Source organism: Kitasatospora sp. NPDC085879 (genome assembly GCF_040686255.1).
Lineage (GTDB): Bacteria > Actinomycetota > Actinomycetes > Streptomycetales > Streptomycetaceae > Kitasatospora.
This window is the reverse complement of the sequence record NZ_JBFBJZ010000030.1, coordinates 57672-106966: the sequence shown is the minus strand read 5'-3', so window position 1 is coordinate 106966 and position 49295 is coordinate 57672. Positions and strand designations below refer to the sequence as shown.

Below are 49295 nucleotides of genomic sequence, written 5' to 3'. Positions count from 1 at the left end.
GCCCGCGACCGCGCCGAGCGCGCCCGGGCCCGACTGGCGGACCTCCCGGCCGCGGAGCGGCAACCCGGCCCGCCGGGCGAGGACCGCCCGTCCGAGGCGGGTCGGCGCTGAAGCCGCTGGTCGGGAGCCGTCCGGACCGCCGTGCCGCCGTTCCGCCCGGTCCGTACGCTGGAAGGCGGTGCGGCTGCACGTGCCCGGGTGGCGCGGCGGCGGCCCCGCGGCGAGAGGAGCGGCGATGGCCAGGCCTGTGTGGACCGGCGTCCTGACGTTCGGCCTCGTGACCGTGCCGGTGGCGCTGTACACGGCGACGGAGAGCCACACGGTCCGCTTCCACCAGTTGGAGCGCGGCACCTCGGACCGGGTGCGCAACCGCCGGGTCAACGAACGCACCGGCGAGGAGGTCGCGTTCACCGACATCGTGAAGGGCTACGAGGTCGGCGACGGCGAGTACGTGGTGGTGGACCCGGAGGAGCTGGAGCAGATATCGCCCGGCCGCTCGCGGACCATCGACGTCTCCGGCTTCGTCGACCTGGCCGCGATCGACCCGATCTACTTCGACAAGACGTACTACCTCGGGCCGAAGGGCCGGGAGTACGGCAAGATCTACGCCCTGCTCACCAGGGCCCTGGAGCGGTCGAACCGGGCCGGGCTGGCGATGTTCTCGATGCGCGGCAAGGAGTACCTGACCGCCGTCCGCGCCGAGAAGGGCCTGCTGGAGCTGCACACCATGCACTTCGCCGACGAGGTCCGCGACCCGCACCGGGAGATCGACGACCTGCCCGACGGCAAGGAGAAGTTCAGCGGCGCCGAGCTGCGCACGGCCGAGCAGCTGATCGACACCCTGGCTGTCGACTGGGACCCGGACGAGTACCGGGACACCTTCGAGGAGCAGGTCCGCACGCTGATCGAGGACAAGCAGGCCGGGCGGGAGACGGTGCTCTCGGAGGGCCCGCCCGCCGAGGCGACCAATGTCGTCGACCTGATGGACGTGCTGCGGCGCAGCCTGGACGACGCCCGCGGCGCGGAGAAGGCGGGAGCGCCGAAGAGCCCGGCGGCGGCCCGACGGACGCCCAAAGCGGCCGGCGGCAAGAAGAGCACCTCGGCGGCGGCCCCGGGCGGCGAGTCCGGGGCGGGGGCGGCGAAGGAGAAGAAGCGGGTCGGCTCGTCGAAGGCGGCGGAGGACCTGTCGAAGCTCACCAAGCCGGAGCTGTACAAGCGGGCCACCGAGCTCGACATCCCGCACCGCTCGACGATGAACCGCGACGAGCTGCAGGCGGCGGTGGAGCGGGCGGGCCACGGGCTGCGCGCGGTGTCCTGACCGTCCGGCGGCGTCCTGAGCGTACGGCGGTGTTCTGAGCGTGCGGCGGCGGGTCAGCGCCGGTCGGGGCGGCGTTCGCGCGGCCGGCCGGGCCAGGGTGCGGCGGGTTCCGGGGCGGGCTGCAGCACGGCCGGGTCGTAGAGCACCCATCCCCAGTCGGAGCCGCCGCTCCCCCACCGGACCAGCGCGACCCAGGCGGTGCTGCCGTGGTGCCGCCGCCAGGTGGTGAGTTCAGCGGCCCGCCAGCCGCCGCCGAGCCGGATCTGCACCCAGCGCCAGCGCGGCGCCACGTCCCGGCACGGACCGGGCCCGTTCATCAGCTCCTGCGGCGCGAACACCACGTCCCCGGGCACGGTGGGCGGCCGCGCCGCACGCGAGAAGGGGACATCGGCTGTCACACCTCCATTCTCGAACACCTGTTCACCTCTGGCAATGGGCGGCCGCGGCCACTACTCTCCCGCCATGGATCGGAGCCGCCCCCTGGTCCGCGAGGTCCTGCCGGACCTCGCCGACGAGCTGACCGTCCTCCTGCTGGAGGAGGGCGAACACCGGCTGGCGGTCGCCGTGCAGGAGCTCCGGCTGGTCGCCGAGTGCGGCTGCGGCCAGGAGAACTGCCAGAGCATCCGCACCTCCGAACACCCCCCGGGCAGCCCGTACGGCCCCGGCCACCGCTGCGTCCCGCTGCTCGCCGACCGGGGCCTGCTCGTCCTCGACGTGGTCGACGACCGAATCGTCCACATCGAGGTGCTCGACCGGCCGCCGATGCGGCGCCGGCCCGCCGCGATGTCACGGGCACCGGGTCGATCGCGTAGCTTTCCCTGCCTGGCCGTCCGAACCGGGCGGCGGCGGGTAGAAGCGAAGGCGCCCGATCCGGGCCCGGCCCGGCGCCGGCCCGTCCGGTAGCAGCCGGCCCGTCCGGAAGCGACAGCGAGCAGCAGGGAGGTGCGGAGCGATGACCGACGACGCGAACGGCGCGCAGCTCAGGGACCCTGCCGCCCTGGAGATGGTGTGCGACGCGGTCGGCGATGACGGCGCACTGTGCCGGGTGACCGGCACCCTGACCGGGGAGAGCCTGCTGCTGGCCGGGCAGGGGCTCGACCTCGCCCTGCGGACCGGGCGGCGGCTGCTGGTCCTCGACCTCGCCCGGGTCCTGGTGTGCGACGCCGCCGGCGTGGACTACCTGCGGCGGTTCGGTCGGGACGCCAGCGCCGTCGGGGTCCGGCTGCGCCTGTCGGCCGCCAGCCCCGCGGTGAACCGTGTGCTGGACGAGACCGGCGGCCGGGCCTACCTCGCCGTCCACGAGTCGGTGGAGGAGGCGCTGAACCGGGGCGCCGAGCGGGCCGGTGGGCTCCCCGCCCCGCACCCCCGCACGGCCGCGCCGGAGCGCGGCCGGCCCGAGCGGTCAGCCGAGTAGCCGGACGGGCTCTCCCGCCAGGTACGCCTCGATGTCCTCGACCGCGTGCCGGTAGTACGTCTCGTAGTTGGCGCGGGAGACGTAGCCGAGGTGCGGAGTGGCGAGCAGCCGCGGCGCGGTGCGCATCGGGTGGTCGGCCGGCAGCGGTTCGATGTCGAAGACGTCGATGCCGGCGCCGGCGATCCGGCCCCCGTGCAGCGCGGCGAGCAGGGCGTCCTGGTCGACGACCGCGGCCCGTGAGGTGTTGACCAGCAGGGCGGTGGGCTTCATCAGGGCGAGTTCGGGTGCGCCCAGCAGCCCCCGGGTGCGGTCGCCGAGGGCGAGGTGGATCGAGACCACGTCGCTGCTCGCCAGCAGGTCCTCCTTGGAGGGGACGAGGGAGACACCGACCTCGTCGGCGCGTTCCTTCGTGAGGTTCCGGCTCCAGGCGACGACGTCCATGCCGAAGGCCAGGCCGACCTGGGCGACCCGGCTGCCGATCTTGCCGAGGCCGAGCAGGCCGAGCCGGCGGCCGTGCAGGTCCGCGCCGACGGTGCTCTGCCACGGGCCGCCCTGCCGCAGCGCGGTGGACTCCTCGACCAGCCCGCGGGCGAGTCCGAGGACCAGCGCCCAGGTGAGCTCCACCGGCGGCGTGGACAGGCTCCCGGTGCCGCAGACGGTGACGCCCTGCTCGGCGGCGGCCGCGTGGTCGATGACGGAGTTCCGCATGCCGGAGGCGACCAGCAGCCGCAGCCGGGGAAGTCGGCGCAGCAGCGAGGCCGGGAAGGGCACCCGCTCGCGCAGCGTCACGATGATGTCGAAGTCGGCCACGGCGGCGGCGAGTCCGTCCTCGTCGGCGAAGTGCTCGCGGAAGCTGACGACCTCCACCCGGCCCTCCAGCGGGGACCAGTCGGCGAGCGTCGTCGCGACGCCCTGGAAGTCGTCGAGCACGGCACAGCGCAACTGCATCCCGATGTCCTTTCGGCGTCCGCCCCTGTCGATCGTTGGCGATCGTTGGCGATCATGTGCAGGCTATCCCGCCGCGGCGTCAGTCGAGGCGGATGTGCCGAACACTCGTCCAGGTCCGGCGCAGGGCGCCGCGCAGGGCGTTGTCGGTGTCCGGGACGAGCGCGAGCCCGGCGGACGCGGCGATGCGGTCGGCGACCTGAGGGACGGTCAGCCGGTCGGTCCACAGGTGCTCGGCGAACTCCTCGCCCTGCAGGCGCTCCAGGCACAGGTCGAGCCGGGAGACCGCGAAGCTCTCGCGGCGCAGCGGGGCGTCCTTGCCGGCGACGCGCCGCACGGCGTGGCCGAGCCCCCGGCCGCGCAGCCGGTCCAGCACCGTGCCCCGCTCCGCGAGCAGGGCGAAGTGCCGTACGTCGTGGCCGCGTTCGCGCAGCCGGCCGACGGTCTCCCGGAAGTACCCGGGGTCGATGACGGTCATCGGCGCGAGGACGGGGCCGGGGTGCCGGGTCAGCGCCAGGTCGAGGACCTCGACCACGCCCTGGCGCCAGGCCGGCAGGTCCTGGAAGTCGCCGCGCAGGCCGGGCGGCGTCATCCGGTGCAGCCCGAAGCCGACGTGCTCCGGGTCGCAGACGACGCTGCCCGGCAGTCGGCGCCGGATCTCGTACGCGGTCTGCGTCTTGCCGCCGCCGAAGGGGCCGTTGATCCACAGGAGCATGCCCCGACCCTACGGTCCGCACGGCGCGGCGCACGGGCGCGGGCCGGTCAGGCGGTGCGGTAGGAGTCGACGACGGCGGTCAGCATCTCGTTCCACGGGGTCGGGGCCAGGCCGAAGGTCCGCTCGGCCGCGGTGGAGTCCATGACGAACGGGTGCTCCAGCTGGTAGGCGGTCTCCCGGACGGCCCGGACGAGCGGGTTGACCAGGCCGAGCAGGGCGAGTGCCGGGCCCGGGATCCGGCTCACCCTGACCGGCGGCAGCCCGGCCGCGCGGGCGAGGTCGGCGAGGGTCTCCCGCTGGCTGCGCGGGGCGTTGCTCGGGACGTGCCACGGCCGGCCCCAGGCGCGCTCGTCGCTGCCGACGGCCACCAGCAGCCGGGCGGCGTCCAGGGTGTACGTCCAGCTGTGCGGGGTGTCGGGGTCGCCGAGGACCTGGACGCCGCGACCGGCCAGCAGGCGCGGCAGGACGCGCTCGCCGAGCACGCTCTGCGCGCCGGGGCCGAGGTAGTCGGAGCCGCGGATCTCGGTGGCGCGGATGCGGCCGGCCCGGTGCAGCGCCTCCGCGTCCTGCCACATCCGGGCGCGCACCCCGCCCTTGACCGAGTTCGGCGCGAGCGGGGTGGATTCGGTCATCGGGGCGTCCACGGCGCCGTAGCCGTACAGGTTGCTCACGGTGGCGAGGACGGCGCCGGAGCTCTCGGCGGCGCGGAGCAGCGCGGCGGCGAGCGGCGGCCAGTCGGTGGCCCACCGGTGGTAGGCGGGGTTGGCGCAGTTGTAGAGCACGGCGGTGCCGGCGGCAGCGGCGGCGAGGGCCTCGGCGTCGGTGGCGTCCAGCCGCAGGTGGTGCACCCCGGTCAGCGGCGCGGCCGTCCGGCCGGAGCGGGTGACCACGGTGACCTCCTCGCCGCGGCCGGCGAGCAGTCGGGCGGTGGCGGTGCCGACGGGGCCGGCTCCGACGATCAGGTGCTTGCTCACGGTGGACTCCCCCAGGAGGACGGATCGGGCGGGACGACGCGGGATGCGGCAGGTGGCGGCGAACCGATGGGAGAACACCGTTCTCGCCCCGCCGTCGAGCCTGGCGGATACGGCCGACACTGTCAAGAACACCGTGCTCGCTTTCGCACGGCGTTCTCGTCGGAGCTCGCCGTGCTCGATTGTTGCCACTGTTCTCGGGCAGTGCGAGGATGAGCCGCATGTCCGCCACCCCGAAGCCGCTCACCGCCCGCGAACGCGCCCGCATCGAGTTCACCCGGGACATCAAGGAGGCCGCCCGCCGGCAGCTCGCCGAGCACGGGCCGGACGGCCTCTCGCTGCGCGGGGTGGCCCGGGACATCGGCCTGGTCTCGGCCTCCGCGCTCTACCGGTACTTCCCCGGGCGCGACGCCCTGCTCACCGCGCTGATCACGGACAGCTACGACTCGCTGGGCGACGCGGCGGACGCGGCCGTCGCAGCGGCGGCCGGCCGGGACCCGGGCGAGCGGTGGCTGGCCCTGTGCCACGCCGTGCGCGACTGGGCCGTGGCGCGCCCGCACGAGTACGCGCTGATCTACGGCTCGCCCGTCCCCGGCTACGCCGCTCCGGCGGACACCACCGGCCCGGGCACCCGCCTGCCGTTCCTGATCGGCGGCCTGTTCGCCGAGGCGGCCGCGGCGGGCGGTTGGCGCCCCGGTCCGGCGCCCGCCGCTCCGGAGGACGCGCGGCAGGCGCTGCAGCCGCTGCTCGCCCGGCTGCCCTGGGAGGCCCCGGCCGACCTGGTGGTCGCCGGGCTGTCGGCCTGGACGTACCTGTGCGGCGCGGTCTCCTTCGAGGTGTTCGGCCACCGCTCGGCGATCGTCACCGAGCCCCGCGCCTACTTCGACCACGAGATCCGCCGCATCGGCACCCTGCTGGGGATCCTGCCCGCACCCGCCGCCTGACGGGCCGAGTCAGCCTGGGGGTTCAGGCCCCGGCGCGGACGATCTCCTGCCAGGTGCCCGGCGGGCACGGCCCCTGCGGCGCGCTCTTGAGGAACAGCTCGTACGGCACCGCACGGCGGCGCAGCTCCAGCCAGTGATCCTTGCCGGAGTAGAAGTCCCAGCCGTCGTTGGGCATCCGGATGAAGTCCTGGCGGTGCTCCTTCGACTGGCTGGTGATCTGCAGGACGGAGGCGTGCCCGGGGTGGTTCTGCACGACGACGCAGTAGTGGCGCAGCGTCTGGCTGCGGTCCTCGTGCAGCGGGACCTCCGCCAGCCACACCTCGCCCGCGGCGGGCCGGCGCACCTCCGTACGGGTACGGGGGCGGGGGGTGTAGGGGATGCGCACCGGCCGGACCGGTGCCGTGATCCGGCCGGTGCGGCGGCCCCACCAGCGGATCACGTAGAAGCAGACGGCGGCGGCGACGCCCGAGGCCACCGTCGCGAGTGTGGACGCGAGCACCCGTTCCCCGGCCGCGCGGGTCGCTGCGTCCCCGAGGGACGGATCGGACAGGGCGCCGCGGACGACCTCCGACGCGCCGAGGCAGGCGGCCGCCACCGCGGCGCCGATCGCCGCCGCATGCACCAGCAGGGCGACCGGCCGGGGTCTGCCCCGGCCGCCCGCCATCCAGGCCAGCATCAGCGCGGTGAAGCCGGCGATCGCCCACAGCACGGCCCGCTGGGAGGCCGTCGGCGGGGGCTGCGGTGTGGTGGACGCGGCCATCACCCAGGGCAGCACCGCGGGCAGCGCGAGCAGGTACCCCGCGACGAACCAGCCGGGCAGCAGCAGGACGGCCGCGCACCCGCAGCCTCCCCCGCCCGCCCGCGCGCCCGACCCGCCGTACTGTCCCGACATCGCCACCCCCCGGTGCCGCCGTTGCATTCCGGCAGACCATAGCGGTGGCGTGCGATCGGCGGAGGCGGATGACCGGAAGTGATCGACGGGCCGTCAGGTGACCAGCTGGTAGATGCTCCTGGCCGTCAACCAGAAACCGACCAGCAGCGACAACGTGACGATCAGCTGGTCCTGGTGTCCCTCCAGCCAGGCCCGCAGGCCGGTCAGCCGGGCGTTCGCGGCGGCCGGGGCCCAGACGGTGTACATCTCCATGACGATCAGGCCGAGGGTGGCCAGCAGGCAGTACCCGGTGAGGGCGAGCCAGTCGGAGAGCGAGGAGAGGTCGGCGTCCACCACGGTGGCGGCGCCCGCCCCGACCAGCGCCCACGGCTGCAGCAGCCAGGCGAGCCCGGCGGACGTGCCGAGCGATGCGTGGTCGACCCGGGCCGTCCAGCCCGGTGGGCGGTGCGGCCTGGGCGGCCGGCGCCGCCGGTACGTGCCGTAGCCCGCGAGGCCGAGGCCGATCGCGAGTTTGGCGGCGACCGCGGCCGTCGACGGCGGGCTCTGGTGGGCGGGCGGGTTCCCGCCGGTCAGCAGCACCACGCAGGCGACCACCGCGACCAGGTTCGCCAGCCAGGACAGCAGGAAGGCCAGCCCCTTGCGGACGCCCCGCGAGGAGGCCAGCAGCAGGATGAAGGCGCTGTTGTGCAGCGGCCCGAGGGTGATGGCCGTGCCGATCACGACCAGGTCGAGAATCATCGGCTCAGCCGCTCCCGGGGTCGGGGCCGCCCGCCGCCGCCACCTAGGCGCCCTTCTCCAGGGCGCGGAGCACCCGCCGCGCGTCGTGCCGGAACATCCGGGGCCCGACCGTGCGGTACGCCGTGCCGAGCAGCCGGGCGCCCGGGTTGGGGAGGAAGTTCCGGACCCAGGTCATCTCGACGTGGCTGCCGCCGGCGGTGGGCCGGGCGGTGAGCTCCCAGGTGCTGCCGGGGGTGTAGACGTTGGAGTCGACCACCTCGGCCTTCACCGAGCCGGGCCGGGACCAGTCGTACGCGCAGCGCTCCCAGACCACCACCCCCGCCCGGCTGCCCTCGGTGACCTCGGCCGAGGAGTCGCCGAGCCGGTGCACCCGCAGGTGCTTCAGCGACACGGCGGGGAAGACCGAGGCCCTCCGCGCGGAGAAGTCGTGCGCCGCATCCAGCACGCGGTCGGCCGGCACGGAGGTCTCGACGGCCACCCGGATCGTCGTTGCCATGATCCGATTCTATCGAGGAGCGCCTGCGGGGGCGGCTCGGCCGGGCTCAGAGCCGGATGCCGAGGCAGGCGGCTGTGTCGGCGGCGAGGGCGGCGGATCTGCCGCGGCGGGCGGCCGAGAGGAGCAGCTCCGGGACGAGCGGGTGCGCCCGGACGGTCTGCGGAGCGAGCCTGTCGGCGGCGAGGAGTTCGCGCAGCGCGGCGGTGTCGTCGCCGGTCCGGGCCCGCAGCCGGGCGCGGTCGACGCCGTGCCTGGCGCGGCGGTCCTTCGGCAGCTCGGCGGTGTCTACCGCGGCGAGCCGGGCGAGGGCCTCGCCGTCGGCACCGAGTTCGAGGTCGGCGTGCAGGGCGTGCACGGCCACTTCGGCGGCGCAGAAGTCGGTCGGCGGCTCGGCCGGGCCGCCCGCCCGATCGACGGCACCGGCCGCCCGGGCCGCCTCGGCGAGGTGGTCCGCGCTCTCCGCCTGCCGCCCGCGCTGCGCCGCGAGGACGGCGGCCACCGCGTGCAGGGTGCCCCAGAGGTCCCACACCGCCCTGGCCGGCGCACCGGCGGTGCCGAGCAGCGGGTCGAGGCGGTCGAGGCCGCGGGCGGTGAGGGCCTCGGCCTCGGCGCGGGCGCCGGCCGCGGCACAGGCCTCGGCGCGGATCCAGTCGGCCACGGTGAGCAGCAGCGGGTCACCGGACGCGGCGACCACCTGCTCCGCCTGGGTGGCGGCCACCGCGGCGAGGTCGGGGTGGCCGAGGCGGCGCAGCTGGGTCGCGGCCAGGTGGAGGGTCTCGGTGAGCAGGTGGTCGGCGGTGGCGCGCGCGGCACCCTCGGCCTCCGCCGCGAGGCGGCGCAGCTCGTCGAGGAGGGCGGGCAGCCGCAGGCCGAGGTCGCCGTACCGGCCGTCGCGGCGCAGGTCGTGAGCCGTGTCGACCCTCCTGCGCAGCCCGTCCGGCACGGCGCCCGGTGGGACGGAGTCCTCGCCGGTGGGCTGCGGCAGTCCGGCGCGTAGCAGGGTGTGCCGCAGTGCGGGGACGGCACGGTGGGCGTCGCGCAGCCCCGCCTCCCCCGCACCGGCCGGTCCGCCGAGCAGCTCGGCCGGGGCGACGCCGAGCGCCTCGGCGAGAGCGTTCACCATGGTGTACCGGTCGATCGGGCGGTGGCCGCCCTCGACGGACCTGAGCCATTCGCCGCTGCGGCCGACCGCCTCCGCGACCTCGTCCCGCCGTAGCCCGAGCGCCTCCCGGTACCGCCCCGCACGCTCCCCGATCGTGGCCCGACCCGCCATCACGCCTCCAGCCCTGGGCACCCGTCCCATGCTGTCCGAGCCGGGAGCGGGCCGCTTGCCGGTGGGCCGGTCCGCCTGCCGATGGGCCGGTTCGCCGGCGGTGGCTCAGCGCATCAGGGCCTTGGCCGCGAGGGCGGCGAGGGACCGGGCGGCGGTGGCCTCGCGCGCGCCGTTCGCCGGGCCGGTCTCGCCACGGTCGACGATGACCTCCAGGCGGTAGTAGCGCATGCCGGCCATGAAGGCGAGGGCCGGCCTGCTGCCGTCCCTGCGGCGGGCCAGCACCGCTTGGTCGCCGATGCCCGGGACGACGGTGCTGGTGGTGTCCGTGCCGGCGATGGCGGCGGCGAACTGGTGGGCCGTGACCTCGTCCAGGCTCACGTAGGAGAGGTGCGACCCCCAGGTGCAGCCCCAGACCGGGCTGCCGTCGGACGCCGGGTCCGGGTGGGTTCCGACGAAGCGGTCGGGGGTGCCGACGGCCTGGGCGACCTGGTCGAAGGTCAGGACGCTGCAGGCCTCGTCGGGGCGGGCGCCGTAGGTACGGGACGGGGGTGCGGCGGGTGTCGCGGGCGCGACGGACGGCTCCGTGGAGGTCGCCCCGCTCGGGCCCGCCGTGGCGGAGGCGCTCGTGCCGGCCGGCGCCGCGGTGTCCCCCGCCTGCGGCGATCCCCCCGAGGAGGAGCAGCCGGTGAGCGCGGCGGCGGCGAGCAGCAGCGGCACCAGTGGGCGGTGCGGCCGCCGGGGCCCGTTCCTGGTGGCTCGGTCGAGCGGCATGGTCTGGCCCTCCTGCAGGTCCGGCGGTACGGGCGGATGCCGGCGGCCCGCCGCTGCGGGCCGCCGCCGTGGCGATGCTACCGAGGCCTGATCCACTGGTCGGGCGAACGAGAGAATCGGCCGATCAACCGGCCGAAGAGCACAACTGACGGTCAGCCATGTGACCGGTTGGTCCCGGCCGGCGGCGGCGGGGCGGGGGTGCCTGCCCCACCTGCGCCGCGGACGGCGCACCGCACGCTCGCCCGGTTGGGGCAGATCGGGGGGACAGGCGGTCGGGGATCGGTTGCAATGGGCACGAATGACCGGTGGATGCCGCGACTCGGTCCGGAGGTCGCCGCCGCCTTCAGGAAGGGACGCCACCGTGCCCACGAGCAGTGCCCAGGATCTCTCGCCCGCGGCCGGCGAGGCCTACCGCATCGCCCGGGACTTCGTCTTCGAGGACGCCGCCCTCGGACGGCTGCGCTACCACCTGCTGCGGCTCACCACGGTCGGCCTCACCCGGGAGGAGGTCGAGGACGTGCGGGAGCTCGGCCGGCTGGCCTTCGACGGCGCCGAGACCACCGAGACCGCGGTGCGGATCAGGGACCGGGCCGGTGCGAGTCGCCTGGCGGTGGCGTTCGTGGACATCGTCGAGCACGCCGGCCAGGACGAGCGTGGCCCGGTGCTGGTCGGCGCGGTGCTGGGGGCGTACGCGAGCCTCGGCAGCGTGGGCAGCGGCGACGGGCCGTCCGCGGCGCTGCTGGGCGCCGTCGGGGGCGCGGTGGTCGCGGCCGCGCGGTCCTTCGTCGACCGGCGGATGCAGCAGGAGGGGCTGGCGGTCTACCTCGGCTCCGAGGACTGAGGCCCGCCGGGCCCGGGCGGCACCGGGTCGGCGGCGAGGGCCCGTGCCAGGGCCTCGCGGGTCGCGTACCGGCCGCCGAGCTTGAACGCGTACTCGCTGGAGTCGACGACGTGGGCGCGGGCACCGGTCAGCACCACCCGGACGGCGGCGGCGGGCGCCGACTCGGCCAGCTCCTCGCGGACGCCGTGCTCGCAGGCCGCGAAGAACATCGGGAGGTCCTCCGGCCACTCCCAGTCCGCCAGCACGCCCGGCGCCACCTCGAAGGCGACGCCGTCCCCGGCGGGCTCGAAGTCCAGGGTGACGTCGATGAAGGGGCCGCAGCCCGCGAAGGCGTGCTTGCGGTACCGCACGGAGCGGACCGGCACGGTCGGGAAGCGCCCTGGATCGGTCATCCGGGCACTCTAGCGCCGCCCCGCGGAAGGTCGTGGAGGAGTGTCGATCAGATGCTGGTGGCCTACGTGATCGGGCACGACGAGACCGCCAAGCCCTACCAGTGGACCTACGGGGGCACCCCGCTCAAGGCCGCCCGATCAACGCCCCTCCATGAACTTCCGCGGAACAGACCCTAGACCGCCGCTTCGGGCCCCGGGGCACCGGTGCCGTTCGGGTCGGCCGCCAGGGACGCCCAGAACGTGACGTAGCTCTGCTCGTGCGCGATGCCGAGGGTCAGCAGGCGGGTGCGCGCCGGAGTGTCCGGGGCGTGTGGGTCGAGGTGGGCCTGCATCTCGCGGTAGGTGCCGAGCCATCGGCGGTGCTGCGCCGCCTGGGCCTCGGCCAGCTCGGCGACTTGGCCGGGGGCGCCCAGGTCGGCGAAGGTCAGCTTGAGCAGGGCCGGGTTCCGGGTCTCCGGCTCAGGAGTGCTCGGGTCGGCGAGCCAGCTCCGCAGGGTCTCGCGCCCGGCCGCAGTCAGGTGGAAGACCCGGCGCCGACGGCCGTGTTCCTCGGCGTCCTCGCGCAGCAGGCCCAGATCGGCCAGCCGGGGTGGGTCGCGGTAGAGCTGGGCATGCGGGATCGGCCAGTAGTGGCCGACGGAGGACTCGATCCTGCACTGAGACCGTTAGCGTCGGCGCGCCCGCAACCGTATCAATGAGACTGTGGAGCGCCCGCGATGCACCTGCACCCCGAGATATCCGAAGTCCTGGACCGCGTCCGGCCCTTCGACCCGCTCGCCGACCCGGCCGCCACCCGCGCCTACTTGCGCGAACTGCTCGCCGCCAAGCCCCCGGCGGACGACCCCCGCATCGCCGTCGACCACGTCGCCCCCCGGGCCGGGCCGGCGACATCACCGTCCGGATCTACCGGCCGACCAGGGCGCCGGCCGGCCCGCACCCCGGCGTCCTCTACTTCCACGGCGGCGCCTTGATCTCCGGTGACCTCGACACCGGCGACGGAAACTGCCGCGACCTGTGCCTGGCCGTAGGAGCGGTCGTCGTCTCCGTCGGCTACCGCCTCGCCCCCGAACACCCCTACCCCGCCGCCTTCGACGACTGCTACGCGGCCCTGCTCTGGAGCGCCGCCAACGCCGAGCACCTCGGCATGGACCCCACCCGCCTCGCCGTCGCCGGCCGCTCTGCCGGAGGCGCGCTCGCGGCGGCCGTCGCCCTCGCCGCCCGTGACCGCGGCGGCCCGCGCCTCGCGTTCCAGCTCCTGCTCGTTCCCGCCCTCGACGACCGCTGCGTCCTGCCCTCGGTCGACGAGTGCGCCGACGACCGGATCGTCGACGGCCGCGTCGTCCGCGGCATGCGGCCGCTGTACCTGGGCTCCGCCACCGCAGACTCGTACGCCGCCCCGGCGCGCGCCGAGGACCTCACCGGCCTGCCGCCGGCCTACATCGAGATCTGCCAGGCCGACGCCCTGCGCGACGAGGCGCTCGAGTACGGACTCCGCCTCATGGCCTTCGGCGTCCACACCGAACTCCACGTCGTCCCAGGCGCGTTCCACCTCTTCGAGGGCTACGCCCCCACCACCCGTCTGGCCCGTCGCGCCACCGCCACCTGGACGTCAGCCGTCGCCTCGGCCCTGGCCTGAGCCAGGCCCGGCGTCGGCACCGGGCTTCGCCGCGCACGTGGTCGGGGGTGCAAGGGTGGGGCGGGCGGGCCCAGCCCGGACATGGTCTGGACCACTGGACGGAGGCCGGGCCACACTGCTCCGATGAACCGTCAACCACTGGGCCCGGACATCGAGTTGCACCGACTGGCAGTGCCGGACCGCGGCCGGCTGCCGTTCGCCATCGGCACCTTCGACACCATCGGCGCTCTCTCCCGCGCGGGCTTCCCGCACCGGCACTCCTTCCACGAGCTCGCCTACGTCACCCGCGGCCGCGGCAGCCACGTCCTCGACCTCTCCGACCACCCGCTGCGCCCGCCGCAGCTCTGCGCGATCGCGGCGGGGCAGGTCCACCACTGGGGCCGGGCGAGCGGGTTGGAGGGATGGGTGCTGCTCTTCGAGGAGGACTTCCTGCTGCGCCACCCCGAGGACGCGGCGCTGGCCCGGGAGTTGGCCACCGGCCGGCCGCTGCGGCCGGACCGTGCGGAGGCCCGCGGCCTCGCCGCCCTGCTCGCCGAGCTGGACCGGGAGTACCGGGCAGCCAGGGCCGGCCACCCGGGGGTGCTGCAGGCGCTGCTCCACGTCCTGCTGGTGCGCGCCGTCCGGGCCCTCCCGCACAGCCCGCCGCAGGCCCCGGCCGCGGCGGACGCCGCGCTGCCCAGGCCGCACCCGCTGGTCGCCCACTTCGGCCGACTGATCGCCGAACCGGGTCGCGCCGACCGCACCGTCGGCTCGTACGCCCGCGAGCTGGGCGTCTCCACCGGGCGGCTGCACGAGCTGGTGCGGGAGGCGACCGGCCGCACCCCTGCTCGGCTGATCCGGCAGCAGCAGACCCTGGAGGCCAAACGGCTGCTCGGAGCCACGGATCTGACCGTCCGCCAGGTCGCGGCCGCCGCGGGCTTCGCCGACCCGGCGTACTTCTGCCGCTTCTTCCGCCGCGAGGTCGGCCTGACGCCCGGGGAGTTCCGCGCGGGCACGGGCGGAGGAAAGCACCACGGCCCCGGCGCCGAGTCCATCGACCCGCGGACCGCCCGGCCGTAGCGTCGGAGCACGGCGGGGAACGGGGCGGCGCACCGCCGCCCCCGCCCTCCTGTCATGCGCAGGACACCCCCACGGTCCTGCGCGCCCCCCCACGGTCCTGCCCCCACGCCCCGAACGGAGCGACGCCATGCCCACTCCGCCCCTGCCGAAGCCGGAACGATCCGGTGAGCCCGCGATCAGCCGCAAGAACCTCCTCAAAGCCGCCGTCCTGGCCGGCGCCGCCCCCGTGCTGCTGGGCGGCGGCGCGGCCCTGGCCCGGGAGAGCGGCCGCCGGTCGGTGGGCCTGACGCCCGCCTGCCACGACGGCGACGAGCCGACCGCCGAGCAGATCGAGGGCCCCTACTTCAAGCCGGGATCCCCGCTGCGCACCGTCCTGACCGTCCCCGGCACCCCGGGCACGCCGCTGACGGTGAGCGGCTACGTCTTCGGCCGGGCCTGCCGCCCGGTGGCGGGCGTGCTGCTGGACTTCTGGCAGGCGGACACCGCCGGGGCGTACGACAACGCCGGCTACGGGCTGCGCGGCCACCAGTTCAGCGACGACCAGGGGCGGTTCACGCTGACCACGGTGGCGCCGGGGCTGTACCCGGGCCGCACCCGGCACCTGCACGTGAAGCTGCAGGCACCCCGCCGGCCGGTGCTGACCACCCAGTTGTACTTCCCCGGCGAGCCGCGGAACTCGACGGACACCATCTTCGACCCCGCACTGGTGATGACCGTCCGACAGTCCGGCCCGGGCCGGGAGGCCTCCTTCGACTTCGTCCTGGACGTGCCGCAGTCGCCGACCCCGACCCCCACCCCCACCGGGCCGACCCCGACCCCGACGCCGACCGGGCCCGCGCCGGGCGGCACCTGGCGGGCCGGCACCGCGTACCGGGTCGGCGACCTCGTCACCTACGGCGGTGTCGGCTATGTCTGCGTCCGGGCGCACACCGCCTTCGCGGGCTGGGAGCCGCCGAACGTGCCGGCGCTGTGGCGGCGCGTCTGACAGCGCACGGACCCGGCAACACGGACCGCGGCGGTCAGCGGACGACTGCGGTCAGCGGACGGCGGTCACGACGTGGGCCCGCATGGCGCCCTCGACGGGGCCGTCGCCGAACCGCTTCCCGATCGCCGAGGTGACCGCGTCGGTCGCCTCGGCGATCGTGCGCCCGGGCCGGTTGTCGATCTCGGTGCGGATCGGGGTGCCCTGGCAGAAGGCGGTGGCGACGTCGGCGGCGGACCGGGCCCGGCTGCGGGCGTCGACGGACTCGATGCGGGGCGGCTCGAAGCCGCCGGCCGACACGTCCCGGGTGATCGCCGCGTGGTCGTGGTAGCCGTACGGGACACGGGCCAGGAAGTCCGGCGGGTCCTCCGGATGGAGGGCCGCGACCGTGTCGGCGGCGGTCGCCGCGAACTCGTTGGCCGCGATGTGGTCCCACACGTTGAACAGCAGGACGCCGCCCGGGCGCAGGACCCGCCGCGCCTCGGCGAAGGCACGCGGCTTGTCGGGGAAGAACATGGCACCGAACTGGCACACCACGGCGTCGAAGGAGCCGTCGGGGAAGGGCAGGTCGAGGGCGTCGGCCTGCCGGAAGTCGACGGGGCGGCCGTTGGTGGAGGCGGCGGCGAGTTCGATCATCGACCCGCTCAGGTCGGTGGCGACGATCTGGGTGGTGGCGGGCAGCACCGCGGCGAGCTCGCGGGTGACGGCGCCGGTGCCGGCGGCCGTCTCCAGCACCCGGGCCGGGCCGCGGTCCATCAGCCGGGCGGCGAGGTCCCGGGCGTAGGGGCGGAAGAGGATCGGCACGAGGTACTGCTGGTAGACGCCGGGGATCGAGCCGTCGAAGTACATGCCGTCCGCCTCCCGTGCTGGGCGGCCGCGGGTGGACGGGGCCCGCCGGGCCGCGGCCTGCCCGTTGATGCGAGTGTGGCACGGGCGGCCCGGCCGCGGGCGCCCGATCCGGCCGGGCGGCCTTGTCGGCTCCGCTCAGGCGACGGCGGCGCGGCCGCGTTCGGTGGCGATGCGGACGGCGAAGCCGGCCAGCAGGGTGCCGGTGGCCCAGCCGTGCAGGCGCTGCAGCAGCGGTCGACGGGCGAGGAAGCCGGCCAGCGCCCCGGCGGTGAGGACGAAGGCTGCGTTGCCGAGGGTGCCGACGGTGATCTGGGTGAGGCCGAGCACGGCGCTCTGCAGTGCCACCCGGCCCTTCGCCGGCTCCACGAACTGCGGCAGCAACGTGATGTAGAGGATGGCGAGCTTGGGGTTGAGCAGGCAGGTGAGGACGCCCATGCCGAACAGCTTGAGCGGGCGTTCGTGCGCCATCTCGGCGGCCCGGAACGGCGAGTGCGCCGGGGAGCGGAAGGCCCGCCAGGCGAGCCAGAGCAGGTAGCCGGCACCGGCCAGCTTCAGCGCGAGGTAGGCGGTCGGCACGAGGGCGAAGAGGGCGGAGAGCCCGGCCACCGCGGCGGTGAGGTAGGTGAGGAAGCCGAGGACGACGCCGCCGAGCGAGATCATCCCGGCGCGGCGGCCCTGGCTGACGGAGCGCGAGACGACGTAGATCATGTTCGGGCCCGGGGTCATCACCATGCCGAAGGAGACTGCGGCGATTCCGCCGATGGCACTCGCGCTGATCATCCGGCGAGCCTATCCCGGCGCCCGATCAGCTGTTCGACCGGCCTCGGGGCGATGCCGATCCGATACATGCCGACCGTTGTTCGACATTGTCGAATGGCGTAGCGTCGGCACGAACGGGCCGCTCCCGGCACGCACGGAGACGACTGCGCCGCCCCGACACCCCCGCGGCCCCACGGGTCGCCCTCCCACGCCTGCGGCCCGCGCACCACCGCCCGCCGAGGAGCCGCGGATGTTCACCTTCACCAGCAGCGACGGACTCGAGATCCACGTCCACGCATGGCAGCCGGTCGGGCCGCCGCGCGGCGTCGTCCAGCTCGCGCACGGGATGGGCGAGCACGCCTCCCGTTACGGCCGCCTCGCCGGGGCCCTCACCGCACAGGGTTACGCCGTCTACGCGGCCGACCACCGCGGGCACGGCCGCAGCAGCGCCGGCACGCCCGGACACCTCGGCGAGGACGGCTGGAACCGGCTCGTCCAGGACCAGGTGGCGCTCTCCGACCTCGTCCGCGTGCGCCACCCGGGCCTGCCGCTGGTGCTGGTGGGCCACAGCCTCGGCTCGCTGGCCTCCCAGCAGTACATCCTCGACCACTCCGAGCGGCTGGCCGGGGTGGCACTCTCCGGCACCACCGCGCTCGACCGGCTGCTCACCGTGCTCGCCGCGGCCGGCGGCGACGCCACGACCGCGTTCAACGCGTCGTTCGAGCCGGCCCGCACCAGCCACGACTGGCTCAGCCGGGACGAGGACCAGGTCGACGCCTACCTCGCCGACCCGCTCTGCGGCGCCGCGCTGGACGCCCGCGCCATGGAGGACCTCGCGGCGGCGGCCCACCGCCTGGCCCGGCCGGAGACCGTCCGCCCCGACCTGCCGGTCTACGTGGCGGTCGGCGACCGCGACCCGTTCAACGCCGAGCTCACGCTCTCCGACGTGGTGGTGGAGCGCTACCGGCGGGCCGGGCTCACCGACGTCACCTACCGCACCTACCGCGGGGCCCGGCACGGGATCCTGCACGAGACCAACCGCACCGAGGTGGCGGCCGAGCTGGTCGCCTGGATCCTCTGCGTCACCGGCTGAGCCCGCGCGGCGGCCGCCCCGAGTTATGCACCCAGTTGCACAATCGGGCTCCGGCGGTCTACAAAGGGCCTACCGCCCGACCGCGCGAGGAGCCCCGGATGACCGCGTACCCCCACCTGCTCAGCCCGCTCGACCTGGGCTTCACGACGCTGCCCAACCGGGTGATCATGGGCTCGATGCACGTCGGGCTGGAGGAGGCCCCGAACGGCTTCGAGCGGATGGCCGCCTTCTACGCCGAGCGCGCCCGCGGCGGGGTCGGGCTGATCGTCACCGGCGGCATCGCCCCCAACGAGGCGGGCCGCCCCTGGGAGGGCGGCGCCATGCTGACCACCGAGGAGGAGGCCGCGCGCCACCGGGTGATCACCGACGCGGTGCACGCCGAGGGCGGCCGGATCGCCATGCAGATCCTGCACTTCGGCCGGTACGCCTACCACCAGGACCTGGTCGCCCCCAGCCCGCTCAAGGCCCCGATCAGCCCCTTCTCCCCGAACGAGCTCACCGACGAGCAGGTCGAGCAGACGATCGAGGACTTCGCCCGCTGCGCCGAGCTCGCCCGGTCGGCCGGCTACGACGGCGTCGAGATCATGGGCTCCGAGGGCTACCTGATCAACGAGTTCATCGCCGCCCCCACCAACCACCGCGCCGACCGCTGGGGCGGCTCCTACGAGAACCGGATGCGCTTCCCGGTGGAGATCGTCCGCCGGGTCCGCGAGCGGGTCGGCGAGGACTTCGTCCTGATCTACCGGCTCTCCATGCTCGACCTGGTGCCCGGCGGCTCCACCCTGCCCGAGGTCGTGCAGCTCGCGAAGGCGGTCGAGGCCGCCGGCGCCACCATCATCAACACCGGCATCGGCTGGCACGAGGCCCGCATCCCCACCATCGCCACCTCGGTGCCGCGCGGCGCCTTCACCTGGGTCACCCGCAAGGTCATGGGGTCGGTCGGCATCCCGCTGGTCACCAGCAACCGGATCAACACCCCCGAGCTCGCCGAGCGGATCCTCGCCGAGGGCCACGCCGACCTGGTCTCGATGGCCCGCCCGCTGCTCGCCGACCCCGACTTCGTCGCCAAGGCCGCGGCCGGCACCCCCGAGGCCGTCAACACCTGCATCGGCTGCAACCAGGCCTGCCTGGACCACACCTTCAGCCTCAAGATCACCTCCTGCCTGGTGAACCCGCGCGCCTGCCACGAGACCGAGCTGGTCCTCTCCCCCACCCGGCTGCGCAAGCGGATCGGCGTGGTCGGCGCCGGCCCGGCCGGCCTCGCCTTCGCGGTCTCCGCCGCCCGGCGCGGCCACGCCGTCACCCTCTACGACGCGGCCGACACCGTCGGCGGGCAGCTCAACATCGCCCGCAAGGTGCCCGGCAAGCAGGAGTTCGACGAGACGATCCGCTACTACCGGCACGAGCTCGCCGCGCAGGGGGTCGAGCTGCGCCTGGGCACCACCGCGACGGCCGAGGACCTCGCCGCCGAGGGCTTCGACGAGATCGTCCTCGCCACCGGCGTCACCCCGCGCGTCCCCGACATCGCGGGCGTCGACCACCCCAGCGTCCTCGGCTACCTGGACGTGCTCCGCGACGGGGCGCCGGTCGGCGAGCGGGTCGCGATCCTCGGCGCCGGCGGCATCGGCTTCGACGTCGCCGAGTTCCTCACCGACCCCGGCGACCGGGCCGCCCACAACAGCGACGTCTTCTTCGCCCAGTGGGGCGTGGACACCGACCACACCACCCCGGGCGGCCTGACCGCGCCGGTGCGCGGTGCCTCCCCGCGCAGCGTCCACCTGCTGCAGCGCAGGACCGGAAAGGTCGGCGCCGGCCTCGGCAAGACCACCGGCTGGATCCACCGCACCGAGCTCAAGCACCGCGGCGTCACCACCGTGGCCGGCGCCACCTACACGCTGATCGACGACCAGGGCCTGCACTTCGAGGTCGACGGCGAGCCGCAGCTGCTGCCGGTCGACACCGTGGTGCTCTGCACCGGCCAGGAGCCGCGCCGCGACCTGCACGCGGAGCTGCTCGCCCTCGGCATCGAGGCCCACGTGATCGGCGGCGCCGACGTCGCCGCCGAACTCGACGCCAAGCGCGCCATCGACCAGGGCACCCGCCTCGCGGCCTCCGTCTAGCCGACGAACGCGCTCTCGGCCCGTGCCGCCCGCCCCGGGCGGCACAGGCCGTTCCCGTGTCGGCGTCCGGTCAGGCCGGCACCGGGGTGAGGGGGTGCAGCTCGCCGTGCCCGTCCTCGACGTACCCGTACGAGGACTCCGGTACCTCGTGCCAGGCGCCCTCCAGGTCGCCGAGCGGTTCGGAGACCACGACCCGCGTCCCGTCCGAGACGTGGCTCAGGGCCTCGATCTCCGGGTGCAGGGTCCGCAGGGTGCGTACGTCGGTGCTGAAGAAGAGCGAGCGGGAGTGGCGTTCGGTCGAGTACCGGAAGGCCCAGAGCCGGCGGCCGTCGGAGACCGCCACCGTCATCTGCAGCAGGTCGGGCACGCCGTGCTTCTTCCCCGCCGCCTCGACCACCCCGATCATGCGGGCGACGGCACGCGGGGCGTCCTCCTGCAGGCCGAGGGTCAGCGCCACGTAGAACATCAGCTCGGAGTCGGTGGACCCCTCGATGAACGGGTAGAGCACCGGGTCCACGGTGAGCGCCAGGTCCCGTTTGAGCTCGGGGAAGTCGTGGATCGCCCCGTTGTGCATCCACAGCCAGCGGCCGTACCGGAAGGGATGGCAGTTGCTCTGCTGGACGGCCGTCCCGGTGGAGGCCCTGATGTGCGCGAGGAACAGCGGCGAGCGGACGCAGCGGGAGAGTTCGAGCAGGTTGCGGTCGCTCCAGGCCGGGCCGGTCGCGTGGAAGATCGCCGGCTCGGCGGCCTCCTCGGTGTCGGGGTACCAGCCGACGCCGCAGCCGTCGCCGTTGGTGGTCTCCACGCCCATCCGCGCGTGCCGGCTCTGGTCGATCAGGGAGTGCCGGGGCTTGTAGAGCAGCTCCGCCAGCGCGATCGGAGACCCGGAGTAGGCCAGCCATCTGCACATGTCCTCACCGTCCCTCAGCGGCAGCGCGGGCGCCCGGACGGGCGGCCGCGGGCCTGCCGTCACCCGCCTTCCACGGTAGGCGGGGCCGGGCGCCCGGGCCCGCCGGGCGGCGCCCCGCCCACCAGGGTCAGCACCTGGTCGGTGCCGGTCACCGCGAGCAGCCGGCGCATCCGGTCGGGCACGTTCAGCAGCTGCAGGGTGGAGCCGCGCTCGCGGGCCTGCCGGTCGGCGTCCAGCAGCACGTTGAGGCCGCTGGAGTCGCAGAAGGCGACCGCGGCGAGATCGACCCGCACGGTGGGCGGCGCGGTGCGCGAGGCCCACGGCTGACGCAGGGCGTCGGCCAGCCGCGGGGCGGTCTCGCGGTCGATCTCGCCCGCGATCCGCAGCAGCGGACCGCCCGCCTGGTCCAGGACGACGATGCCGAGCTGCGCGGGTGTCCGGGCCATCGCGAACACTCCCTTCGGACGGCCGCCCGGCACAGTGGCGGACGGTGACGGCGCCCTCTCCACCGTAGGCCGGACCGGCCGTCGGAGGCAGCACGGCCCCGGCGCGGGGAGCGCCGGGGCCGCGGGCGTGGCAGCGGTGTCAGGGGCCGTCGATGAGGCGCTGCACCGCGGGCCCGCACAGGTCGGCGAGCCGCTCCGGGGCGGCCTGCTCGCTCGCCCCGCCGTCGCGGTGGATGCTCAGTGTGGCGCCCAGTCCGAGCAGGTGTCCGAGGATCAGCTCGGCCCGCAACTCCGGTTCGGCACCCGGGAGTCGGCCTGCCAGCCGACGGGTCACCTGCTCGCGGAAGCGGTCCCGCAGGACGGTCCGCTCGTCGGCGATGCCGAGCGAGAAGACCACCCGCAGCAGCGGGTCCGTGCGGCGCTGCCGCCGGGCACGGACCAGGGCGAGCACCATGTGCCGGCCGAGGCCGTCGAGCGGGGCGTCGAGCAGTTCGTCGGCGTCCGCGGAGAAGTCGGTGGTCTGCGCGAACAGCTCCTCCTTGCTGCCGAAGAGCTTGACGATCAGCGAGGCGCTGACCTCGGCCTCGGCGGCGATACCGCGCAGCGTGACCTGCGCGTACGGCTGCAGCGCGAAGGCCCTGCGGGCGGCCCGCAGGATCGCCTGCCGGCCGCTCGGGGCGGCGGGGTCGGTCATGCCCGGCCCTCCGCGACCCCGGCGGCCGCCCGGCCGCCGAGCCCGGCCTGCCCGCCCGGCGTGCCGGTCCGCGCCGGACGCTGCCGCCTGGGCAGGGCGAGGGTCACCAGTAGGGCGAGCACCGCGGCCACTGCGGCGACCAGGAAGACCACCAGGTAGGCGTGGAGCGTCGGCGCGGTGCGGCCGCCGACCTGGAAGGTGAGATTGGCGAGCACCGCGGCGACCACGGCGCTGCACACGGCCTGGCCGAGTGAGCGCATCAGGGTGTTGAGGCCGTTCGCCGCGCCCGTCTCGGCGGCCGGCACGGCCCGGATCACCAGGGCGGGCAGGGCGCTGTAGGCGATGGCGGTGCCGGCTGAGACCACGGTCGCCCCGGCGATGATCATCCACAGCTGGTGGCTGGTGAAGAACCGGACGACGTACCCGACCGCCATCACGCCTGCCGCCACCGCCAGCGTCACCTTCGGCCCGAAGGCCGCGGACATCCGGGCCGAGACCGGGGAGAGCGCGACCATCGACAGGCCGCCGGGCAGCAGGCACAGGCCGCTGACCACGATGGACGCGCCCAGGCCGTAGCCGGTGCTCTTCGGCTCCTGCACCATCTGCGCGGTGACCAGCGAGTTCGCGTAGAAGGCGAAGCCGATCAGCAGGGCGGCCACATTGGCCAGCAGCACCGCGGGGCGGGCCGAGACCCGTACGTCGACGACCGGGGTGGGGTGGCGCAGCTCGTACCGGGCCCAGAGCGGGGCCAGCACGACGGCCGCGGCGATCAGGCCGAGGGTGCGGCCGGAGGTCCAGCCCCACTGGGCGCCCTGGGTCACGGCGAGCAGCAGGCTCACCAGGACGGCGGACAGGCCGAGCGCGCCGAGCGCGTCGAACCGGCCCTTGGTGCGCAGCGGGGACTCCGGGACCTTCCACAGCACCAGGGCCATGTCGAGCAGGCCGAGGCCGGCCGACACCCAGAACATGGCGTGCCAGTCGGCGTGCTCGACGACCAGGGCGGCGGCCGGCAGGCCGATCGCGGCGCCGATGCCGAGCGTGGAGCTCATCAGTGCGACCGAGGGGAGCACCCGGGCGGGCGGCAGTTCGTCGCGCATGATGCTGATGCCGAGCGGCACCACGGCCAGCGCGGCTCCCTGCAGGGCGCGGCCGGCGATCAGCACCCCGATGTGGGAGCTCGCCGCGCACAGCACCGAGCCGAGGACGAGCACGCCCAGCGAGGCGAGCAGCACCCGGCGCTTGCCGTACATGTCGCCGATCCGGCCGAGCAGCGGCGTGCAGACCGCGCCGGTGAGCAGGGTGACGGTGACCAGCCAGCTCGCGGCCGTCGGGGTGCTGCCGGTGAGCTGCGGCACGTGCGGCAGCAGCGGCACCACCAGCGTCTGCATGACGGCGACCACCACGCCGCAGAAGGCGAGGATGCCGACGAGGAACGGGGGTGCGGAGGGCTCGGCGCCGGGCGCTTCGGTGTCGGTCATGGCGCTCCGTGCCGGCTGCCGGGGAGGGGTGCACAGGTGTTCACCGGTCCAGGGTAAACGCCTGTGCACCCCGGCCTGTGGGCGGGGGTGCCGGTGGGGTCCGTGGTGCCGTCGGGAGCGGAGCGGCGGCCCGGCGGGCGGCGGAGTAGGGCCGGACGGGGGGGCGCCGTGGGCCGGGCGGGGGTCGCGGCGGGGCCGGGCGGGTGAGGTCTCCGCCGTGTCGGCCGCGGATCGGGGCGTGCGGTGTGTCTCGGTGGGAGGGCGGCGCCCGAGGGCGCCGCCCTCCTGTCGCCGAGTTCCGGAGTGTCCCGTGCCGTACCCCGAGTTACCGCCCCGCCGCGCACTGCACCTGCTCCTGGCCGTGCTGGGCGCGGCCGGCGTCTGGGCCTGCACCGAGGGGGTCCGCCCCGCGGAGGCGGCGGCCGCCGCCCGCAGCGGGGGCATCGACTGGGACCGGATCGCGGCCTGCGAGAGCGGCGGCCGCTGGCACGTCGCGTCCGGCAACGGCTACTTCGGCGGGCTCCAGTTCGACCGCGCGACCTGGCAGGCGAACGGTGGGACGGCGTTCGCCCCGCGCGCGGACCTCGCCACCCGCGAACAGCAGATCGCCGTCGCCGAACGGCTGGCCGCCCACCGCGGGCTGCGGCCGTGGCCGGTCTGCGGCGCCCGCGGAGCGGCACGGGCCGCCACCCCCTCCCCCGCGCCGGCTCCGGCGCCTGCCGTGGAGCCGGAGGCCGCCGAACCGGAGGCCGCCGAACCTGAGGCCGCTGAACCGGAGGCCGCAGCGCAGTGGACGGTCCAGGAGGGCGAGGACCTGGCCGGCATCGCCGAGGCCCACGGCATCAGCGGCGGCTGGCAGGCCGTCCACGACCTCAACCGCGACATCCTCGGCGACGACCCCGACCTGATCGTCCCCGGCCAGGTCCTCCGCCTGCCGGCGCCGGACACCCCGTAGCGACGTCGGGACCGGTTCGTCCGCCCGGCCTCAGGCGGAGGCCTGATACGCGGCCATCCGTTCGATCAGGCCGCGCGGCGCGTTCTCGTCGAAGCAGAGGTCGAGGTTGCCGGCGGACTCGGCGGCGGAGGCCTCGCTGCGCGGGAAGAGCGCCTTCTCGTACTGCGCGAGGGCGGCCTCGGTGTCTCCGGGGCGGGCCGCGATCGCGGCGGCGAGTTCGGCGGCGTCCAGCATGGCCAGGTTGGCGCCCTCGCCGGCGAACGGGGACATCAGGTGGGCGGCGTCCCCGAGCAGGGTGACGCCGGCGGTGCGCTGCCAGCGGTGGCCGACCGGCAGGGCGTGGATCGGTCGCGGAACCAGCGCGCCCCGGGCGTCGGCGAGCATGGCGCGCAGCCGGTCGTCCCAGCCCTCGAAGTGGTGGAGGACCTCGGCCCGGGCGGCCTCCGTGTCGGTGAAGTCGACGCCGGCGGCCCAGTCCTCGGGCACCCGCAGGGCGACGTAGGCGTGCAGGGTGCCGTCGGTCTCCCGGTGGCTGAGGATGCCGCGGTTGTCGCCGAGCGCGAACATCATGCCGCCGCCCGCGAGTTCGGCGGTGGCGGGGTGCCGGACGGCAGCGTCCCGCAGGTCCGCCTCGACGAAGGAGACTCCGGTGTAGGCGGGGACGGCGTCGGAGAGCAGCGGGCGGATCCTGGACCAGGCGCCGTCGGCGCCGACCAGCAGGTCCGTGGTGAGGGTGGTGCCGTCGGCGAGCCGGAGTTCGTGGCGGCCGCCGCCGAGGGGCCGGGCCGCGGTGACCTTGGCGCCCCAGCGGACGGTGCCTGCGGGCAGCGAGTCGAGCAGGATGCGCCGCAGGTCGTTGCGGTTGACCTCGGGCCGGCCGCCGCTGTCGCCGTCCTTGTCGGCCAGCAGCACGGTGCCGTGCCGGTCGATGATGCGCATCGCCTGGCCGCCGGGGTGGATGATCGCGAGGAATTCCTCGTACAGGCCGGCGGCGCGCAGCGCGAGCTGGGCGGAGTCCTCGTGCAGGTCGAGCATGCCGCCCTGGTGGCGGGCGGTGGGCGAGGCGTCCAGGTCGAGGACGACGGCCTCGATGCCGTGGACGTGCAGGATGCGGGCGAGGGTGAGGCCGCCGAGGCCGGCGCCGACGACGGTGATCGGGTGGTGGTGGGTGGTGGCGGTGGTCATGTCGGTACTCCTGTCGGTCGGTCGGCGGCTCAGCGCGGGGTGTGCAGGACCCCGTTGAGCAGGACGCGGAAGCCCCAGTCGAGGCGTTCCTCGCCGGAGCCGGCGAGCAGGTCGGCGCCGAGGGCGGCGACGTGCGGGTGGGTGTCGGCGGCGGTGCCGCGCAGGACGGCCGCGAGGGCGTCCCACTCCTCGGCGCGGTCGCTCTCGTCGCTCCCGGCGCCCGCGCGGGGGGCGTGTTCGGCCGCGGTGGCGGTGGCGAACTGCAGCAGCAGGTCGAGCGCCCAGGCCGCCCGGTCGCCGGGGACGCCGCCTTCGGCGAGCAGGGCGAGCACCGCCTCCACGAGGTCGAGGTAGCGCTCGCCGGAGGGGCGGGCGACCAGGGCGGACTGGGCGAGGCCGGGATGCTCGAAGAGCACGTCGCCGTACGAGCCGAGGATCCGGATCAGCCGGTCCTGCCAGTCGCCGGGGGTGGTGACCGGGGTCAGGTCGACCGAGCCGAGCAGGTCGTCCAGGACGGCGGCGTGCAGCTCGGCGGTGTTGCGCACGTACACGTACAGCGAGGCGGGCCCGGTGTCGAGCTCCTGCGCCAGGCGGCGCATGGTGACCCGCTGGAGGCCCTCGGAGCGCACCAGCGCCACGGCGGTGGCGACGATCCCGTTCCGGCTCAGGGCGGGCTTGGCCGGGCGTTCGCGGCGGCTCCGCGGGGCGTCGGGGTGTTCGGTCATGGCTCCACCGTAACGAACATGTTCGTGACGAACAAGGCCGTGACGAACATGTTCGTTACGTGTCGCGCCGACCGCCGCGTTCCGCCGCCCCGGCGGCGCTCCCCGGACTACGATCGGCCCATGGTCGCTCGCACGCCCGCTCGGGCGGACTCGCCGCTCTCGCTCTGGTCCCAGGACTCGGTGCTGTCGATCGCCTCGGTCGGCTCGGCGCTCTCCGTCGGGTCCGTCGGCTCGGTGCTCTCCATCGGCTCGGTCGGCAGCGTGCTGTCGGTCGGCTCGATCGGCTCGGCGCTGTCACTGATCTCGGCCGGATCCTGGCTGAGCACCGGCTCGCTGCTCTCCGCCCAGTCCTGCTGGTCGGTGCTCTCCTGGCGGTCCTCGCGCGGGCTGATGGCCGCCGGCGCGGTCGCGGCGGTGGCCGGCACCGCCCTGCTCGCCGGCCACCGCGCCCGCCGGCCCTGACCGGCCCGCCGGCCCGCCGACCGTCGCGGACCGCACTCCGGTGACCGGCTGGGAGGCCCGCTACGGGCTCGACACCGCGGACCACCGCGCCGAGTCCGAACGCCTCGCCGCACTCGGCCACCGGCCGGTGCGGATCTCGGGCCACGCGATCGCCGGCGAGCCCCGGTACACCAGCCTGTGGACGGACCGACCCGGCCCCGCCCGGAAGGCCCGGCACGGCCTCGGCGCGGCCGCGTTCGGGGCGACCGTCGCCGAGCTGGCGCGCGCGGGGTTCCGCCCGGTCGACCTGTCGGTGGTCGCCGCGCGGGGCGGCCCGCTGTTCGGCGCGGTCTGGGAGCAGGAGGACGGGCCCGCGTGGACCGCCCGGCACGACCTCCGCCCGGCCGAGTACCGCGCGCTGTACGACCGTCTCTCCCGCGGCGGCCACCGGCTGCGCTGCGTCTCCCCCTACCAGGACACGGACGGCGAGCGCTTCGCCTGCGTCTGGGACCGGACGGCCGGGCCCGCCTGGACGGCGCGGCACGGGCTCCCGGCCGAGGCCTTCCGGCGGGAGTGCGAGCGGCTGGCCGCCGCCGGCCACCGGCTCGTCCGCTCGCTCGGTCACCCCGTCGGCGGCCGGATCCGCTTCACGGCATCTGGGAACGGTCGCCGGGCCTGCCGCAGACCGGCGGACAGGGGCTCCCACTGCACGACCACCACCACCGGGCGGCGCGGCACCGGGCCGCCGGGCACCGCCTGGTCGACCTCTGCGGCTTCTCCGACGGCGCCGCCGCAGGATGCACCGCGATCTGGGAGTCCACCCCGCCGAACGATCCCGGCGACCCGGTCGCGGCCCTCGTCGCGCCCTTCCTGCGGACCTGGGCGGTGCCCGCCCTGTCCTTCGCCGTCGCGGACGGCGGCCGGGTCCGGACGGCGCGCGCCTTCGGCCACGCCAACCCGGCCACCCGGGAGATCGCCACCCCCGCGCACCGCTTCCGGCTGGCGAGCGTCAGCAAGCCGATCACCTCCGCCGCCGTCCACCTGCTCGCCGACCGGGGCCGACTCGCCCTCACGGACCGGGTGTTCGGCCCGGGCACACCGCTCGGCACCCGTTACGGGACACGCCCCTACGGCGCCGCGCTGCGGGCGCTGCGCGTACAGCACCTGCTGGAGCACACGGCCGGCGGCTGGCCGAACGACGCCGACGACCCGATGTTCGCGCAGCCCTCGCTCGACCTGGACGCGCTCGTCTCCTGGACGCTGGACCACCACCCGCTGCGGGCCGCGCCCGGGACCGTCCACGACTACTCCAACTTCGGGTACTGCCTGCTCGGCCGGATCGTCGAACGGGTCTCCGGACTGCCGTACGCCCGGTTCGTCCACCGCTTCCTGCTCCGACCGGCGGGCGCGGGGCGGGCGGTGCCGGCCGGTGCCACCGCCGCGGACCGGCAGGACCCGGAGGCGGTGTACGTCGGCGTCGGCCCGGACGCGCCCTACCGGCTCCGGCTCGACCGGATGGACGCGCACGGCGGCTGGGCGGCGGCCCCCGCCGATGTGCTCCGCCTGCTCGCCGCCCTCGACGGCAGCTCCGGGCGCCCCGCACTGCTGCGCGCGGAGACCTTCACGGCGATGACCACCGCCTGCACCCTCCGCCCGGTCTCCGCGACCGCGGCCGGGTACGCCCGGGGCTGGGCGGTGAACGGCGCCGGGACGGTCTGGCACGAGGGCGCGCTCGCGGGCACCCGGTCCCTCCTGGTCCGCCGGGCCGACGGGCGCGCCTGGTGCGCCGTCTGCAACACCGGCCGTCCGGACAGCGCCCTCGGCGCGGAGCTCGACGCCCTGATGTGGGAGGTGCAGGCACTCGTCGGCACCTGAGGCGTCCGCGGCGTCCCGGCAGCGCGTGTTGGCGGGCGTCCTGGCGGGGCGTCAGCAGAGTGTCAAAGGTCGGCAGTGACCTCTGGCAGGGTGATCGATTGCCGGGGCGGGCCTGTGGCCTGAGACTCTAGGGACGCCGGCGGGCCACCAGGTTCCGTCCGGCCTCCGGGGGGCACCGTGCCGGCGACACCGTCGTCGGCCGGACGGGCGTGCGCCCAGCCGACCCGGGCACCGCGAGTCCGCCGGCCGACCCTCCGAGGTGACGATGACCGCTCTGTCCCTGAGCAAGCCCAGACGGGTACGCCTGCTCCCCCTGGTCGCGCTGATCTTCTTCAGCGTCTCGGGCGGCGCGTACGGCATCGAGGAGCTGTTCTCCACCTCGGGTCCCGGCATCGCCCTGCTGCTGATCGTGGTGGCCCCGCTGATCTACAGCGTGCCGCACGCCCTGGTCTGCGCCGAACTCGGCACCGCGATACCGGTCGAGGGCGGCTACTACCACTGGGTCAAGCGCGGCCTCGGCAGGTTCTGGGGCTTCCAGCAGGGCCTGCTGCAGTGGATCTGCAGCTTTGTCGACATGGCGCTCTACCCGGTGCTGTTCACCAGCTACCTGCAGAGCGTCGTGGGCTTCGTCGCACCCGGCAAGCACGTGCTGTTCCGGCTCGGCCACCTCCAGTTCGACCTGAACTGGTTCATCTGCCTCGGCGTGATCGTGGTGTTCACCCTGCTCAACCTGTTGGGCGCCGGCTGGGTCGGCGAATCCTCCGTCGCCTTCGCCGCCATCTGCCTGACGCCCATGCTGATCCTCACCGTCGTCGGCGTCGCCCGACTGGTCGGGGACGGCACCAACCCGGTCTCCGCCGCCACCGCGAGCACCGACCAGTCCGCGTGGACGGCCTTCGGCGCGGGCCTGTTCATCGTCATGTGGAACTACTCCGGCTGGGACAGCGTGTCCAACGTCGCCGGAGAGATGGAGAACCCGCGCAAGCACCTCCCCAAGGCGCTGGCCGTCTCGGTGCTGCTCATCATGGTCGGCTACCTGCTGCCCTCGATCGCCGCCCTCGCCACCGGCGCCGACGGGGACGCCGGCTGGAAGCGCTGGGAGGCCGGATCGTTCTCCGACGTCGCCCGCGAACTCGCCGGCCCCTGGCTGCAGATCGCCGTCACCGTCGGCGGGATGTTCGCCGCCGTCGCCATGTTCTCCGCCCTGCTCGCCTCCAACTCCCGCCTGCCGCTGGTCCTCGCCCAGGACGGCTACTTCCCGCAGTGGGTCGCCAAGGAGAGCCGCCGCTACAAGGCACCCGTCGTGTCGATCGTCGGCTCCGCCGCCGTCTACGCGATGTTCTGCCTCAGCAGCTTCGCCAACCTGGTGATCTTCGACGTCTTCCTCACCAACATCGGCATCCTGCTGGAGGTCGCCGCGCTGATCGCCCTGCGCATCCGCGAACCCGAACTCGAACGGCCCTACCGCATCCCCGGCGGCGCACTCGGCATCGCGGGCATCGTGGTCTGCCTGCTCAGCATCTCGGTCTGGGCCGCCTGGCAGCAGTACGTCGAGAGCGGTACCCAGGCGGTCACCTACGGACTGGTCGTCGTCGCCGGCTCCTGTCTGCTCTACCTGCCGCTCGCCCGGCTGCGGGACCGCCGCCTCCGCAGCACCGCACCCTCCACCCCCGCCGACGCCGCCTCCGAAGCGGCGACGCCCGCCTGACCCCTCCCACCGGCCCGCCGCGCCGCACTCCCCCGCGCCGGAGTGCGGCGGGGCGGGCCCGACCGTGGGCCGGGCACCGCTCGCAGGCCGCCCGTCACAGCGCCGACAGCCCGGTCGAACCCCCGAGCAGGATCCCGAGCCCCGCCAGGACGAACAGCACCCCGCCGGCCGCCCAGCGGATCCGCGGCAGCAACCGCGGCGCCACCAGCAACCCGGTGGCCGCGTAAGCGAGCGCCGTGGTCACCACCACCACCCCGGCCGGGGCGTCCCCTGGGCGTCCGGTGACCGCCCAGGCCCCCAACCGGTAGAGCGGCACCGCGAGCAGCGGGGCCGGCAGCGCCACCGCCCACGCCGGGCGCACCCGCACACAGCGCAGCAACAGCCAGGACAGCAGCGGCGCCACGACCGGCCCCGCGACCAGGGCCAGCAGAGGCCCGCCCGCACACTCCCACCCGTTGCCCTGTCCGGGCGGCACCCGTGCCTCGCAGTGGGCCGTGTCCACCTGGATCCACGCGACGACGGCCCCGAGCAGCGCCCCGACGGCCCCCGCCACCGCGCCCCGCTTCAGGGCGTACCGCCAGCCCTCGTACCCTGCCGCCGCCCGATCCGTCGGAGCCGCACCGATGTCCGCCACACCCGCCATCCTCGGCGGGGGCCCGACGGCCCGTCATGAGTAGACGTACTCACCGTTCCGCCGCGGCCCCGCGCCGGGCCCCGCGGTCGAGGAGCCGACGCGAACCGTACAGGTCTCGCGGCGCCACCCTGCGGGGGTCGTCGGGGCAGGACGGTCGGTAGGCTCCGGCCGTGAGCATCGTCGGACGGTACACGCGACTCGCACCGGCCGAGTTCGACCGTGCGTTGTGGGAGCCGGGGTGGGCGCGGGAGTTCGCCGAGGAACTGGCCGAGGCGGAGTCGGGGCGGGCGCTGCCGGTGGCGGAGCGGCGGTGCTTCGAGGTGGGGACGGCCTGGCACCCGCTGGCCTTCCTGCTCGGCCGCCACGGGTTCCCGGTCGACCTCCTGCACGGCGAGGAGGAGGTGCCGGAGACGGGCGAGCGGGGCTACGGGCCGCCGCGGCTGCTGGCTCCGGAGCGCGTCCGGCTCGCCGCGGAGACGCTGGCCGGGCTCCCGGCGCATGCCCTGACCGAGGGCGTCACCTCGGCCGACCTGGTGGCGGCGGAGGTGTACCCGAGCAGTATGTGGCAGCGCGAGGACGCGCTGGAGGTGGTGGCCGGGCACTACCTGGAGCTGTCGGCGTACGTCCGGACGGCCGCGCGGTACCGGCACGCCCTGCTGGTCCGGCTGGGCTGACGGCCGGGCCGGGCCATCTCGCTTCGCCCACGGTCGAGTTCGGCGGTGTGCCGGACGGGTACGATGCGCGCCGGACGAGTGGAGGAGCCGCGGTGTACTGGGCCGGACTGTTGCTGTGCGCGCTGCTGGGCGTGGAGCTCGGCGGGATCGCCGCGGGCATCGCGGACTCCCATGTGCCGCTGATCGTGATCAGTTCGAACCTGGCGCCGTGGACGGCGATCGGCGGGTTCACGCTGCTGGCCGGCGGCCGGCGCCGGCGGGTGGAGGCCGCGCTGGGCCCGGTCCGGCTGGAGACGGCGATGGCCCGGATCGAGTCGTCCCGGGCGGTCGGCGAAGGCCCGGACATTCCCCTGCAGTTGGACCTGACCGTCGCCCCGACCGGTCGCCCCGCCTACCGGGCGAACGCGACGGCGGTGGTGAACCTGATGGACCTGGACGAGTTCCGGGTGGGCCGGACGGTGGTGGTCGACCACGACCCGGAGCGGCCCTGGAACGTCCGGGTGCGCCGGCAGCCGGGCGCGGAGTTCGCCGGCCGGGTCGCCCTCGCCAAGATAGACACCGCCCCGGTGGAGACCCGCCGCAACGCCCCGTCCCTCGCCGACCGCAAGGGCGGCCGACCCCGTGGTGTGACGACGGGTCTTCTGGCGGTCCTCGCCGGCTCACTGCTCTCGCCGGTGCCCTTCCACGGCCTCTGGTCATAGGCCCTTCGCGCGGACCTTCTCCGGCCACCACAGCCTCCCGGCCGCTGCCGGGGACGGGCTGTCGGGCTGTCGGGCTGTCGGGCTGCATCGTGGCGCTGATCGACACCCGGTACGGCGGCCGGGTGACGAAGCGCCGCCTCGTGGAGCCGGCGGTGTCGCACCGGCGGGGCCCGCGGGGCGGGCGGCCGGTCAGGCGGGCGTTCCGGTCGCCGCGTAGTGGCGCAGGTAGGCGCGCAGCTCGGGCTCCACCGCGGCCGGGTCGCCGCCGCTGACGGTGTACCAGAGACGGTTCTCCGTCCAGAACCGGTGCGCGAATTCCTCGAAGGAGGCGGCGCACCAGAGGATCTCGGAGCGCTGCAGCTCGATGTCGTCGAGGTCGGTCGAGGGCCCCTCGCCCTCCTCGCGGGCCGCGTACTCGTACGCGTAGTCGAGCCACGAGTGCACCACGAACGCCTCACCGGACGGGCGGAGGTAGAGGTACCACATGACGCAGTCCTGCTGGTCCCGCAGGAACCGCACGAGGAAGGCCCCGGGCTCGACCGGGCTGGGCAGCGGCTCCGAGATGTCCGTCCAGCAGCAGGTCACCGAGACCTCGTCGAGTGTGTTCCGGAACCCGGCGGAGGTGTGGAAGGTGACGAAGTCCCGGGGCAGCGCCAGGCCGTGGGCCGCCAGGTCCGCCGCCAGCCGGTCGAGCGCCGCGACCTCGTCCGGGACGGGGTCACCGGCCTCGCCGAGCCACTCGAAGGCGCCGGTGTACCGGTCGGGGTCGAGCGGCGGCAGGCTGTCGTACGGGTACCGCTCGTAGGTGCCCGCGCAGGCGCGGTACTCCCCGAGGTCGGTGGCGCACCACGCGGCCTCGAAGACGGGTGCGGGCGCCCCGGACGTCGCTCCTCCGCCGGACATCGGCGTCTCCCTCGATCGGACTCGGCGATTGGTGGGCGTCAGCATCGCACGCCCGACCGACACCGCCCGTGACGGGGCGGATGTCGGCCGATCGAGCCGGGTGGAGCCGGCCGTCCGGCCCGGAGGCGGCGGCCGGTTCGGGGCCCGACGGGTGGTCAGGAGGTGGGGCGGAGGTCGAAGATGCCGTACGAGAAGCCTTCGGCGTGGATCCGGGTGCCGTCGAGGGTGACCCGGTCGGCCTCCAGGGGGTGCGGCTCGGTGCCGGGTGGGACGGTGCCGGGGCGCAGTTCGGCCGCGGCGGGGTCGCGGCGCGGGTTGACGACCACGAGGTGGGTGCCTCCGCGGAGATAGACGAACGGGTAGCCGCTGTGCAGGACTTCGACGCCCGCTCCGGTGCCCAGGGCGGGGTGGGCGCGGCGCAGTGCGATCAGGCGCCGGACGCGGTGCAGCAGGGAGCCGGGGTCGGCCAGGGCGGCGGCGACGGTGGGGCGGTCCCCGGCCGGGTCGATGGGCAGGTACAGACGGTCGGCCGGGGCGGTGGAGAAGCCGGCGTTGGGGCCGTCGTCCCACTGCATCGGGGTGCGGGAGCCCTGGCGGACCTGGCCGTCGTCGAGTTGGGCGCCTTCCTTGTCGGGGGTGCCAGGCACGTACCGCATGCCGATCTCGTCGCCGTAGTAGATGGTCGGCAGGGTGGGCCAGGTGAGTTGGAAGGCGAAGGCGGGGGCGGTCATGTCGCGGGTGCGGGTGCCGCAGGCGAGCCGGGAGAAGTCGTGGTTGGCGGTGGGCAGGGCGACGTGGCCCGAGCCCGCGGCGGCGGTGGACGCGGCCTGCCAGGCGGCGAGGAAGGGTTCCAGGGTGCCGCCGCCCTCGGGGGCGAAGTAGCAGGGTGCGGTGCCCCAGTCGGCGCGGTGGCTGCCCTGGGCGTTGCCCCAGAGCGAGCGGAGCGCGTCGCCGACGAAGTGCAGGAAGAAGTCGGCGTGGAAGCCGGCCGGGACGGAGACGGCGGGGTCGCCCCATTCGGCGATGAGGGCGCAGTCGGGGTACGCGGAGTCGATCCACTCGCGCATCTCGGTCCAGAGCTTGCTCGTCTCGGCGAGCCCGGGGTCGTCCTTGACGAGGGAGAACGCCATGTCGACGCGGAATCCGGCGATGCCGCGGTCGAACCAGTACGCCATGATCTCGCGCAGCGCCGCCCGGTTGGCCTGCGGGCCGGGCGCGTCGACGCCCTGCCGCCAGGGCTGGTCGGGGTGGGGGCGGGCGTAGCCGAAGTTGAGCGCGGGCTGGACGGGATAGAAGTTCGCCAGGTAGTAGCCCTCACGAGCGCCGGGCGCGGGGATCCAGTGCGAGACGGGGGTGCCGATCCGGTCGGACCAGATGTACCGGTCGTCGTCGGGGTCGGCGGCTGCGGCCCGGAACCAGGGGTGCAGGTGCGAGGTGTGGCCGGCCACCAGGTCGAGCATCACGCGGATGCCGCGGCGGCGGGCCTCGGCGACCAGCCGGACGAGGTCGTCGTTGGTGCCGTAGCGCGGGGCGACGGTGAGGTAGTCGGCGACGTCGTATCCGGCGTCGCCGAACGGTGAGGTGAAGCAGGGGCTGAACCAGATGACGTCGACGCCCAGGTGTTCCAGGTGGTCGAGGCGGCTCAGCACGCCGGGGAAGTCGCCGATGCCGTCGCCGTCGGAGTCGGCGAAGCTCTGCGGGTAGATCTGGTAGATCACGGCGTCGGCGAGCCAGGCCGGGGTGCGGCGGCCGGGCGGCGCGGCGGTGGGCCGGTACGGCGGTGTCGGCTGGGTCATCGGAGGCGGTTCTCCCTCGGCGACGGCGAACGGGGGCCTGGACGGCATGCTGCCAGGCCCCTACCCCGCCGGCCGGGAGGGGACTCGGTGGTGTCGGGCCCTGTGCCCGGCGCGGGCCCGGCCCGGGGAGGCGGACCCGCGCCGGGCGGGGTCAGGTGAGGGTGACGGCGTCGGCGCGGGCGTGGACGGTGAGGCCGGCGGCGTCCACCGAGACGCTGCTCGCGGCGAGGCCGATCGGCAGTTCGGGCAGGGTGCGGTCGCGGGCCTGGAAGACGGCGGCGAAGCGGCTGTCGGACGGGTCGAGCGGACGGCCGGCCAGGGTGGCGCCGACCGGTCGGACGCTCACCGTGCCGCCGGCGAGCGCCACGTCGGCGGTGACGTCCAGCGGCAGGCCGAGGACGGTGCGCGTCAGGTGCAGCCGGCCGTGGTCGGCGGTCACCTCGGAGTCCGGTCCGAGGCCGGCGGCCAGGGCGTCGAACGGGACGGTGAACCGCGCGTCCGCGCCGGCGGCCGTGTAGTGGCCGGACCGTTCGGAGACGTCCCGCAGGTCGACCCGGGCGGTGACCGGCAGGCCGCCGGCGGTGTGGGCGTCGGCCCGGACGGCCACCTCCGGGAAGGTGCCGCGGGCCGCCTCCAGCAGGAACGGGAAACCTCCGACGGTCACCTCCGGTGTGCCGACGACGGCCGGCTGCCGGGCGGACACCCGGTGGGCGAGCCGGTCCTCGGCGGCCCCGGCGGCGACCCGGTCGGTGCCGACGCCCGCCGCGGCCAGCCCGGCCAGCGCGGCGGCGGCCACCCGGCGCGGACGGATCCGGGCCCGGCCCGCCGAGGTCCCTCGGGCCGGGGAGGCCGTCATGGTGCGGGGCGTCACGGCGCACCCGCCCCGGTCGGCAGCGCGCTGTCCTCGGCGGTCTCGGCGAGTTCGGCCGGCGAGGCGGGTTCGGCGGGCGCGGCGGGCTCCTCCGTGCCGTCTCCCTCGATGTCGATGTGCGGCAGCAGGGCGTCCAGGCGGCGCGGGAGCCACCAGTTGCCGCGCCCGAGCAGCACCATCGTGGAGGGCACCAGGATGCCGCGGACCACGGTGGCGTCCAGGGCGACGGCGGTGGCCAGTCCGATGCCGAACATCTTGACCACGGGGTCGTCGGAGAGCAGGTAGCTCAGGAAGACGCTGACCATGATCAGGGCTGCCGAGGTGATGATCCGTCCGGTGGCACCGAGGCCCTCGACCACGGCGCGGCGGTTGTCCCGGTGCCGGAGGTAGGCGGTGCGGACGGCGGTCAGCAGGAAGACCTCGTAGTCCATGGAGAGCCCGAAGAGCACCGCGAACATCAGCAGCGGCACGTAGCCGGGGATCGGCACCGGTCCGTCGAGTCCGATCAGTGCGGCGCCGTGGCCCTGCTGGAAGACGGCGGTGAGCACGCCGTAGGCGGCGCCGACGGAGACCAGGTTCATCACCGCGGCCTTCACCGCGACGACCGGGGCCCGGAAGGCGAGCAGCAGCAGGAGTCCGGCGACGAGCAGGACGAAGCCGACGACGACCGGCATCCGCCGGGCCAGCCGGTCGTTGAGGTCGGCCTGCGCGGCGGGCGTACCGCCGACGTGGGTGGTGTCGCCGGGGCCGGCCGCGGCGGGCAGGGTGTCGGTGCGCAGCCGGTCGACGAGCGCGGCGGTGGCCGGGTCGGACGGGGCGGTGTCCGGGGTGACCTGCCAGCGGGCGGTGCGCCGGTCGGCGCTCAGCTGGGGCTGCCCGGCGGAGGCCACGCCCGGGGTCTTCTGCAAGGCCTCGGTGACGGCGGCGACCCGCCGGTCCGCCGGGCCGTCGGCGGGGGTGGCGAGGGTGTCCGTGACCTGGAGGGTGCCGTTGATGCCCGGGCCGAAGGCGGCGGCGAGCCGGTCGTAGGCGGTGCGGCTCGCGCTGCCGGTGGCGTTGGCGCCGGCGTCGAGCTGGCCGAAGGCGAGCTGGGCGGCGGGCAGGGCGAGGGCGCCGATCAGGACGGTGGCGGCCAGCAGGCAGCGCCAGGGCCGGGCGGCGACGACGGCCGCGACCCGTCCCCAGCCGCGGGGGCCTGCCTCCTGATCCCCCGTCACCTTCTTCTTCGGCTTCGGGGTGAGGCGGGGGCCGAGCAGGACGAGGACGGCCGGCAGCAGGGTGAGGTTGATGCCGACGGCGACCAGCACGGCGATGCCGGGGGCGAGCGCCAGCGCGTACAGCAGCGGAATGCCGCCGAGGGCGAGACCGGCGAGTGCGGCGACGACGGCGCTGCCCGCGAAGGCGACGGCCTTGCCGGAGCCCGCCGTGGTGCGGACGGCGGCCTCCTCGCGGTCCACGCCGGCGGCGAGGAGCTCGCGGAAGCGGGTCAGCCCGAAGAGCGTGTAGTCGATGCCGACGCCGAGGCCGATCATCGCCGCGATCGTCTCGCCGGAGGAGGGCATGTCGACCAGGTGTCCGACCAGGCCGAGCACCGAGAGCGAGATGCCGAGGCCGAGGCCGCCGGCGAGCAGCGGCAGACCGGCCGCGATCAGTCCGCCGAAGGTCAGGGTCAGGACGACGAAGGCGGCCGCGAGGCCGATCGCCTCGCTGTGGCCGGTGGAGCCCTTGTCGACGGCCGCGGCCAGGAAGCCGCCGGGCGTGACCTCGATGCCGGCCGCGGTCGCGGGGGCCGCGGCGGCCGTGATCCGGTCGGTGATCGCGGGGGTGATGTCGCGTCCGGTGACGTCGAGTTCGACCGAGAGGTAGCCGGTGCGGCCGTCCGCGCTGATCGACTTGGCGCCCGCCGGGTCGTAGGGCGTGGTCACGGCGACGACGTGGTCCACGTCGGCGATGGCGGCGGCGGCCTTCTTCACCGCCTCGGTCGCGGCGGGTGCGGTGAGCAGGGGGGCGGTGCCGGTGGTGTGCAGCACCAGCGGCTGGCGGCCGGAGGCGGAGCCGGGGAAAGCACTGTCGCCGAGGTCGCGCGCGGCCTGGCTGTCGCTGCCGGGGATCGACACCGCCTCGGTGGTGACCCGGCCAAGCGCTCCGACGGCCGCCAGGGCGACGGCCAGGAGCAGCAGCCAGGCGGCCACCACGCGTTTCGGTCTGCGGGCGCACCAGCGCCCCACGGCGGTGAACATCGGCGCACCGGCCTTCCGTACAGGACGGGTGCCACCGGGGCCCCGCCGAATTTCATTGCACTCTCCGTGCAATCAGTACGTTTGCACTGGTGGTGCAATAATGTCAACGAGGCAGGAGGAGGCCCCGGGATGCCGCAGAACCCCACCCCCGCACCGTCCGCGGACGGCCGCACCGAGCGCGGCCGGCAGACCCGCGAGAAGATCGCCGACGCGTTGCTCTCGCTGCTCGACGAGGGCGTGGTGCAGTTCCCGGCCGAACGCGTCGCCGAACGCGCGGGTGTGTCACGGCGCCTGGTGTTCCATCACTTCCAGGACATGGCCCAGCTGACCGACACCGCGGTCACCCGGCGGCTCGACCAGCTACTGGCCCAGATCCGGCCGCTACCGACCGACGGTCCGCGGAACGTGCGGGTCGCCGCCCTGGCCGAGCAGCGCGGTCGCATCCTGGAGTGGCTCACCCCGACCCGGCTGGCGATGCTGCGCATGGAGGCGCCCTCCGACCGCGTCCAGCAGGCGGTACGGCTGATGCTGGACCTCGGCCGGACCCGGGTCTCCGAGATCTTCGCCCTGGAACTCGACCGGCTGCCCGAGGCCCGCCGCACGGACCTCCTCAACGCCCTCGACGCCGCCACCACCTGGAGCACCTGGCACCACTGGCGCAGCGCCGGCCTCGACGTGGACGCCGCCCGCCGCACCATGGCCACCGCGATCCACGCCCTCCTCGCCGCCACCGACCACCCGGAGGCCCTGCCCGACGGTGCCCCCGGCACCGGCAACGAATGACCGACCGGTCGTTCCTCACGACATCCTCCGCCCGGACCGGAACGCCACGGAACTCCCCTGGTGCAGCGCGGCCCTGACGGCGCCGGGTCCCCGCAGTCGGGTCAGACCCTCCGATCCGGGCGTCGGCCGGCGACCGGGAGCCTTGATCCCGGGCGCCCGTGGTTCAGAGACCGGCTGGTTCAGGCGGTCGCCGGACAGCGGGTGCTGGACGCCATACTTGCCGCGGCTCGGGACAAGGGGCTGCTTACCGGCAAGGACACGGTCCGACTCCACGCATGTGCTGTCGGCTACGCGGGAGCTGTGCCGGCTGGAGACGGTCGTCGCCTTGACGCCCACCTCACCGGCACCCCACGAGCCCGCACCCGCACCAGCCACTTCGCAGCACTTAGCCTGCCGACCACACGATCGACGGGGCGAAGCAGACAGCCCCGAATTGGCCGACAGCATCGTGTCCGGAAGCGGGGCCGTCAGTGTCAGGCGCCACCAGTACGTCCTCGGCAGGGGTCACTCCGGACGGGACGGCCGGCCGACCAGGCCGAGGGGCACGGCGTCCCGGGTGTCGGCGTGCCTGACCTTCACCCACCGCCCTGCGCATCCCCTGCCTCGGACAAGGTGCCCAACCCCTCGGCTCAGATCCCCTCCACACCCATGGGTTCAATGTCCCGGTACCAGCAAGGGCCTCGCGCCTGCTCGTCGTGGCGAGGCACCGGTGCGACGGCAGCCGCGCTCCGCCAGCACCACTGGCAGGGGATCCCACCGCTCCGCCAGAGGCCGTTCCGTGCAGCCCTCGCCGGGGGCGCCGAGCAGGTCGAGCGCCACGAAGAACACCTGCGTGCCGTGCTCCGCCCGGCCGGCCGGGGTGCGCAGCAGTTCCTCGAACACGATCGGCCGGCTCCGCCCTCCTGCGGCACGAACGCCACGCCCCCTGTCCATGACGATGCTTGGTGCGAGCTCGGCCGGGGGCCGACCAGCCGCGGGGAACCTCCCGGTCAGGTCCGTCCCGCGCCGCGACACCAGGTGCACGGCATGCCTCTCCCGTCGCCACCGCCGCCCGGAATCCGTCCCACTTCGGCGGATACAGCACACCGCCCGGGAGGCCGCCTCCTCCGCAGGGGCCGGACGACGGACGAGCCCCTCGGTCAGCCCCGTCCCAGTCACCAAGACGTGGTCTGACCAGTTGTCTTCTCGCCCGGTGGAACCTCCTCGGCGCCTCCAGTCACGATCACGCTGTCCGGCTGCGGCAGCGACAACGGCCGCCGAAGCCGCTGCGGTCGGCCCCGTCATGGGCGATGCGGAGACGCGGAGGTTTCGTAACGCACGCGATTCATCGGTCGTCCGGCCGATCCCGTCGACCGCGACGCGCTCCATCGTGGCGGCATGACTGATACCCCCCACCACGACCCCGCGGAGAAGGCCGGCGCCACTCGCAGGTCCGTCATCGCCACCCTGGGCGGCGCGGCCCTCGGCGTGGCCGCCCTCGGATTCCCGGCCTCGCAGGCGACAGCCGCCGCCGGAGGCAGCACACCGCAAACTGCCGCCGGACCCAGCGCCTCCTGTGTCCTGACGCCCGAACAGACCGAAGGTCCCTACTACCTGGACCTGGAGACGGTCCGCAAGAACATCACCGAGGGCAGGACGGGCGTGCCGCTCACCCTCCGTGTGACGGTCGTCGACATCGCGACCTGCTACCCGTTGCCCAACACGGCGGTCGACATCTGGCACTGCGACGCGCTCGGCGTCTACTCCGGCTATGTCGCGGGCGGCTCCACCCCGGACACCACCTTCCTGCGGGGCGTGCAACTGACCGACTCCACCGGCGTCGCAGAGTTCACCACCATCTACCCCGGCTGGTACGTCGGCCGCGCGCTCCACATCCACGTCAAGACCCACGCCGGCGGCACCGTGTCCAACGGGACCTACCACGGAGGCCACGTCTCCCACACGGGCCAGCTCTACTTCCCCGAGACCTACAACACCAAAGTCGCCGCCCTGACCCCCTACCGGAGCAACAGGGCCACCCGCACCCTCAACGCGAGGGACGGCATATACCGCAACGGCGGGTCCTCGACCCTGCTGGCCATCACGCAGGCCAGCAGCGACCTCGGCAAGGGGGTGACGGGCACCGTCGTCCTCGGTGTCGATCCCGCCGCAACGACCTGACCACCTCACGGTGGCGGCCGGGCGGGCGAGTCCGGAAGGTTTCGTCCCAGAAGCCCGCGGCCAGGAATCGGGGATGACCCGGCATCGAACATGTGAGTCATGCGGAGCCGCGCTGGCCGCCGCACCACGCGGCGGCCGGCCGGCCCGGTACTGCTCCAACGCATGCCGGCAACGGGCGTTCAGACGGCATTCGACACACAGAGCCGCCGGGCAGGAACGGCCAATCGCACCGGATGCCTCCCCACCGCATCCGGGCCGTGGGCTGCCGCGAGCGCTCGACTCCTTCGTGGGGCGACGGCAGGAGCTGTCGCGTCTGCGCACCCTGCTGAGGACGTCGCGTCTGCTCACGCTGACCGGTGCCGGCGGCGTCGGCAAGACACGGCTGGCACTGGAGTTCGCCAAGGGGCTGCCCGAGCGTCAGGGGCAGGTGGACCTGGTCGCACTCGATTCCCTGCACGACGGCGCCCCGCTCGCGCAGGCCGTGGCCACCGCGCTGGGCGTGAGCGAACGGGCCGGGCAATCCGGTGCCGACGTGCTCGTCCGTGCGATCGGCGACACCCGCCGGCTGCTGATCATGGACAACTGCGAGCATCTGGCGGAGCCGTGTGCCCGGCTCGCCGCATCCTTGCTGAGCCACTGCCCCGGGCTGCGGATCCTGGCCACCAGCCGGGAGGCCCTGCGGGTACCCGGGGAGGCCGTGTTCCGGGTCGGCGAGCTGTCCGTGCCACCCGTCGGCACCGGGGACGATCCGACTGCCCTCCTGCAGTCCGACGCGGTCCGGCTGTTCGTCGAACGTGCCTCGAGCCGTGCACCGGGCTTCACACTCGGGCGCGACAACGGCGCGACCGTCGCGGAGATATGCCGCCGACTGGACGGGCTGACGCTCGCCGTCGAACTCGCGGCACGGCGCGTCGGCGCCCTTCCGTTGGGCGACATCCTCGCGGGACTGGACGACCAGTTCTTACAGTTGTCGCTCCTGACCGACGGCAACCGGACCGGCCCCCGCCGCCACGACGGGCTGGCCGCGGCGATCGACTGGAGCCATCGGCTCCTCGATCCGGAGGAACAGGCTGTCTTCCGGCGCCTGGCAGTGCTCGTCGGCGGATTCGACGCCGGGGCAGCCGAGGCGGTCTGCGCCGGTAGCGGCGTCGCGCCCCGCCACATCCTCCGCATTCTGTGCGCCCTCGAGGCCAAATCCCTGATCGTTCGGCTGCCGGGAGACACAGAGCCGGCGCGGTTCCGGCAGCTGAGTGCCATCCGCGCATACGCCATGGAACGCCTGGTCGCGTCCCGCGAGCTGCACACCGTCCGGCGGCGGGCCCTCACATGGCTGAACGACCTCGCGGACTTGGTCGGCAACGAGGTGTTCGCCGACCAGACCGGCAGTCCGCTCATCGTCGAACGGGACAATCTCGCGGCGGCCCTCGCCGACACCGCCGACCGTGACGCTGCACCGTACACGCGGCTGCCGTTGGAACTGGCCCGCGTGCACTACCAGCAGGAGCAGCCCTCGGCCGCCCGTTCACTGCTGGACCGACTGCTCCAGGAGACCGACGAGCCGGCCCTCGGCGGCGCGGTGGCCGCGCTCGCCACGCGCGTGGCCTGCCAGCAGTCGGACTTGGCACAAGCCCTGCTCCTCGGCGAGCAAGCGGTGCGTCTGGAGCGCAAGCGTGGTCACCCCGCTGGACTCGCCAACGCGCTGGACGCGAGGGCGGCGGCACGGCTGTGCCGCGGTGAATTCGCCGAGGCCGTCGTCGACCTGCGTGAGTGCCTGAACCTTGTCGAGGCGCTTTGCAGACCGTACGACACCGCATGGTGCACCCATCACCTGGCCTGGGCCCTGCTACAGGACGGCGCGGAGGCCGAGGCCGACGTGCTGATGGAGCGCTGTCTGCCAGTGCTGAGGGAACACGCGCATTGGAGCCGGGCGGCGGCCGCCCTGCACACCGCGGGAGCCGTGCGGCTGGCCCTCGGCCGTCTACGGAATGCCGAGGCCCTGTTCGTCGAAGTGCTGGGGATCGTCCCGAAGGCGAGTTTCCACGCGCTCTACCCCGTTGAGGGCCTGGCTCTCGTGGCTGCCGAAAGCGGCGACATGCGGCGAACCCTTTGTCTGTACGAGGCGAGCTTGCAGGCACGCCGTCGGCTGGACACCGAGCCGGAGGCCCCATGGCGACGGCGCGTGGAACAGGCCGCGGTTCGCGCGCGGACCCTGCTGCCGGCAGCCGCTCGGGACGCGGCTCTCGATGGCGGCCGCCGGCTGCACGGGGACCGGCTCGTCGCATACGCCCTGCGGACCGGAGGCAGCGACCACCGTGCTGCGACGGACGCCACTACGGCCGCCGCGGACCGGTCCCTTCTCACCGGACGGGAGTTCATGGTCGCCGAACTCGTCGCCGAGGGACTGACCAACCGCCAGATTGCGGAGCGGCTCGGGCTCTCGCCGCGTACCGTCGCCACCCATCTGGACAGGGTCCGGGACAAGTTGGGCCTTCGATCACGCACCCGGATCGCCCTGTGGGCGGCCGGCAGGACCAGGGACGGTTCCTGACCGCACGGGGCCCGCCGTGCCACCAGCCGGCCGCCGAGAAGGTCACTCCGTGCTTCCCCGGAGTACACCAGATGAAGGGTGGTAGGTGCGGCGGTGCAGCCGGTGCACCGCACGAAGCGCCCGGACCTCTCCCGGGGCAGACGTCACCACGGCCGCCGGCCCCGGTGGGCCCCACGCGGGCCGGGGCGCAGCGGCGGGCAGCGGCAGGCCGATGGACACACCCGTAGACACCGGCCCGGTGCGCCGATCCCGGTATCCGCTCGGTGCGCCGGCGGGCGCGCCGGACAGTGGGAAAACCGGTTTGGGCCCGGCGGGGCCGGCTGGTACCGTCTGGGCTGCCGTGAGACGACCGGAGGAGGTGACACCCGTGAAGGCTGTATTCGTGTGGGTGCTCCCCATCTCCGTTGCGGCGGGCGACTGATCGAGGTGTCGCCGGGAGCGCCTGGTAGAAGGCACTCCTGAAAGGCAACACCGATGAATCCTCTGAATCCTGTGCACTCCACCCCGGCTGGGGACGACCGCGTGGTCCGGGTCTCCCGGATCTCCGAGACGCAGTGGCAGGCCGTCGCGGACGACCTGCCGGTCGGCAACGGCGACGCTGCGCGCCGGCCCGACGGCCGGCTGTTCGTCAGCATCGACGCGTGGCACGGCGCCGCGTTCGACCGTATCGCCGACGCCATGCTGGCCGACCTGCCGGAACCGCTCCACACCTTGGTCGACGAAGCCGATCACGACGCGGTGTCCGCCTGGGAGCGGCTCGGCTTCGCCCCGGCCCGCCGCGAGTGGGACCACCTCGTGCCCACCGACCCGCGGATCACCGGACTCGGCCCGGTGCGGTGCCCGGAGGGCGTGACGATCCTCCCGGCCGGCTCCGCGGAGGAAGGGCCGCTGCGCGCCCTGGACCGCGTCGTCCGCGACGAGGTCGAGGCCACGCTCGGCTGGCGGACGATGCCGGCCGAGATCCTGCCCCCTCCTTCGGGGGACACCGTGGTCGACCCGTCGAAGTACGCGGTGGCGCAGGAGGCGGACCGGTATGTGGGCCTCGTCCGGGTGGCGCCGCTGCGGCTGCCGCGGATCGGGCTGATCGCCGTCCGGGCGGACCGGCAGCGCCGCGGCATCGGCCGGGCACTGCTGGCCCACGCACTCGGCGCACTGCACGAGGCCGGAACGGCCTGGGCCCGGGCCGAGGTGGACGAGTCCAACACGGCCGCCACCGCCCTCCTCGCGGGCATCGGCACCCGGCGCGAGGGCAGCACCCTGGAGTTCGTCCGCCGCTGACCCGCGGCCGCACCGCAGGGCGCCGGCGACCGCCCGAACACGTCGCCCGCACCACCATCCATGCAGACCCGCACCACCACCCACACAGAAGTGAGGATCCATGACCAAAGCAGCAGGGGGCATAGAAGTCGAGGGCACCGTCGTCGAGTGCCTGCGCAACGCCACCTTCACCGTTCAGCTGGCGAACGGGCACAAGGTGCTCGCCCACATCAGCGGAAAGATCCGCAAGAACTACATCAAGATCCTCCCGGAGGACCGGGTGCTCGTGGAGCTCAGCCCCTACGACCTCACCCGCGGCCGCATCCGCTACCGCTACCGGTCATGACCTGACGGGCGGCCCATCCGCGACGGTGCGGCAAGCGGCCTGAGCGCGCCGAGCAGCGGCCTGCCGAACCAGAGGTTCGGCAGGCCGCTGTCGGGGGTTCGGACCACCGGACGGTACGAACTCCTCCACGACGCTGCGAACCACGCCCTGAGGGTCCCGTTCGGTCCTCACCTCCTCGGCGGTCCGCTTCCTCTCGTGCGGGGACCGACCGATCGGGTGAGGTTCCCGGCGCTGGGCGGAGTGTCCGGAGTGCCGCTGTGGACGAGTGAATAGCGTGGCCGGACGGGCCCGGGAGGTGACGGGACGTCGGGGAGCGCCGCCGGACACGGGCCGGGCGGTCGAGGACGGTGCAGGTGTACGCGTCGCCCCCACCGCAGCAGGAAGGGGACACTCTTGGAGCTCGACGCCGCGACCGCTGGCGTGTCGGCCGGTTCGACGCGCAGGACGGTACTCCGGGCGCTGGTGGCGGGCGGGGTGGCGGCCGGGCTCGGCGCCTGGTCGTCGTCCGCGGCACGGGCGACGGGCCGGGACGGCGGATGGGACGCCTTCGCCGCCCGGGTGCGGGAGGAGTTCGCCGCGATGGGCCTGGTCGGCGCGGCGGTGGCCGTGGTCAGCAGGGACGGGGTGCTGCTGAACCTTCCGCTCGGCGTGCGCGATCTGGAGAGCCGCACGCCGGTCACCCCGTCGACGCGGTTCCTGGTCGCCTCGACGACCAAGTCGATGACCTCCCTGCTCGCCGCGACCTACGTCGACCGGCGGCAACTGGCTTGGGACCAGCGGGCAGTCGACGCCTGGCCGGGCTTCCGGGCACCCACCGACCGGCTGACGCACTCCCTGAAGGTCCGCGACCTGCTGGGCATGGCCACCGGGATCGACGAGCCGCCGGCCCTCTCAGGCCTCCACGAGGGCGACCCGACGGCCCCTCAGCTCCTCCGCTCGCTGGTCACCCTCCCCGTCCAGGCCCGACCGAACACCACCTACCTCTACAACAACACGGTGTATTCGGTCGGCGGCTACCTCCCGCTGCTCGCCTCCGGCGTGGCCGGCGACGCCCTGACCGGCACCTTCGCCACCGAGATGCGGGACCGGTTGTACGGTCCCGCCGGCATGGCCGGCGCCCGGATCGCCGACGACCCCCGAGGGCTGGTCACCGACTTCATGCGCGGCGCCGTCCCCGACCTCACCGGCGCCAACCGGCCGCTCGCCTACGGGCCGGTCGGCAGCTACGCCCCGGCCGGCGGCACCCTCGCCTCCCTCGACGACATGGCCGCCTACGTCCGCCTGCAGCTGCGCCGCGGCGTCTCCGTGGACGGCCGCCGCGTCGTGTCGGCGCAGAACCTCGCCGAGTGCTGGAAACCGCACATTCCCGTCCCCGTCTCGCCGGACTTCGACCCGGACGTCACCGCCTCCGGCTACGGAATGGGCTGGATCCACAACCGGTACCGTGACGGCACCTCCCTGATCTGGCACAACGGCGGCATCGACGGCTTCACCTCGTACATCGGCTTCCTGCCCGACCACGACCTCGGGCTGGTCGTCCTCAACGCGATGAACCCGACCCCGACCGGACCGTACTTCTACCTCTACGTCCTCAACCTGCTGCTCGGCGAACGGTTCGGCCTCAACCAGGGCGTCCCGGCCAGGGCCCATGCCGCGTACCTGGCCGCCGTCGACGACCTGCGCGCCCTCGGGAACCAGACCCGGCCGACGGACCCGGGGGCCACCGCGGTATTCCTGGGCCACTACGAGGGCGGCTACCTCCTCACCCGGCAGGGCCTCGACCTGTCCCTCCACCTCGGCCCACGGACCATGCCGCTCGGCATCCTGCCCGACGGCACCTACGTGGTGACCAGCGGGCTGCTGGTCGGGAACAAGGTCCGCCTGGCCCGGGACGCCGACGACACCCCGCTCATCGAGGTGGTCGGCTTCGAGACCGTCCGCCGCACCGTCGGCCCGCCGCCCTGACCGCCGACACCCCCAGAACGCCGGCCACGCCGGACGCCGCCCGACCGGGCAGGACTGCCGTCCTCGAACGCTGAAAGGCTCTGCCCGCCCTCGGACAGATAACCGGCGACCACCAGCAGGTGGCACACCGACCCAAATCCCGCAGCGGCTTCCGCGGTGACGATGCAGCCGTAGCTGTGGGCGACCACGACGGTCGGCTCGTCGCCGTCCAGCAGCAACTCCCGCACCGCGGCGACGTCCTCGGGCAGCCCCGGACCGCCGACCCCGCCGGGCAGACTCGCCGCAGCTCGGCAGCGCCGGGGCCACGCTCGCCACCCCCCGCTCCTGCAGCCGCTCGGCGGCGCGGTGCCACCACCGCGACCCGTCCCGCACGCACGCCCGCGCACAAACACGACCCGCCTACGTGTTGGGCAGGAACGGTCGGCGGACACCTTTGGTGGGTGGAGGCTGAGCCGGTCGATAGCCTGGCGGTCGTAGTCGCTCTCATCCCAGCTGCCGGGGGTGGGCGAGCAGGCCGCGGTCAGGCGTCGGCGGGGCGTGGCGTTGCATTGGCGTCGAAGACGACAGCCGGCCACGGGCTGAGGCCAGGGTCTGCAGGTTGCTCCGTGCCGAGGTCGGTCACTCCTCGACGTGGACGCCGCCCGCCGCACCATGGCCACCGCGATCCACGCCCTCCTCGCCGCCACCGACCACCCGGAGACCGTCCCCGACCACCCGGACGCCCTTCCCGACGGCGATCCCAGCACCGGCGACGAATGACCGACCGGTCGTTCCTCACGACGTCCCCGGCCCGGCCGGGAACGCCACGGAACTCCCCTGGTACAGCACGGCCCTGACGGCACCGGGTCTCCGCAGGTCGGGTCGAGTGCGTCGCTCTCCGAGCCTCGGACGGCGACCGGGAGCCGTGATCCCGACGTCTGCGCCCCCGATGCGATCGGGCGAGGCGATCTGTCACTCGCCCGTGACTACGAGACCAAACCCGAGCACTCCGAGAGCATGATCCGCCTGGCGATGATCTCGAACCTCGCCGAGCAGGCAACGGGCGAAAGCACCATAGCCTCACACAATCCGTGCACTATCCCTCAAATGAGCAGGACGTCCTCCTACTCCTCGACCAGGCGCAGCCGGGAGTACATCAGGTGTACCTGGTAGGGCGAACTAGTCGACAACAGGTAGTAGAGCCCGAGTACCCGAGTCGCCTCGTCCCACTCGGTGAAGCGGGTGAGCGGGAAGACGCCGTACGCCCACCCCTGGTGCTCATCGCCGCCGGGTTCAAGACGACGGTCGATGTCGTCGCCACCGGGCAGGTGCATGTAGTGGGTGTACGCGCCCTCGCGGTGGGGGTCGAAGATCTCCGCCGCGGTCTCAGGTCGTTGCCAGTCCCAGGGCACGGCTGCGATGCGGGCGATCGCCGGCCGGTCGAGGTAGGGCTGGCTGCCGTCCGTTCGGCGGTCGTCGTTGGCGAGGGAGTACATCATCAGCCACCGCTTGGGTTTCTCGAGCCAGGCGGAGGCGACGTGGGTGTACCCGTAGTGGGGCAGTAGGTCGGCCGCCGCGCGGTCGTCGGCGGTCCACCGTTCCTCGGGGTCGTCCTTGCCCGTGTAGTAGAGCATGTCCTGGAGCCTCGGCGGGGATCCAGCGCGCACCGGCAGGCAGGCGAGCCTGAAGGCGATGTTCGGCGCCCACCCGAAGGCCGCCATGACGACGACGTATTCGGTGCCCTGCGGGAGATACGGATGTTCGGCACTGCGCACCAGGGTGGGGCCGATCCCGCCGAAGCGGTCGTGGCGCT

General features: G+C 74.5%; 51 protein-coding genes and 2 pseudogenes (1 of these 53 only partly in view). 27 read left to right on the top strand and 26 right to left on the bottom strand.

Annotated features, from left to right (window positions below; genetic code table 11):
• The first annotated feature begins 235 nt into the window (after window positions 1-235).
• Window positions 236-1318, top strand: a complete 1083-nt coding sequence (locus tag AB0P35_RS23130; RefSeq protein WP_363513569.1) for a Ku protein — start codon at window positions 236-238, stop codon at window positions 1316-1318.
• 53 nt (window positions 1319-1371) lie between these two features.
• Here the strand turns inward: AB0P35_RS23130 and AB0P35_RS23125 are convergent, their stop codons facing one another.
• Window positions 1372-1716, bottom strand: coding sequence for a hypothetical protein (locus AB0P35_RS23125; RefSeq protein ID WP_363513566.1), 345 nt, complete (start codon window positions 1714-1716; stop codon window positions 1372-1374).
• A 64-nt stretch (window positions 1717-1780) separates the two neighbouring features.
• Here AB0P35_RS23125 and AB0P35_RS23120 point away from each other — a divergent pair, with 64 nt between their 5' ends.
• Both AB0P35_RS23120 and AB0P35_RS23115 read left to right on the top strand, forming a co-directional pair.
• Window positions 1781-2221: a hypothetical protein gene (locus AB0P35_RS23120; protein WP_363513563.1), complete on the top strand. Its 441-nt coding sequence runs from the start codon at window positions 1781-1783 to the stop codon at window positions 2219-2221.
• A gap of 49 nt (window positions 2222-2270) precedes the next feature.
• Window positions 2271-2732 carry an STAS domain-containing protein gene (locus AB0P35_RS23115; protein ID WP_363513560.1) on the top strand — a complete coding sequence of 154 codons (462 nt, stop codon included), beginning with the start codon at window positions 2271-2273 and terminating at the stop codon, window positions 2730-2732.
• On the opposite strand, the gene AB0P35_RS23110 is transcribed toward AB0P35_RS23115, so the two are convergent.
• From AB0P35_RS23110 to AB0P35_RS23100, 3 genes are all read right to left on the bottom strand, one after another.
• Window positions 2721-3680: a D-2-hydroxyacid dehydrogenase family protein gene (locus tag AB0P35_RS23110; RefSeq protein ID WP_363513557.1), complete on the bottom strand. Its 960-nt coding sequence runs from the start codon at window positions 3678-3680 to the stop codon at window positions 2721-2723. The genes AB0P35_RS23115 and AB0P35_RS23110 overlap by 12 nt on opposite strands.
• A 79-nt stretch (window positions 3681-3759) precedes the next feature.
• Window positions 3760-4392 carry an ATP-binding protein gene (locus AB0P35_RS23105; protein WP_363513554.1) on the bottom strand — a complete coding sequence of 211 codons (633 nt, stop codon included), beginning with the start codon at window positions 4390-4392 and terminating at the stop codon, window positions 3760-3762.
• Between the two features lie 47 nt (window positions 4393-4439).
• Window positions 4440-5366: an NAD-dependent epimerase/dehydratase family protein gene (locus AB0P35_RS23100; protein WP_363513551.1), complete on the bottom strand. Its 927-nt coding sequence runs from the start codon at window positions 5364-5366 to the stop codon at window positions 4440-4442.
• 218 nt (window positions 5367-5584) lie between these two features.
• Here AB0P35_RS23100 and AB0P35_RS23095 point away from each other — a divergent pair, with 218 nt between their 5' ends.
• Window positions 5585-6307 (top strand): TetR/AcrR family transcriptional regulator, encoded by a 723-nt coding sequence (locus tag AB0P35_RS23095; protein WP_363513548.1) that lies wholly within the window; start codon window positions 5585-5587, stop codon window positions 6305-6307.
• A 22-nt stretch (window positions 6308-6329) separates the two neighbouring features.
• Here the strand turns inward: AB0P35_RS23095 and AB0P35_RS23090 are convergent, their stop codons facing one another.
• The 5 genes from AB0P35_RS23090 to AB0P35_RS23070 all read right to left on the bottom strand — a co-directional run bounded on the left by AB0P35_RS23090 (window position 6330) and on the right by AB0P35_RS23070 (window position 10477).
• Window positions 6330-7199 carry a hypothetical protein gene (locus AB0P35_RS23090; RefSeq protein ID WP_363513545.1) on the bottom strand — a complete coding sequence of 290 codons (870 nt, stop codon included), beginning with the start codon at window positions 7197-7199 and terminating at the stop codon, window positions 6330-6332.
• A 93-nt stretch (window positions 7200-7292) separates the two neighbouring features.
• Window positions 7293-7937: a GAP family protein gene (locus tag AB0P35_RS23085; protein ID WP_363513542.1), complete on the bottom strand. Its 645-nt coding sequence runs from the start codon at window positions 7935-7937 to the stop codon at window positions 7293-7295.
• 43 nt (window positions 7938-7980) lie between these two features.
• Window positions 7981-8433, bottom strand: coding sequence for an SRPBCC family protein (locus AB0P35_RS23080; protein WP_363513539.1), 453 nt, complete (start codon window positions 8431-8433; stop codon window positions 7981-7983).
• A gap of 46 nt (window positions 8434-8479) precedes the next feature.
• A complete protein-coding gene (locus tag AB0P35_RS23075) occupies window positions 8480-9727 on the bottom strand; it encodes a helix-turn-helix transcriptional regulator (RefSeq protein ID WP_363513536.1) in 1248 nt (415 codons plus the stop codon).
• 84 nt (window positions 9728-9811) lie between these two features.
• Window positions 9812-10477 (bottom strand): hypothetical protein, encoded by a 666-nt coding sequence (locus tag AB0P35_RS23070; RefSeq protein ID WP_363513533.1) that lies wholly within the window; start codon window positions 10475-10477, stop codon window positions 9812-9814.
• Between the two features lie 361 nt (window positions 10478-10838).
• Between AB0P35_RS23070 and AB0P35_RS23065 the strand changes: the two genes are divergently transcribed.
• A complete protein-coding gene (locus AB0P35_RS23065; RefSeq protein ID WP_363513530.1) occupies window positions 10839-11318 on the top strand; it encodes a hypothetical protein in 480 nt (159 codons plus the stop codon).
• Here AB0P35_RS23065 and AB0P35_RS23060 read toward each other — a convergent pair.
• Window positions 11297-11710: a hypothetical protein gene (locus AB0P35_RS23060; protein ID WP_363513527.1), complete on the bottom strand. Its 414-nt coding sequence runs from the start codon at window positions 11708-11710 to the stop codon at window positions 11297-11299. The genes AB0P35_RS23065 and AB0P35_RS23060 overlap by 22 nt on opposite strands.
• Before the next feature lie 51 nt (window positions 11711-11761).
• On the opposite strand from AB0P35_RS23060, the gene AB0P35_RS23055 reads away from it, so the two are divergent.
• Window positions 11762-11887, top strand: coding sequence for a hypothetical protein (locus AB0P35_RS23055; RefSeq protein ID WP_363513524.1), 126 nt, complete (start codon window positions 11762-11764; stop codon window positions 11885-11887).
• On the opposite strand, the gene AB0P35_RS23050 is transcribed toward AB0P35_RS23055, so the two are convergent.
• Window positions 11884-12360, bottom strand: a complete 477-nt coding sequence (locus tag AB0P35_RS23050) for a helix-turn-helix transcriptional regulator (RefSeq protein ID WP_363513578.1) — start codon at window positions 12358-12360, stop codon at window positions 11884-11886. The two genes, AB0P35_RS23055 and AB0P35_RS23050, sit on opposite strands and share 4 nt — an antisense overlap.
• A gap of 66 nt (window positions 12361-12426) precedes the next feature.
• On the opposite strand from AB0P35_RS23050, the gene AB0P35_RS23045 reads away from it, so the two are divergent.
• From AB0P35_RS23045 to AB0P35_RS23030, 4 genes are all read left to right on the top strand, one after another.
• Window positions 12427-12681 (top strand): hypothetical protein, encoded by a 255-nt coding sequence (locus AB0P35_RS23045; protein WP_363513581.1) that lies wholly within the window; start codon window positions 12427-12429, stop codon window positions 12679-12681.
• Complete coding sequence (locus tag AB0P35_RS23040; RefSeq protein WP_363513575.1) at window positions 12600-13346, top strand: alpha/beta hydrolase; 747 nt, start codon at window positions 12600-12602, stop codon at window positions 13344-13346. The genes AB0P35_RS23045 and AB0P35_RS23040 overlap by 82 nt, the downstream gene beginning before the upstream one ends.
• A gap of 123 nt (window positions 13347-13469) precedes the next feature.
• Entirely contained in the window at window positions 13470-14405 is a 936-nt protein-coding gene (locus AB0P35_RS23035; protein ID WP_363513521.1) for a helix-turn-helix domain-containing protein, read from the top strand.
• 127 nt (window positions 14406-14532) lie between these two features.
• Complete coding sequence (locus AB0P35_RS23030; RefSeq protein WP_363513518.1) at window positions 14533-15390, top strand: carbohydrate-binding protein; 858 nt, start codon at window positions 14533-14535, stop codon at window positions 15388-15390.
• 51 nt (window positions 15391-15441) lie between these two features.
• Here AB0P35_RS23030 and AB0P35_RS23025 read toward each other — a convergent pair whose 3' ends face one another.
• Together AB0P35_RS23025 and AB0P35_RS23020 are read right to left on the bottom strand one after the other, a co-directional pair.
• The gene (locus AB0P35_RS23025) at window positions 15442-16236 is read right to left on the bottom strand and encodes a class I SAM-dependent methyltransferase (protein ID WP_363513515.1); all 795 of its coding nucleotides are present in this window, start codon (window positions 16234-16236) and stop codon (window positions 15442-15444) included.
• A 135-nt stretch (window positions 16237-16371) separates the two neighbouring features.
• On the bottom strand, window positions 16372-17016 hold the full coding sequence (locus AB0P35_RS23020; RefSeq protein ID WP_363513512.1) for a LysE family translocator: 645 nt from the start codon (window positions 17014-17016) through the stop codon (window positions 16372-16374).
• 229 nt (window positions 17017-17245) lie between these two features.
• Here AB0P35_RS23020 and AB0P35_RS23015 point away from each other — a divergent pair, with 229 nt between their 5' ends.
• Window positions 17246-18088, top strand: a complete 843-nt coding sequence (locus AB0P35_RS23015) for an alpha/beta fold hydrolase (protein ID WP_363513509.1) — start codon at window positions 17246-17248, stop codon at window positions 18086-18088.
• Window positions 18089-18186: 98 nt separating this feature from the next.
• On the top strand, window positions 18187-20208 hold the full coding sequence (locus AB0P35_RS23010) for an NADPH-dependent 2,4-dienoyl-CoA reductase (RefSeq protein ID WP_363513506.1): 2022 nt from the start codon (window positions 18187-18189) through the stop codon (window positions 20206-20208).
• Window positions 20209-20278: 70 nt separating this feature from the next.
• Here the strand turns inward: AB0P35_RS23010 and AB0P35_RS23005 are convergent, their stop codons facing one another.
• The 4 genes from AB0P35_RS23005 to AB0P35_RS22990 form a co-directional block, all read right to left on the bottom strand.
• On the bottom strand, window positions 20279-21118 hold the full coding sequence (locus AB0P35_RS23005; RefSeq protein WP_363513503.1) for a class II glutamine amidotransferase: 840 nt from the start codon (window positions 21116-21118) through the stop codon (window positions 20279-20281).
• Window positions 21119-21177: 59 nt separating this feature from the next.
• Complete coding sequence (locus tag AB0P35_RS23000) at window positions 21178-21564, bottom strand: STAS domain-containing protein (RefSeq protein ID WP_363513500.1); 387 nt, start codon at window positions 21562-21564, stop codon at window positions 21178-21180.
• 139 nt (window positions 21565-21703) lie between these two features.
• Entirely contained in the window at window positions 21704-22258 is a 555-nt protein-coding gene (locus AB0P35_RS22995; protein WP_363513497.1) for a TetR family transcriptional regulator, read from the bottom strand.
• Window positions 22255-23736 (bottom strand): MFS transporter, encoded by a 1482-nt coding sequence (locus AB0P35_RS22990; RefSeq protein WP_363513494.1) that lies wholly within the window; start codon window positions 23734-23736, stop codon window positions 22255-22257. Before AB0P35_RS22990 ends, AB0P35_RS22995 begins: the two co-directional genes overlap by 4 nt.
• A gap of 310 nt (window positions 23737-24046) precedes the next feature.
• Between AB0P35_RS22990 and AB0P35_RS22985 the strand changes: the two genes are divergently transcribed.
• Entirely contained in the window at window positions 24047-24691 is a 645-nt protein-coding gene (locus AB0P35_RS22985) for a transglycosylase family protein (RefSeq protein ID WP_363513491.1), read from the top strand.
• 30 nt (window positions 24692-24721) lie between these two features.
• On the opposite strand, the gene AB0P35_RS22980 is transcribed toward AB0P35_RS22985, so the two are convergent.
• Window positions 24722-25876 (bottom strand): NAD(P)/FAD-dependent oxidoreductase, encoded by a 1155-nt coding sequence (locus AB0P35_RS22980; protein WP_363513488.1) that lies wholly within the window; start codon window positions 25874-25876, stop codon window positions 24722-24724.
• 29 nt (window positions 25877-25905) lie between these two features.
• Window positions 25906-26601, bottom strand: coding sequence for a TetR/AcrR family transcriptional regulator C-terminal domain-containing protein (locus AB0P35_RS22975; RefSeq protein ID WP_363513485.1), 696 nt, complete (start codon window positions 26599-26601; stop codon window positions 25906-25908).
• Window positions 26602-26721: 120 nt separating this feature from the next.
• On the opposite strand from AB0P35_RS22975, the gene AB0P35_RS22970 reads away from it, so the two are divergent.
• From AB0P35_RS22970 to AB0P35_RS22955, 4 genes and pseudogenes are all read left to right on the top strand, one after another.
• Window positions 26722-27063, top strand: a complete 342-nt coding sequence (locus AB0P35_RS22970) for a hypothetical protein (RefSeq protein ID WP_363513482.1) — start codon at window positions 26722-26724, stop codon at window positions 27061-27063.
• 40 nt (window positions 27064-27103) lie between these two features.
• Window positions 27104-27637 (top strand): annotated as a pseudogene (locus tag AB0P35_RS22965) (hypothetical protein); the annotation flags it as partial.
• On the top strand, window positions 27616-28917 hold the full coding sequence (locus tag AB0P35_RS22960; RefSeq protein WP_363513479.1) for a serine hydrolase domain-containing protein: 1302 nt from the start codon (window positions 27616-27618) through the stop codon (window positions 28915-28917). The pseudogene AB0P35_RS22965 and the gene AB0P35_RS22960, both read left to right, overlap by 22 nt.
• Window positions 28918-29182: 265 nt before the next feature.
• On the top strand, window positions 29183-30625 hold the full coding sequence (locus tag AB0P35_RS22955) for an APC family permease (protein ID WP_363513476.1): 1443 nt from the start codon (window positions 29183-29185) through the stop codon (window positions 30623-30625).
• 94 nt (window positions 30626-30719) lie between these two features.
• On the opposite strand, the gene AB0P35_RS22950 is transcribed toward AB0P35_RS22955, so the two are convergent.
• Window positions 30720-31259, bottom strand: coding sequence for a hypothetical protein (locus AB0P35_RS22950; protein ID WP_363513474.1), 540 nt, complete (start codon window positions 31257-31259; stop codon window positions 30720-30722).
• A gap of 170 nt (window positions 31260-31429) precedes the next feature.
• Here AB0P35_RS22950 and AB0P35_RS22945 point away from each other — a divergent pair, with 170 nt between their 5' ends.
• Window positions 31430-31933 (top strand): DUF1877 family protein, encoded by a 504-nt coding sequence (locus tag AB0P35_RS22945; protein ID WP_363513471.1) that lies wholly within the window; start codon window positions 31430-31432, stop codon window positions 31931-31933.
• 92 nt (window positions 31934-32025) lie between these two features.
• The gene (locus AB0P35_RS22940) at window positions 32026-32634 is read left to right on the top strand and encodes a hypothetical protein (protein WP_363513468.1); all 609 of its coding nucleotides are present in this window, start codon (window positions 32026-32028) and stop codon (window positions 32632-32634) included.
• 189 nt (window positions 32635-32823) lie between these two features.
• Here AB0P35_RS22940 and AB0P35_RS22935 read toward each other — a convergent pair whose 3' ends face one another.
• From AB0P35_RS22935 to AB0P35_RS22920, 4 genes are all read right to left on the bottom strand, one after another.
• On the bottom strand, window positions 32824-33537 hold the full coding sequence (locus AB0P35_RS22935; RefSeq protein WP_363513465.1) for a hypothetical protein: 714 nt from the start codon (window positions 33535-33537) through the stop codon (window positions 32824-32826).
• Between the two features lie 155 nt (window positions 33538-33692).
• Complete coding sequence (locus AB0P35_RS22930; protein WP_363513462.1) at window positions 33693-35333, bottom strand: alpha-amylase family glycosyl hydrolase; 1641 nt, start codon at window positions 35331-35333, stop codon at window positions 33693-33695.
• A 151-nt stretch (window positions 35334-35484) separates the two neighbouring features.
• The gene (locus AB0P35_RS22925; protein WP_363513459.1) at window positions 35485-36189 is read right to left on the bottom strand and encodes a DUF2993 domain-containing protein; all 705 of its coding nucleotides are present in this window, start codon (window positions 36187-36189) and stop codon (window positions 35485-35487) included.
• Between the two features lie 11 nt (window positions 36190-36200).
• Window positions 36201-38444, bottom strand: a complete 2244-nt coding sequence (locus AB0P35_RS22920) for an MMPL family transporter (RefSeq protein WP_363513456.1) — start codon at window positions 38442-38444, stop codon at window positions 36201-36203.
• A 129-nt stretch (window positions 38445-38573) separates the two neighbouring features.
• Here AB0P35_RS22920 and AB0P35_RS22915 point away from each other — a divergent pair, with 129 nt between their 5' ends.
• Window positions 38574-39227, top strand: a complete 654-nt coding sequence (locus tag AB0P35_RS22915; protein WP_363513453.1) for a TetR/AcrR family transcriptional regulator — start codon at window positions 38574-38576, stop codon at window positions 39225-39227.
• A gap of 654 nt (window positions 39228-39881) precedes the next feature.
• Here the strand turns inward: AB0P35_RS22915 and AB0P35_RS22910 are convergent.
• Entirely contained in the window at window positions 39882-40109 is a 228-nt protein-coding gene (locus AB0P35_RS22910; RefSeq protein ID WP_363513450.1) for a hypothetical protein, read from the bottom strand.
• Between the two features lie 495 nt (window positions 40110-40604).
• On the opposite strand from AB0P35_RS22910, the gene AB0P35_RS22905 reads away from it, so the two are divergent.
• The 7 genes and pseudogenes from AB0P35_RS22905 to AB0P35_RS22875 form a co-directional block, all read left to right on the top strand.
• Entirely contained in the window at window positions 40605-41387 is a 783-nt protein-coding gene (locus AB0P35_RS22905) for an intradiol ring-cleavage dioxygenase (protein ID WP_363513447.1), read from the top strand.
• 286 nt (window positions 41388-41673) lie between these two features.
• Window positions 41674-43935 carry a LuxR C-terminal-related transcriptional regulator gene (locus AB0P35_RS22900; protein WP_363513444.1) on the top strand — a complete coding sequence of 754 codons (2262 nt, stop codon included), beginning with the start codon at window positions 41674-41676 and terminating at the stop codon, window positions 43933-43935.
• Between the two features lie 474 nt (window positions 43936-44409).
• Complete coding sequence (locus tag AB0P35_RS22895) at window positions 44410-45213, top strand: GNAT family N-acetyltransferase (protein ID WP_363513441.1); 804 nt, start codon at window positions 44410-44412, stop codon at window positions 45211-45213.
• A gap of 100 nt (window positions 45214-45313) precedes the next feature.
• A complete protein-coding gene (infA, locus tag AB0P35_RS22890) occupies window positions 45314-45538 on the top strand; it encodes a translation initiation factor IF-1 (protein WP_095871097.1) in 225 nt (74 codons plus the stop codon).
• Between the two features lie 393 nt (window positions 45539-45931).
• Window positions 45932-47503, top strand: coding sequence for a serine hydrolase domain-containing protein (locus AB0P35_RS22885; protein ID WP_363513438.1), 1572 nt, complete (start codon window positions 45932-45934; stop codon window positions 47501-47503).
• A 630-nt stretch (window positions 47504-48133) separates the two neighbouring features.
• Window positions 48134-48262 carry a hypothetical protein gene (locus AB0P35_RS22880; RefSeq protein ID WP_363513435.1) on the top strand — a complete coding sequence of 43 codons (129 nt, stop codon included), beginning with the start codon at window positions 48134-48136 and terminating at the stop codon, window positions 48260-48262.
• A 195-nt stretch (window positions 48263-48457) separates the two neighbouring features.
• Window positions 48458-48574, top strand: a pseudogene (locus AB0P35_RS22875) (IS5/IS1182 family transposase); the annotation flags it as partial.
• Between the two features lie 32 nt (window positions 48575-48606).
• On the opposite strand, the gene AB0P35_RS22870 reads toward AB0P35_RS22875, so the two are convergent.
• A protein-coding gene (locus AB0P35_RS22870; protein ID WP_363513432.1) for a hypothetical protein crosses the window boundary here: on the bottom strand, window positions 48607-49295 show its end. 1972 nt of this gene lie beyond the right edge of the window; 689 of the gene's 2661 nt are visible here — the last part of the coding sequence; its start codon lies off the right edge, out of view; the stop codon is at window positions 48607-48609.

Excerpts from the sequence above, each read along its gene's own strand:
- AB0P35_RS23130 (WP_363513569.1), top strand. The coding sequence starts at position 236 with ATGGCCAGGCCTGTGTGGACCGGCGTCCTGACGTTCGGCCTCGTGACC.
- AB0P35_RS23120 (WP_363513563.1), top strand. The coding sequence starts at position 1,781 with ATGGATCGGAGCCGCCCCCTGGTCCGCGAGGTCCTGCCGGACCTCGCC.
- AB0P35_RS23115 (WP_363513560.1), top strand. The coding sequence starts at position 2,271 with ATGACCGACGACGCGAACGGCGCGCAGCTCAGGGACCCTGCCGCCCTG.
- AB0P35_RS23110 (WP_363513557.1), bottom strand. The coding sequence starts at position 3,680 with ATGCAGTTGCGCTGTGCCGTGCTCGACGACTTCCAGGGCGTCGCGACG.
- AB0P35_RS23105 (WP_363513554.1), bottom strand. The coding sequence starts at position 4,392 with ATGCTCCTGTGGATCAACGGCCCCTTCGGCGGCGGCAAGACGCAGACC.
- AB0P35_RS23095 (WP_363513548.1), top strand. The coding sequence starts at position 5,585 with ATGTCCGCCACCCCGAAGCCGCTCACCGCCCGCGAACGCGCCCGCATC.
- AB0P35_RS23090 (WP_363513545.1), bottom strand. The coding sequence starts at position 7,199 with ATGTCGGGACAGTACGGCGGGTCGGGCGCGCGGGCGGGCGGGGGAGGC.
- AB0P35_RS23085 (WP_363513542.1), bottom strand. The coding sequence starts at position 7,937 with ATGATTCTCGACCTGGTCGTGATCGGCACGGCCATCACCCTCGGGCCG.
- AB0P35_RS23080 (WP_363513539.1), bottom strand. The coding sequence starts at position 8,433 with ATGGCAACGACGATCCGGGTGGCCGTCGAGACCTCCGTGCCGGCCGAC.
- AB0P35_RS23070 (WP_363513533.1), bottom strand. The coding sequence starts at position 10,477 with ATGCCGCTCGACCGAGCCACCAGGAACGGGCCCCGGCGGCCGCACCGC.
- AB0P35_RS23060 (WP_363513527.1), bottom strand. The coding sequence starts at position 11,710 with ATGACCGATCCAGGGCGCTTCCCGACCGTGCCGGTCCGCTCCGTGCGG.
- AB0P35_RS23055 (WP_363513524.1), top strand. The coding sequence starts at position 11,762 with ATGCTGGTGGCCTACGTGATCGGGCACGACGAGACCGCCAAGCCCTAC.
- AB0P35_RS23045 (WP_363513581.1), top strand. The coding sequence starts at position 12,427 with ATGCACCTGCACCCCGAGATATCCGAAGTCCTGGACCGCGTCCGGCCC.
- AB0P35_RS23035 (WP_363513521.1), top strand. The coding sequence starts at position 13,470 with ATGAACCGTCAACCACTGGGCCCGGACATCGAGTTGCACCGACTGGCA.
- AB0P35_RS23030 (WP_363513518.1), top strand. The coding sequence starts at position 14,533 with ATGCCCACTCCGCCCCTGCCGAAGCCGGAACGATCCGGTGAGCCCGCG.
- AB0P35_RS23025 (WP_363513515.1), bottom strand. The coding sequence starts at position 16,236 with ATGTACTTCGACGGCTCGATCCCCGGCGTCTACCAGCAGTACCTCGTG.
- AB0P35_RS23020 (WP_363513512.1), bottom strand. The coding sequence starts at position 17,016 with ATGATCAGCGCGAGTGCCATCGGCGGAATCGCCGCAGTCTCCTTCGGC.
- AB0P35_RS23015 (WP_363513509.1), top strand. The coding sequence starts at position 17,246 with ATGTTCACCTTCACCAGCAGCGACGGACTCGAGATCCACGTCCACGCA.
- AB0P35_RS23010 (WP_363513506.1), top strand. The coding sequence starts at position 18,187 with ATGACCGCGTACCCCCACCTGCTCAGCCCGCTCGACCTGGGCTTCACG.
- AB0P35_RS23005 (WP_363513503.1), bottom strand. The coding sequence starts at position 21,118 with ATGTGCAGATGGCTGGCCTACTCCGGGTCTCCGATCGCGCTGGCGGAG.
- AB0P35_RS23000 (WP_363513500.1), bottom strand. The coding sequence starts at position 21,564 with ATGGCCCGGACACCCGCGCAGCTCGGCATCGTCGTCCTGGACCAGGCG.
- AB0P35_RS22995 (WP_363513497.1), bottom strand. The coding sequence starts at position 22,258 with ATGACCGACCCCGCCGCCCCGAGCGGCCGGCAGGCGATCCTGCGGGCC.
- AB0P35_RS22990 (WP_363513494.1), bottom strand. The coding sequence starts at position 23,736 with ATGACCGACACCGAAGCGCCCGGCGCCGAGCCCTCCGCACCCCCGTTC.
- AB0P35_RS22980 (WP_363513488.1), bottom strand. The coding sequence starts at position 25,876 with ATGACCACCGCCACCACCCACCACCACCCGATCACCGTCGTCGGCGCC.
- AB0P35_RS22975 (WP_363513485.1), bottom strand. The coding sequence starts at position 26,601 with ATGACCGAACACCCCGACGCCCCGCGGAGCCGCCGCGAACGCCCGGCC.
- AB0P35_RS22970 (WP_363513482.1), top strand. The coding sequence starts at position 26,722 with ATGGTCGCTCGCACGCCCGCTCGGGCGGACTCGCCGCTCTCGCTCTGG.
- AB0P35_RS22955 (WP_363513476.1), top strand. The coding sequence starts at position 29,183 with ATGACCGCTCTGTCCCTGAGCAAGCCCAGACGGGTACGCCTGCTCCCC.
- AB0P35_RS22935 (WP_363513465.1), bottom strand. The coding sequence starts at position 33,537 with ATGTCCGGCGGAGGAGCGACGTCCGGGGCGCCCGCACCCGTCTTCGAG.
- AB0P35_RS22930 (WP_363513462.1), bottom strand. The coding sequence starts at position 35,333 with ATGACCCAGCCGACACCGCCGTACCGGCCCACCGCCGCGCCGCCCGGC.
- AB0P35_RS22925 (WP_363513459.1), bottom strand. The coding sequence starts at position 36,189 with ATGACGGCCTCCCCGGCCCGAGGGACCTCGGCGGGCCGGGCCCGGATC.
- AB0P35_RS22920 (WP_363513456.1), bottom strand. The coding sequence starts at position 38,444 with ATGTTCACCGCCGTGGGGCGCTGGTGCGCCCGCAGACCGAAACGCGTG.
- AB0P35_RS22915 (WP_363513453.1), top strand. The coding sequence starts at position 38,574 with ATGCCGCAGAACCCCACCCCCGCACCGTCCGCGGACGGCCGCACCGAG.
- AB0P35_RS22905 (WP_363513447.1), top strand. The coding sequence starts at position 40,605 with ATGACTGATACCCCCCACCACGACCCCGCGGAGAAGGCCGGCGCCACT.
- AB0P35_RS22895 (WP_363513441.1), top strand. The coding sequence starts at position 44,410 with ATGAATCCTCTGAATCCTGTGCACTCCACCCCGGCTGGGGACGACCGC.
- infA (WP_095871097.1), top strand. The coding sequence starts at position 45,314 with ATGACCAAAGCAGCAGGGGGCATAGAAGTCGAGGGCACCGTCGTCGAG.